48 protein-coding genes are annotated in these 52238 nt (G+C 35.1%); 5 read left to right on the forward strand and 43 right to left on the reverse strand.

Going from position 1 to position 52238, the window contains the following annotated elements:
• The 3 genes from BMX10_RS14770 to BMX10_RS14780 form a co-directional block, all read right to left on the reverse strand.
• A partial coding sequence (locus BMX10_RS14770) for a transposase (protein ID WP_139176468.1) occupies positions 1 to 255 on the reverse strand: 255 nt, incomplete at its 3' end.
• 159 nt (positions 256 to 414) lie between these two features.
• Positions 415 to 609 carry a 4-oxalocrotonate tautomerase DmpI gene (dmpI, locus tag BMX10_RS14775; protein ID WP_090446017.1) on the reverse strand — a complete coding sequence of 65 codons (195 nt, stop codon included), beginning with the start codon at positions 607 to 609 and terminating at the stop codon, positions 415 to 417.
• 257 nt (positions 610 to 866) lie between these two features.
• On the reverse strand, positions 867 to 2366 hold the full coding sequence (locus tag BMX10_RS14780) for a proton-conducting transporter transmembrane domain-containing protein (RefSeq protein ID WP_090446020.1): 1500 nt from the start codon (positions 2364 to 2366) through the stop codon (positions 867 to 869).
• Between the two features lie 493 nt (positions 2367 to 2859).
• Between BMX10_RS14780 and dhaK the strand changes: the two genes are divergently transcribed.
• From dhaK to BMX10_RS14800, 4 genes are all read left to right on the forward strand, one after another.
• Positions 2860 to 3864, forward strand: coding sequence for a dihydroxyacetone kinase subunit DhaK (gene dhaK / locus BMX10_RS14785; protein WP_090446024.1), 1005 nt, complete (start codon positions 2860 to 2862; stop codon positions 3862 to 3864).
• A 122-nt stretch (positions 3865 to 3986) separates the two neighbouring features.
• Positions 3987 to 4622, forward strand: coding sequence for a dihydroxyacetone kinase subunit DhaL (gene dhaL / locus BMX10_RS14790; protein ID WP_090446027.1), 636 nt, complete (start codon positions 3987 to 3989; stop codon positions 4620 to 4622).
• A 43-nt stretch (positions 4623 to 4665) separates the two neighbouring features.
• A complete protein-coding gene (locus BMX10_RS14795; RefSeq protein ID WP_090446030.1) occupies positions 4666 to 4929 on the forward strand; it encodes an HPr family phosphocarrier protein in 264 nt (87 codons plus the stop codon).
• Positions 4930 to 5031: 102 nt separating this feature from the next.
• Entirely contained in the window at positions 5032 to 5631 is a 600-nt protein-coding gene (locus tag BMX10_RS14800) for a type 1 glutamine amidotransferase domain-containing protein (protein ID WP_244272735.1), read from the forward strand.
• Positions 5632 to 5902: 271 nt separating this feature from the next.
• Here the strand turns inward: BMX10_RS14800 and dhaM are convergent, their stop codons facing one another.
• From dhaM to BMX10_RS14845, 9 genes are all read right to left on the reverse strand, one after another.
• The gene (dhaM, locus tag BMX10_RS14805; RefSeq protein ID WP_090446033.1) at positions 5903 to 6295 is read right to left on the reverse strand and encodes a dihydroxyacetone kinase phosphoryl donor subunit DhaM; all 393 of its coding nucleotides are present in this window, start codon (positions 6293 to 6295) and stop codon (positions 5903 to 5905) included.
• Between the two features lie 248 nt (positions 6296 to 6543).
• Positions 6544 to 9738 (reverse strand): carbamoyl-phosphate synthase large subunit, encoded by a 3195-nt coding sequence (gene carB / locus BMX10_RS14810; RefSeq protein WP_090446036.1) that lies wholly within the window; start codon positions 9736 to 9738, stop codon positions 6544 to 6546.
• A gap of 11 nt (positions 9739 to 9749) precedes the next feature.
• Positions 9750 to 10832: a glutamine-hydrolyzing carbamoyl-phosphate synthase small subunit gene (carA, locus tag BMX10_RS14815; protein ID WP_090446039.1), complete on the reverse strand. Its 1083-nt coding sequence runs from the start codon at positions 10830 to 10832 to the stop codon at positions 9750 to 9752.
• 426 nt (positions 10833 to 11258) lie between these two features.
• Entirely contained in the window at positions 11259 to 12458 is a 1200-nt protein-coding gene (locus BMX10_RS14820) for an aspartate aminotransferase family protein (protein WP_090446042.1), read from the reverse strand.
• 12 nt (positions 12459 to 12470) lie between these two features.
• Positions 12471 to 13325 carry an acetylglutamate kinase gene (argB, locus tag BMX10_RS14825; RefSeq protein WP_090446045.1) on the reverse strand — a complete coding sequence of 285 codons (855 nt, stop codon included), beginning with the start codon at positions 13323 to 13325 and terminating at the stop codon, positions 12471 to 12473.
• 12 nt (positions 13326 to 13337) lie between these two features.
• A complete protein-coding gene (gene argJ / locus BMX10_RS14830; RefSeq protein WP_090446048.1) occupies positions 13338 to 14552 on the reverse strand; it encodes a bifunctional glutamate N-acetyltransferase/amino-acid acetyltransferase ArgJ in 1215 nt (404 codons plus the stop codon).
• A 26-nt stretch (positions 14553 to 14578) separates the two neighbouring features.
• Entirely contained in the window at positions 14579 to 15619 is a 1041-nt protein-coding gene (gene argC, locus BMX10_RS14835) for an N-acetyl-gamma-glutamyl-phosphate reductase (protein WP_090446052.1), read from the reverse strand.
• Between the two features lie 206 nt (positions 15620 to 15825).
• On the reverse strand, positions 15826 to 16230 hold the full coding sequence (locus tag BMX10_RS14840; RefSeq protein ID WP_090446055.1) for a DUF948 domain-containing protein: 405 nt from the start codon (positions 16228 to 16230) through the stop codon (positions 15826 to 15828).
• Between the two features lie 39 nt (positions 16231 to 16269).
• Positions 16270 to 16704, reverse strand: a complete 435-nt coding sequence (locus tag BMX10_RS14845) for a YtxH domain-containing protein (RefSeq protein WP_090446058.1) — start codon at positions 16702 to 16704, stop codon at positions 16270 to 16272.
• Positions 16705 to 16939: 235 nt separating this feature from the next.
• Between BMX10_RS14845 and BMX10_RS14850 the strand changes: the two genes are divergently transcribed.
• Positions 16940 to 17548 (forward strand): class I SAM-dependent methyltransferase, encoded by a 609-nt coding sequence (locus BMX10_RS14850; protein ID WP_090446062.1) that lies wholly within the window; start codon positions 16940 to 16942, stop codon positions 17546 to 17548.
• A gap of 86 nt (positions 17549 to 17634) precedes the next feature.
• Here the strand turns inward: BMX10_RS14850 and BMX10_RS14855 are convergent, their stop codons facing one another.
• The 31 genes from BMX10_RS14855 to BMX10_RS15010 all read right to left on the reverse strand — a co-directional run bounded on the left by BMX10_RS14855 (position 17635) and on the right by BMX10_RS15010 (position 51682).
• Entirely contained in the window at positions 17635 to 19596 is a 1962-nt protein-coding gene (locus BMX10_RS14855) for a type I glutamate--ammonia ligase (RefSeq protein ID WP_090446065.1), read from the reverse strand.
• Between the two features lie 564 nt (positions 19597 to 20160).
• A complete protein-coding gene (locus BMX10_RS14860; RefSeq protein ID WP_090446068.1) occupies positions 20161 to 21045 on the reverse strand; it encodes a CPBP family intramembrane glutamic endopeptidase in 885 nt (294 codons plus the stop codon).
• A gap of 30 nt (positions 21046 to 21075) precedes the next feature.
• Entirely contained in the window at positions 21076 to 22185 is a 1110-nt protein-coding gene (locus BMX10_RS14865) for a DUF1648 domain-containing protein (protein WP_090446070.1), read from the reverse strand.
• Between the two features lies 1 nt (position 22186).
• A complete protein-coding gene (locus tag BMX10_RS14870; protein WP_090446072.1) occupies positions 22187 to 22579 on the reverse strand; it encodes a GntR family transcriptional regulator in 393 nt (130 codons plus the stop codon).
• A gap of 368 nt (positions 22580 to 22947) precedes the next feature.
• Positions 22948 to 24282, reverse strand: coding sequence for an SLC13 family permease (locus BMX10_RS14875; RefSeq protein WP_170834845.1), 1335 nt, complete (start codon positions 24280 to 24282; stop codon positions 22948 to 22950).
• A gap of 212 nt (positions 24283 to 24494) precedes the next feature.
• The gene (locus BMX10_RS14880; RefSeq protein WP_170834846.1) at positions 24495 to 26078 is read right to left on the reverse strand and encodes a response regulator transcription factor; all 1584 of its coding nucleotides are present in this window, start codon (positions 26076 to 26078) and stop codon (positions 24495 to 24497) included.
• Entirely contained in the window at positions 26056 to 27555 is a 1500-nt protein-coding gene (locus BMX10_RS14885; protein ID WP_090446079.1) for a sensor histidine kinase, read from the reverse strand. The genes BMX10_RS14880 and BMX10_RS14885 overlap by 23 nt, the downstream gene beginning before the upstream one ends.
• Before the next feature lie 266 nt (positions 27556 to 27821).
• Positions 27822 to 29117, reverse strand: a complete 1296-nt coding sequence (locus BMX10_RS14890) for a TRAP transporter large permease (RefSeq protein WP_090446081.1) — start codon at positions 29115 to 29117, stop codon at positions 27822 to 27824.
• The gene (locus BMX10_RS14895; RefSeq protein WP_090446083.1) at positions 29104 to 29613 is read right to left on the reverse strand and encodes a TRAP transporter small permease; all 510 of its coding nucleotides are present in this window, start codon (positions 29611 to 29613) and stop codon (positions 29104 to 29106) included. The genes BMX10_RS14890 and BMX10_RS14895 overlap by 14 nt, the downstream gene beginning before the upstream one ends.
• A 73-nt stretch (positions 29614 to 29686) precedes the next feature.
• Positions 29687 to 30712 carry a TRAP transporter substrate-binding protein gene (locus BMX10_RS14900; RefSeq protein ID WP_208976157.1) on the reverse strand — a complete coding sequence of 342 codons (1026 nt, stop codon included), beginning with the start codon at positions 30710 to 30712 and terminating at the stop codon, positions 29687 to 29689.
• 284 nt (positions 30713 to 30996) lie between these two features.
• Positions 30997 to 31773: a 2-dehydro-3-deoxy-D-gluconate 5-dehydrogenase KduD gene (gene kduD, locus BMX10_RS14905; protein ID WP_090446087.1), complete on the reverse strand. Its 777-nt coding sequence runs from the start codon at positions 31771 to 31773 to the stop codon at positions 30997 to 30999.
• 41 nt (positions 31774 to 31814) lie between these two features.
• The gene (kduI, locus tag BMX10_RS14910) at positions 31815 to 32648 is read right to left on the reverse strand and encodes a 5-dehydro-4-deoxy-D-glucuronate isomerase (RefSeq protein WP_090446089.1); all 834 of its coding nucleotides are present in this window, start codon (positions 32646 to 32648) and stop codon (positions 31815 to 31817) included.
• A gap of 113 nt (positions 32649 to 32761) precedes the next feature.
• Positions 32762 to 33859: a glycoside hydrolase family 88/105 protein gene (locus BMX10_RS14915; protein WP_170834847.1), complete on the reverse strand. Its 1098-nt coding sequence runs from the start codon at positions 33857 to 33859 to the stop codon at positions 32762 to 32764.
• A gap of 110 nt (positions 33860 to 33969) precedes the next feature.
• Positions 33970 to 34419: a NanQ anomerase/TabA/YiaL family protein gene (locus tag BMX10_RS14920; RefSeq protein ID WP_090446093.1), complete on the reverse strand. Its 450-nt coding sequence runs from the start codon at positions 34417 to 34419 to the stop codon at positions 33970 to 33972.
• 239 nt (positions 34420 to 34658) lie between these two features.
• Positions 34659 to 34982, reverse strand: a complete 324-nt coding sequence (locus tag BMX10_RS14925) for a cupin domain-containing protein (RefSeq protein ID WP_139176470.1) — start codon at positions 34980 to 34982, stop codon at positions 34659 to 34661.
• A 777-nt stretch (positions 34983 to 35759) separates the two neighbouring features.
• Positions 35760 to 37478, reverse strand: a complete 1719-nt coding sequence (gene ilvD / locus BMX10_RS14935) for a dihydroxy-acid dehydratase (protein WP_090446097.1) — start codon at positions 37476 to 37478, stop codon at positions 35760 to 35762.
• Positions 37479 to 37567: 89 nt separating this feature from the next.
• On the reverse strand, positions 37568 to 38527 hold the full coding sequence (locus tag BMX10_RS14940) for a D-2-hydroxyacid dehydrogenase (protein ID WP_090446098.1): 960 nt from the start codon (positions 38525 to 38527) through the stop codon (positions 37568 to 37570).
• Between the two features lie 202 nt (positions 38528 to 38729).
• Positions 38730 to 40019 (reverse strand): TRAP transporter large permease, encoded by a 1290-nt coding sequence (locus BMX10_RS14945; RefSeq protein WP_090446100.1) that lies wholly within the window; start codon positions 40017 to 40019, stop codon positions 38730 to 38732.
• A gap of 4 nt (positions 40020 to 40023) precedes the next feature.
• Positions 40024 to 40554: a TRAP transporter small permease gene (locus BMX10_RS14950; RefSeq protein ID WP_090446102.1), complete on the reverse strand. Its 531-nt coding sequence runs from the start codon at positions 40552 to 40554 to the stop codon at positions 40024 to 40026.
• Between the two features lie 83 nt (positions 40555 to 40637).
• Positions 40638 to 41681: a TRAP transporter substrate-binding protein gene (locus BMX10_RS14955; protein ID WP_090446103.1), complete on the reverse strand. Its 1044-nt coding sequence runs from the start codon at positions 41679 to 41681 to the stop codon at positions 40638 to 40640.
• 105 nt (positions 41682 to 41786) lie between these two features.
• Positions 41787 to 42827 (reverse strand): substrate-binding domain-containing protein, encoded by a 1041-nt coding sequence (locus BMX10_RS14960; protein ID WP_208976158.1) that lies wholly within the window; start codon positions 42825 to 42827, stop codon positions 41787 to 41789.
• Positions 42828 to 43104: 277 nt separating this feature from the next.
• Positions 43105 to 43488, reverse strand: a complete 384-nt coding sequence (locus tag BMX10_RS14965; RefSeq protein WP_090446106.1) for a VOC family protein — start codon at positions 43486 to 43488, stop codon at positions 43105 to 43107.
• 157 nt (positions 43489 to 43645) lie between these two features.
• Positions 43646 to 44593 (reverse strand): sugar kinase, encoded by a 948-nt coding sequence (locus BMX10_RS14970; RefSeq protein ID WP_090446108.1) that lies wholly within the window; start codon positions 44591 to 44593, stop codon positions 43646 to 43648.
• 1 nt (position 44594) lies between these two features.
• On the reverse strand, positions 44595 to 45617 hold the full coding sequence (locus BMX10_RS14975) for a sugar kinase (protein WP_330387942.1): 1023 nt from the start codon (positions 45615 to 45617) through the stop codon (positions 44595 to 44597).
• A gap of 11 nt (positions 45618 to 45628) precedes the next feature.
• The gene (locus tag BMX10_RS14980; RefSeq protein ID WP_090446111.1) at positions 45629 to 46276 is read right to left on the reverse strand and encodes a bifunctional 2-keto-4-hydroxyglutarate aldolase/2-keto-3-deoxy-6-phosphogluconate aldolase; all 648 of its coding nucleotides are present in this window, start codon (positions 46274 to 46276) and stop codon (positions 45629 to 45631) included.
• Between the two features lie 225 nt (positions 46277 to 46501).
• On the reverse strand, positions 46502 to 47263 hold the full coding sequence (locus BMX10_RS14985) for an IclR family transcriptional regulator (protein ID WP_090446113.1): 762 nt from the start codon (positions 47261 to 47263) through the stop codon (positions 46502 to 46504).
• A 263-nt stretch (positions 47264 to 47526) separates the two neighbouring features.
• Positions 47527 to 47790 carry an HPr family phosphocarrier protein gene (locus BMX10_RS14990; protein ID WP_090446115.1) on the reverse strand — a complete coding sequence of 88 codons (264 nt, stop codon included), beginning with the start codon at positions 47788 to 47790 and terminating at the stop codon, positions 47527 to 47529.
• A 24-nt stretch (positions 47791 to 47814) separates the two neighbouring features.
• Positions 47815 to 49035: a SpoIIE family protein phosphatase gene (locus tag BMX10_RS14995; protein ID WP_090446117.1), complete on the reverse strand. Its 1221-nt coding sequence runs from the start codon at positions 49033 to 49035 to the stop codon at positions 47815 to 47817.
• Positions 49036 to 49167: 132 nt separating this feature from the next.
• Positions 49168 to 50235: an HD-GYP domain-containing protein gene (locus tag BMX10_RS15000; protein ID WP_090446119.1), complete on the reverse strand. Its 1068-nt coding sequence runs from the start codon at positions 50233 to 50235 to the stop codon at positions 49168 to 49170.
• Between the two features lie 52 nt (positions 50236 to 50287).
• On the reverse strand, positions 50288 to 51007 hold the full coding sequence (locus BMX10_RS15005) for an MgtC/SapB family protein (RefSeq protein WP_090446121.1): 720 nt from the start codon (positions 51005 to 51007) through the stop codon (positions 50288 to 50290).
• Between the two features lie 138 nt (positions 51008 to 51145).
• Entirely contained in the window at positions 51146 to 51682 is a 537-nt protein-coding gene (locus tag BMX10_RS15010) for a GNAT family N-acetyltransferase (RefSeq protein WP_244272734.1), read from the reverse strand.
• Positions 51683 to 52238: the final 556 nt, after the last annotated feature.

Below are 52238 nucleotides of genomic sequence, written 5' to 3' on the forward strand. Positions count from 1 at the left end.
TTCTTTTAGCTGTAACTCTCCTGATAGGTAATCCCGTATAGCATCTTCCTTTAATTGACGAGAGTAGTTTCTCCAAGTAGAGGACTCAACTAAACCTTCTGTTCCATACCTATCGAACTTATATATCCACTGTGTAATTGTATTTCTATAGATGTTATATCTAGATGCAATATCTTTAAGGGTACCTAATCCCTCCTGATACTCCTGTATTATTTGAAATTTTTCCTCTGCGGTATACTTAACTCTCTTTGACATTAAAAATACTCCCCTTTCAGTAGCAGATTTTTTTATTTAATCTGTCTACCTATAGGGGAGCATATCAATACGTAAAGGTGCTGGGTTTTTGAGGCAACGAAGAAGATGGAGGTTTTTCAACAGTCTAAGCTGGGGATTCCCCCAGCTCTTAGTTATGTATTACTTGTTATTTAGTGTTTTAGATAAAAGCTGCGTTCCTTTTCCAATGTTGTCTAAATCATTTTCTTTAATAAAGGTAATAAATGCATCCTCAGGCAGATTTAGTATCTCACTTGCTTTTGATACTAGTCCTTCAACAAGCTTTTCTTTTTGTTCCTTGGTGATTTTCCCGCATTCAATATTGATTAATGGCATAAGTACATCTCCTCTCATGAAGTTATCTTTATTATAGACTGACAGCCTTATTTTTATCAAGGAATTTACTTAAAAATCTACTATATAATTTGTAGTAAAGATTTTCAATCGTAGGGGTTGGTCTCTGTGCCAACCCAGGCAAGCTTGGAAACCTTGTCCTACAAGACATGTAATTTGTTTAACGCAATATATAGTTTATTTGACAAAAAAATATTAGCTAACCTTTAGGTGGGTAGCTAATATTTTTTGTTTTTTATCTACAGGATAGTAGTTATAATTTGGTTAATTAGGTTTAGTACTACACCGGGAAATAGACCTAATATAAAACTACACACTGTTAAAGTCACGATAGGAACCAGCATTACCTTTGGAGGCTCTAAACTACTGGTATCGTCCCCTGCTTCAGGTATAGATTCTCCATCCACTGCTGATTTTAGTTCCTCTGGTTCTGGTTGTTTTAAAAAGGCTGCTATAACAATCGGTAGTAAATAGGATGCTGTAAGAAAAGCACCTCCTATAAATAAAACAGCATGAAGAATCATATTGGCATCTAGGGCTCCTATTACTAAATGCGATTTGCTAATAAATCCATTTAACGGTGGAATACCCATTAAGCTAAAAGCTGACACTGTAAAGCATCCCATAGTGATAGGCATTCTTTTTCCTATCCCATTGATTTCTTTCAAAGAGGTTTTCCCCGTCATAAAGATGATGGTACCTATGCAAAAGAAGAGAGTAATTTTAATGAATGCATGATTCACTATATGTATTAATCCACCTCTGATGGAGTTCTCTGTCAATAGGATAAGTCCCATCATAATATATCCAAGCTGTGCAATTGTAGAATAGGCTAGTCTTCTTTTTAGATTCTTTTCTCCTACAGCCAGCAGTGATCCCACAATAATCATAACACCAATTAGAATGCTTAGATAGGGTATTATATTTATTTCTTTCACAACATTATATCCAAAAATATAGTACGTCACTCTTGTCAAAGCAAATATCCCTGATTTTACAACTGCAACTGCATGTAGTAAAGCACTTACAGGTGTTGGCGCAATCATGGCGCCTAATAGCCAAGAATGAAGTGGAAAGATTGCCGCCTTAACTCCAAAACCTATAAACATCATTAGGAATACCATTAGTAGATATCCATTACCAACAGCTCCTAGCAGTACCTTGCCTTGGGCTGCAAAAAAATAATTGTCCAATACAGGTGCCAATAGTATCATACCTGTTAAGGCTAGTCCAGCACCAAATAAAGAGAAAATGAGATACTTTTTTCCTGCCGTTAGAGCTTCTTTACTTCCTTTATGTACCACCAATGGATAGGTGACAAAGGTCAAGGCCTCATAAAACATGTATAGGGTAAAGAGGTTTGCAGAAAAACCTATCCCCAAGGTTACCCCTAATGCAATGATAAAAAACCCATAAAATCTTGTATGGTTTTTTTCATGGTCCATATAGCCAAAAGTGTAAAAGGTTGTAAATACCCACAATAATGAAACCAATGAAGTAAAAAGAATTCCCATGTTATCTAGTTGCAGGGCTAGACTAAAGGTAGGGTGAAGATTGGACAAAGTAATAGCAGCAGTTGGATACATAAGCCCTAGGTATAGTACCATCATAAAAGTCAGTATTGTAGCTCCAGCTGTAATAGGCTTAAAATAACTGCTGCCAAAGGGTCTTAGGGTCAAAATACCAACCCCACAAACAATAGGCATAAAAATAATTAGCATTAATAATAGTTGTGGCATTAATGACTTCCCTCCTTGAGTATTTATTAAATGTTTTTAATCTTTATACAACAATTATATATTATCGTTAATTAATAGTCAATTTCATTTCTCCATATATGCTTATAATAATTTCTTTATTATGCAGTTTTATAATTTTTTTGCTTCCAAAATTATCGAATCTTTAAAAGTATTGATACTTAATGACTGGGTAATTCTTTTTATTGGGTAATAATTCCCCACTTCACCTCTGTTCCCATTCCCCTAGAAAGTCCATCCTTTGTTAATTTTTTATAACTTCTAGCTTTTTCAATCTCAACCCATAGGTTTGGCCTAGCTTTTACTTGTATAATATTAATAACCTTTTTTTCGCAAGTATTTTTATTTTTTTTTTATATTTTGTACATACTATCACTCTTTCTTTCATATTTTTTCATTAGATATATTTGTCCAACAACACAAGGCATTAGACCTTATGTAATTATAGAAATGAAAATTTAAAGGAGGTAATTTTATGAAAAAGCTAATTAACAACCCCGAACTTGTCGTAGAAGAAATGCTGGAGGGCATCGTCAAAGCTCATCCTAACTATGTAAAACAATTGGAAGGTTTCAATGTATTAGTTCGTGCAAATGCTCCTGTGAAAGGAAAGGTAGCTCTTATTAGTGGAGGCGGCAGTGGCCACGAACCTAGTCATGGCGGTTTTGTAGGCAAAGGAATGTTAGATGGGGCTGTAGCAGGTGCAGTTTTCACTTCTCCTACACCTGATCAAATCTTTGAAGCAATAAAAGCTGTCAATGGTGGTGCCGGTGTACTTTCTATTATTAAGAACTACACTGGTGATGTAATGAATTTTGAAATGGCAGCTGAAATGGCAGAAATGGAAGGCTTAGAGGATTTAGAAATCGCCAGTGTAGTAGTGGATGATGACGTTGCTGTAGAAAATAGTACTTGGACCACTGGACGTAGAGGTATTGCTGGAACTGTTTTTATCCATAAAATTGCTGGTGCTGCTGCAGAAAAGGGTATGAGTTTAAGAGAGGTAAAAGAGGTTGCAGAAAAAGTCATTGCTAATGTTCGTTCTATGGGTATGTCTTTAACGCCTTGTACTGTACCAGCTGCTGGTAAACCCTCCTTTACTCTAGGTGAAAACGAAATGGAAGTAGGTTTAGGTATTCATGGAGAACCTGGAACCCATAGGGATGAAATAAAGACTGCAGACGAAATTACAACTCATTTAGTAGATAAAATATTAGCTGACATTGATTATAGTAACAGTGAAGTTGCTGTTATGGTAAATGGTCTTGGTGGTACACCTATTATGGAGCTTTATGTCATAAATAAGAAAGTGAACGAAATACTAGCCGAAAAAGGTATCAAGATATATAAAACCTTGGTAGGTAACTATATGACCTCTCTTGAGATGGCTGGTGCCTCCATTACTCTATTAAAACTAGATGAACAATTAAAAGAGTTGTTGGATGCTGCTGCTGACACCCCTGCCTTTACTCAATTTTAAATATCAAGCAGTTCTACTGGATTGGAGTAATGAAACAGGCTTAGGGATAAAAGGAGTTATCTCTAAGCCTGGCTCCTTTCTACTTAAGATAGATAAATAAATCTTTGCAGGAAGGTGAGAATATGATTGATCATATAAGACTAGTATCTATTATACAAGAGATTGCAGTTGTTATTAAAGAAAATAAAGAGCTTTTAACAGAATTAGACCAAGCTATAGGGGATGGTGATCATGGCATCAATTTAGATAGAGGATTCAGTGCTGTGAAGGAAAAGTTAAATGGATTGCAAAATAAGGACTGCGGCACTATCCTAAATACTACTGCTATGACATTAATTTCTAAGGTAGGTGGTGCCTCTGGGCCTTTATATGGAACTGCCTTTATGCGAGCCGGACAGATTGTTGCTGGCAAAACACAAATAACAGAAGAAGATGCAGTGAAAATGTTTGATGCAGCTATCCAAGGAATTGTTTTAAGAGGCAAAGCTAATAAAGGAGATAAAACGATGCTGGATGCATTGATTCCTGCCTTTGAGATTTTTAAAACTACTATTGAGGCAAATGAAGGTTTAAATACAGCCGCCACAAAGGCAGCAGAGGCAGCAAAAGAAGGCGTTGAGTATACCAAAACCATAGCAGCAAAAAAAGGTCGAGCTAGCTACTTAGGTGATAGAAGTATTGGTCATCAGGATCCCGGTGCCACCTCTACTTACCTTATACTAAAGGTAGTTTCTGATTTTTTAGCGAAGGAAAACTGATTTTAAAGATGTAAGTAAAAAATAGAAGGGGCTGAATCTATATATGATGGAAAAAACACTAGAAATAACAACTGAAGTAGGTTTGCATGCAAGACCAGCAGCCGCATTAGTTAAGGAATCCAATAAATATAAAAGCGAAATTATTCTTGTTTACAATGGAAAAACCGCTAATTGTAAAAGTATCATTTCTATTATGTCTCTCCAAGCAAAGCAAGGAGAATCAGTTACCTTCCAAATTACAGGAGAAGATGAGAAGGAAGCTATAGAAGGTATCGTATCTCTGTTTAACAGTAATTTTAATCAATAGATTTCTATCTGCTGCAGATAAAACTCTGATAGATTATAAAAACTTTTTAAACACACCATAAATACTATTGGTGAAAAGGAAGCACAAATATTTGAAGTGCATATGCTAATCTTAAAAAATCCTGAGTTTATTCAACAAGTATTTGATTTAAACAGATATTTTACTGGAGGTGTTGACAATATGAGGTTAAAGGATAAGAAAGTTATAGCTTTAATTGATAATGAGTTTGAAGATTTAGAATTATGGTATCCTATTTTACGTTTGCAAGAGGAAGGTGCTATCGTAAAGCTGGTGGGGCCAAAAGCAGAGGAAAAGTATATCGGTAAATATGGAGTTCCTGCGATTTCTGATTATAGCTTTTCGGATATTAATATCCAAGAATATGATGCTATTCTTGTACCTGGAGGTTGGGCTCCTGATAAGCTCCGTCGTTTTCCAGAGGTTTTGCATTTTGTAAAGGAAATGAATACAGCTAATAAGCCTATTGGTCAGATCTGTCATGCTGGCTGGGTTTTGATTTCCGCTAAAATATTAAAAAACAAAAAGGTCACCAGTACTCCAGGTATAATGGATGACATGGAGAATGCAGGTGCCATATGGTTTGATAAGCCAGTGGTTGTTGATGGTAATCTCGTCTCCAGTCGACGTCCACCAGATTTACCAGATTACATGAGAGCTTTTATTGATTTGTTAGCTAAATAACAATGCTTTAGGAATAGAAATAGGAAAGAGTATGGGCTGACCATACTCTTTTGGTTGTTAGAATAGCCCTACATTCTTGTCATTCTGAATGAAACGAAGTGCAATGAAAAATCTTCAAAGCCTTTCAAATGCTAAGATTCTTCGCTAAAGCTCAGAATGACAATTTAATTTTTTTCTGCATTATTTGGCTTTTTCAACAGTCTCAGGAGTATGGGTGACCATACTCTTTTCAGCTTGTAGGCAACCCCTTGGGTAATAATTATCCAAGCTCCTATACCTTCCTTAAATTTTTACTTTCTTCCGCTGTTTCAATAATACTTCGAATATCTCTTGTAGTTGATGCCTGTACAGTAGCCGCTACTACACCTTCAACAAGAGGAGCATTTACTATATGCACCTTCTTACGGACATCTTCCTCCAGCATTTCTATGGCCATTTCACTACTCATCACAGCACTTCCTAAGTCAACAAATAACAAAATTCCTTCCTTATCCCTTACTGCTTCTATAGCCTCCTGAATCTTTAAAGGGTTTGTTCCAATTCTACCCCCATCTGCCCCTCCCGCTGCTATGACTTTGACACTCTCGTCCTTCATTTCTTCTGCAATATCCCTTACTCCTTCTGCTGCTTTTTCACTATGCGACACAATGATTATTCCTATCATCTATCCAATTACCTCCTTCAGTATTACTTACCTAGCGGATTTCATTAATACTTTATTATGTAAAAGTTATTTCATTTTACAAAAATCAAATTCTATTTATTTACCTACGAGCTTGTCATTAGTAGTTGTGTTCTTATATTTTTATGCTTTTTTTAAAAAAGAAATAACTATTATTGTATCAAAATATCTATTGTACAAAAAAATAATCCAAATACCGAAAAGTGATATCTGGATTATTTTTCAACAGCCTAAGATATTTTTTTTACATGATATTGATAATTTTTATAGTATGCTATGGCTGTAATAAACTGTTGGACTGTATCTAATGAGGTAAAACAAGGGATATTATTCTCTACTGCTTTTCTTCTTAATTGGAACCCATACCCGCCTACATTATTTCCTGAAGTAGGTGTGTTGATAAAGGTTACAATTTCTTTATTTCTAAAGGACTGTATAATTTCCTCATGGGATTTCAATACCTTCTCTACTGCAATATGATGATCCTTATAGTATGCAGCTGTTTTCTCCGTAGCATATACTTTGAAACCCATTTTTATTAACGATTTTACCAAAGGCAAGGAAATTAGCTTATCACGCTCTGCTATAGATAATAGCACACCACCTTCTTCTGGAATCTGCAATCCAGTTGCTTCAAATGCTTTCAATGTGGCTTCTTGATAATCATTGCCTACCCCCATTACTTCTCCGGTAGATTTCATCTCTGGGCCTAGGGAGGTATCAACATCTCCTAGCTTCTCTAGACAAAACACAGGAGCCTTTACCACAATATAAGGTGGGTCTTCTCCTATACCAGTGCTATAACCCAACTGTTTTAATGATTTTCCCATCATGATTTCTGTAGCTAAAGCAATCATTGGGACCTTTGTTACCTTGGATACAATGGGAACTGTTCTAGAAGCTCTAGGATTGGCTTCTAAAACCAGTACTTTTTCATCCTTTACTACATACTGAATATTGATTAATCCCTTAACCTGTAAAGCCTGGGCAATGGCAGTTGTATAATGAAGGATATCCTTCACTACTTTATCACTTAAGCTTTGAGCGGGATATACACTCATACTGTCACCAGAATGAACCCCTGCCTTTTCAATATGTTCCATAATGGCAGGAATAAACACATCCTCCCCGTCACTAATGCCATCAATCTCCACTTCTTTACCTTCAATATATTGATCAATGAAGATGCTATGGCCCTTTAATAATTCCTCCAGCGTTGTTACATACTTAACTAGTTCTTTCTTCTCTCTTATAATTTTCATGGATTGACCTCCTATGACATAGGAAGGTCTCACCATCAAAGGAAAACCAAGCTTTTCACTAATATCAACTGCTTCTTCTACATTCTCAGCTGTGTATCCCTTTGCCTGGGGTATATTTAGCTTTTCTAGCAGCTTAGAAAATTTATCTCGATCCTCTGCTATATCAATAGCTTTTGGACTAGTGCCTAAAATTTTTAACCCTTTTTTGAGTAGAGGCTCTACTAGATTGATGGCTGTTTGTCCTCCAAACTGTACTACTACACCCTCTATGCCTTCCTTTTCTGCGATATGATATACATCCTCTGCAGTTAGAGGCTCAAAATATAATTTATCAGAGGTGTCAAAATCGGTACTAACGGTTTCAGGATTATTGTTAACAATAATGGTTTCCAACCCCATCTTTTTTAATCCCCATGCTCCATGTACGCAACAATAGTCAAATTCAATACCTTGACCTATTCTAATAGGTCCAGACCCTAGAATCATTACCTTAGTTTTATTGCTTACCTCCACCTCGCACTCTTCTTCATAGCTTGAATAATAATAAGGGGTAGAGGATTGGAATTCTCCAGCGCAGGTGTCTACCAGCTTATATACTGGCGTGATTTTTTTATCGTCTCTGTACTGGGTAACTATTTCTTCCTTACAGCCAAGTACCGTTGCAATATGTGAGTCACTCAACCCCATTTTTTTTGCTTTTTCTATCGTTGGTCCATGAAAGCCTCTTTGCTTAATGCTTATTTCCATACTTACTATATTTTTTATTTTTGATAAAAACCAAAAATCTATTTTTGTTAATTCATGTATTTTTTCTACCGTATATCCGTTTCTCAAGGCGTGAAAAATAGTAAATAATCTCTCATCATTAGGGATCTTTAAGCTTTGCGTAAAATCCTTTCTTTTAAAATCAGGACTTAATAGCTCATCAATTCCCCCATAAAAGATTTTTTTATAGCTTCCTTCTAAACTGCGGATAGCTTTTAATAGAGCTGCTTCAAAGGTTCGATCAATTGCCATTACTTCCCCTGTTGCCTTCATCTGGGTACCTAATTGACGATTGGCTGTATGAAACTTGTCAAAGGGCCATTGGGGTATTTTTACCACCACATAATCTAGTGAAGGTTCAAAGCAGGCAGTGGTTTTTCCTGTCACAGGATTTTGAATTTCGTCTAAGGTTAACCCAATAGCGATTTTTGCAGCAATCTTAGCTATAGCATAGCCTGTAGCTTTAGAGGCTAAGGCACTAGAACGGCTTACTCTTGGATTTACTTCAATAACTATATATTCTGTACTATCTGGGTTTAAAGCAAATTGTATATTGCATCCCCCTTCAATTTTTAATTCTCTAATAATATCAATAGATGCACTTCTCAGTAGCTGATACTCTTCATTCCTTAAGGTTTGAGAAGGAGCTACCACAATACTATCTCCTGTATGAACCCCTACAGGATCGAAGTTTTCCATATTGCATATGGTAATACAGTTATCGTTTTTATCTCGCATTACTTCATATTCGATTTCCTTCCAATTAGCAACACTTCTTTCAATGAGAACCTGACCTACCATACTCAGGCGTAATCCTTTATCTACAATTTCTATAAAGGCTTCTTTATCGCTTGCAATGCCTCCTCCTGTTCCACCTAGGGTGTAGGCTGGGCGGATAATCAGAGGATAGCCCACTTCCTCAGCAAAATCTAAAGCCTCCTGCAATGTTTTCGCAATGATGCTAGAAGGAATTGGCTGGTTTAATTTTTCCATCGTTTCTTTAAATAACTTTCTATCCTCTGCTCTTTTTATTGTCTCTATTGAGGTACCTAAAAGCTGTACACCATACTTCTGTAATATACCGGCCTCATAAAGCTCCACAGCTAGATTTAAGCCAGTTTGCCCGCCAAGGGTTGGTAGTACGCCATCAGGTCTCTCTTTCTCAATAATCTTTTCTAGTGCCTTTATATTTAAAGGCTCTATATATACAGCATCAGCGATCTGCTGATCTGTCATGATAGTGGCTGGATTGCTGTTCACCAATACCACCTTTACGCCTTCTTCTCTTAGAGATTTACAGGCTTGAGTACCGGCATAGTCAAATTCTGCTGCTTGCCCAATGATAATCGGTCCTGAGCCAATTACCAAAACTTTTTCGATTGTGCTGCATTTTGCCATTGTTCTCCCCCCTATACTGCTTGCTTCTGTTTTCTCATACTGTATACAAATTGTTGGAATAAATACTTTGACTCCATTGGCCCTGGTGAAGCTTCTGGGTGATATTGAACGCTGAATACAGGTAGATACTTATGCTTAATTCCTTCTATTGTTCCATCGTTCAAATTTTTATGAGTAATCATAATTTCTTTTTCATTGATGGTTTTTTCATCAACTACATAGCCATGATTTTGAGAGGTAATATATACTCTGTTTGTTAATAAATCCTTTACAGGATGATTTCCACCTCTATGCCCATACTTCAACTTATAAGTATCTGCTCCAAAGGCTAGGGACAGCAATTGATGCCCCATGCATATCCCAAATATAGGCTTATGCTGAGTCAATTTTTTTATATTTTCCACTGCTGGCATTAATGTCTGAGGATTTCCTGGTCCATTGGATAAAAATACTCCATCCACACCCAGCTTCAAAATTTCTTCTGCCTTTGTTGTGTAGGGTACTACTGTAATGTCACAGTCATAAGATTTCAGGCTTTTAATAATATTTAGTTTTACCCCAAAATCCATCAGAGCTATCTTAGGACCATTCCCTGGTAAAACATAAGGCTTCGTAGTAGATACTGCTTCTGTAAAGTTTTTTGTTTGTATGTCCTCTTCCTTCATTTTCTCTATGATTTGCTTCTTATTATTTATAGAAGTAGTAATAACCCCCTTCATCGTTCCTTCTTCTCGCAGATGCTTAACCAGCTTTCGTGTATCGATTCCTTCTAGACCCATAATATGATGCATTTTTAAATACGCATCTAGATTCATCTCACTTTTCCAATTGCTTGGTGTTTTACAAAGTTCTCTAATGATTAATCCGTTTATGCTTGGTTTCAAAGATTCTATGTCCCGACTATTGATGCCGTAATTGCCAATCATAGGATAAGTCATTACAAGAATCTGTCCATTATAGGAATTGTCAGTGAAAATCTCTTGATAACCCGCCATAGAAGTATTAAATACCACTTCTCCTGATTGCTGTTGAGTTTCACCAAAGGTTTCACCCTCCAATACCATACCATCCTCTAAAACTAAATAACCCTTCATGTCATCGCCTCCACCTTCAAAATTACTTTTCAAGTATTTATATTTATGCAATTAAATATGCATTAAATTCTTTTATTTATAATGCTTTGTAGATAAAAATACATCCCTATATTATCTCTATAAAGGATATGCTTTTTAAATTATAACTTCCTTTTTTCTTAGGTTGTTTTTAAGAACTCTTAATTACTTCAGCATATTAGTTTTCTCCTTCAATGCTATCTAGCTTCATCCTCTTGTCATCCCTTCTTCATTCAGATATTCATGCACTTATATTTATTTATATTTAAGTATAATTATTCAATATTTATACTAATTATACATTTTTATTTATTAAAATTCAAGGTTTTTTTCATTTTTTCTACAACAAAAAAACATGGACCCTTTAGATCCATGTTTTCACTTACTTTTTTGTTATATAACCTTTTTTTAGTCCACCTTTATTTCTTTAAATATTTTATCTAATATTTCGACTGACTTATCTATTTCTTCTTTTTCTATAATAAGAGGTGGCAAAAATCTTAGTACATTGCCAGCGGTACAATTCATTAGCAATCTTTCTTCAAAGGCTTTTTCAACAATAAAGCCTCCTTCAATCTCTAATTCCAGTCCCACCATCAGACCTTTACCTTTCACTTGCTTCACCCATGGGTATTTATCTATTAGTTCTGTCAGCTTCTCAGCAAAGTATGCACCGGATTCCTCTGCTTTTTTCCAAAGCTTTTCTTTCAAAATAAAGTTCATAGTCCCTAAAGCTGTAGCACATGCCAGTGGATTTCCCCCAAAGGTGGTACCATGATCTCCTGGATTAAACACTTCTGCTACTTTATCTTTGGCTATCATGGCTCCTATTGGAAAACCACTTCCTAAGGCTTTTGCTAGGGTCATAATATCAGGTTCAATGCCATAGTTTTCATATGCAAACAGCTTACCCGTTCTAGCAACACCACATTGTATCTCATCAAAGATCAATAGGATATCTTTTTCTTCACAAATTGCTTTTACTTCCTTTAGGAAGTCTTTATCAACAGGTGTAACGCCTCCTTCACCCTGGATGGTTTCCATCATTATTGCGCAGGTATTTTCAGTAATAGCCTCATTTAAGGCATCTATATTATTGAATTCTGCGAATTTAAAGCCCGTCGGAATAGGACCATATCCTTCTTGATACTTTTTATTGTAGGTAACTCCTAATGTAGCAATGGTTCTTCCATGAAAAGCAGAGGTCATTGCTATAACCTCGTTTTTCTGATCTCCATATTTTTTATAAGCATACTTTCTTGCTAACTTTATAGCAGCTTCGTTAGCTTCTGCACCACTATTACAAAAGAAGGCTTTATCTCCAAAGGAATGTTGTACCAACAGTTTTCCTAGCTCTACCTGTTCTTGAATCCAATAGATATTGGCCACATGAATAAGCTTTTCTGCTTGGTCTTGTATAGCTTTGGTAACTGCAGGGTGGTTGTGGCCTAAACCACAAGCCCCCAAGCCTCCTATCATGTCTAAATATTGTTTTCCTTCTGTATCCTTTAAATAGCTCCCTTCTCCTGATTGAAAAGCCACTGGAAGTCGTTTATAGGTATTCATGGTATATTGATTTCCTTCTTGCATAATAGCATCTATTTTCATTCTTATTTCCTCCTAGTCTGTAATCATGGTTCCTACACTCTCATTTGTAAAGATTTTTAAAAGCATAGATTTGGGTTTTCTTCCATCAATAATGTGAGCTTTTTCTACCCCGCAGGTTACTGCATCAAAGCAACATTGTATTTTGGGGATCATTCCTCCACCTATGATTTGATCTTCAATATATTTTCTAATTTCCTTTGTTTTAATGTGTGAGATGATAGAAGAAGTATCATGCTGATCCATCATGACGCCATCTACATCCGTAATTAAGATTAGTTTTTTCGCTCCTATGGCTGCAGCGACTCTTCCAGCTACCTCATCTGCATTAATGTTATAGGTTTCTCCATCCTTACCACAGGCAGTTGGCGAAATAACGGGTATTTTCCCTTCAGCAATAATCTTTTCTAGAATATCAGTATTCACCTGGTCAACCTCACCCACGAAGCCTAGTTTAGGATCTTTTTGCTTCGCTTGAATCATACTGTCCTTCTTTCCATTAATGCTAATTGCTTCCGTACCATAATCCTTCATGAAGGAAACTATTTCTTTATTAATTTTCCCAAAAAGAACTTTCTCTGTTATTTCCATAGTTTCTCTATCTGTTACTCTTAGTCCATTAACAAATTCTGCTTCTTTTCCAACCTTTTTCATCATATTGGTGATTTCTGGTCCTCCACCATGAACAACTACAGGATTCATTCCAATAAACTTCATTAATACAATATCCTTGATAACTACTTCTTTTAAAGCTTCATTTGTCATGGCGTTTCCACCGTATTTAATAACCACTGTTTGGTTTAAAAAGTCCTTAATCTGTGGTAACTTTTTAATCATTAAACTTGCTTTTTCATATGGTGATAACTTCATTATTTTTTCCCCCTAAGTACTATAAGCTCCATTAATTTTTACATAATCGTAGGATAGGTCACAACCCCAGCCTTTAGCTCCTTCTACTCCTACATGAAGGTCAACAACAATTCTCAGCTCTTTTGATTTAAGCATGTTTTCCATATCCTCCATGTCAAAGTCTGTTCCTTGACCATTCTCTACAATTTTTAATAATTTGTCATTATTTCCCAAAAATACTTCAACCTGCTCTATATCTAAATCAGCTTCTGAGTAACCAATGCTGCAGATAATCCTGCCCCAGTTTGGGTCTTCTCCAAACAAAGCAGTTTTTACTAAGTTAGAGTTTAGGATACTCATTGCCACTGTTTTTCCTTCTTCAAAGGTCCTGCTATTGATCACTTCTACCTCTAAAAACTTCGTAGCCCCTTCGCCATCCTTTACAATGGTTTTTGCCAAATACTCATTTACATAATAGAAGGCTTCTATAAATTTACCTATTTCCGGATGGTTTTCATCAAGAGTTTTATTCTCTGCCATACCATTGGCCATGACAGAAACAGTATCGTTGGTGCTGGTATCACCGTCTACACTAATCATGTTATAAGTGCGATCTGATGTATCCTTTAAAAGCCTTTGCAGGAATCCACCTTCTATCTTGGCATCGGTGGTGATAAAGGATAGCATAGTTGCCATATTGGGTAGAATCATACCAGAGCCTTTGGCAATGCCGGCTATGGTAATCTTTTTACCATCAATTTCTACCACTGTGGCTACCTTTTTCACATCTGTATCAGTGGTAAGAATTCCCTCTGCTGCTGCATAGCCTCCATCATAGCTCAACGCCGCTGTTGCTGTTTTTATTCCTGGCAGTACTGTCTCCATTGGTAATGGGACTCCAATAATTCCAGTAGAAGCCACTAATACATCCTCTGGAGATAGATTTAGTTCTTCCGCAACTGCTTTTACCATTTTGCAAGCATCTTCATAGCCTTGCTTTCCTGTGCAAGCATTTGCATTGCCGCTATTTACTACTATCGCTTGGGCTTTGCCAGAGGCAATATTTTCTCTAGATACTATTACTGGAGCAGCGCAGGCTTTATTGGTGGTAAAGACTCCTGCTGCTTCTGCTGGTACATCACTTACAATAAGACTCATATCTTTTTTTCTTTTTTTAATACCTATGTGAACACCACTGGCTTTAAATCCCTTTGGCGAGGTAATATCTCCATCTATAACTTGAAACATCTATACTTCATCCCCTTTTTGTTTTTTTAAGGCCATATAGGTGCATGCTGTAATCCTTCATCTGTGTTGAACCCAAACATTAAATTCATATTTTGCACCGCCTGCCCTGCTGCACCTTTTACTAAGTTATCTATAGCACTGACGATGATGATGTTTTGTGTTCTATCATCTATCTTAAAGGAAATATCGCAGTAGTTAGAGGCATAAACTGCTTTTGTTTGTGGATATTCATTTTCCTCTAGTAATCTTATAAACTTTTGATCTCCATAATACTTTTCATATACATCTTTCATTTGCTGATAGGTTGTTCCTTTTTTGTTACTAATATATATTACACTTAAAATCCCTCTCGTCATCGGCGTTAAATGCGGTGTGAACTGTATTTTTAATTCTTTACCAGCCGCTATAGTAAGCTCTTGCTCAATCTCTGGTGTATGACGGTGGGAACCTATGCTGTAGGCTTTTATGTTTTCATTGCACTGTGGATAGAGATTCGTATCCGACGGCGCCCTTCCTGCACCAGAAACCCCTGATTTTGCATCAATGATGATGGAGTCAGTATCGATAACATCTTCCTTCAATAGTGGATATAGAGGAAGTAAAATGCTGGTTGGATAACAACCTGGATTTGCTATCAGCTGTGCTTTTGCTATTTCTTCAGGATATATTTCACTTAGTCCATATACCGCACCGCTTAGTTGATCCCTAGCCTCATGCTTCACTCCATACCAGGATTCATAAACATCTACATCCTTCAAACGAAAATCTGCTGATAAATCAATCACCTTTTTTCCCTTTTCAACAATCTTTTTGACTGCTGCTTGACTCAATCCATGGGGTAGTGCACAAAATAAAACATCGATGTTCTCCAAATCTTCATCTAGATTTATGGAAGTACATTCTTTTTCTACGCTGCCCCTTAGACTGGGGTACACCCTGCTATACTCCATAGAAGCATAGCTTCTTGAATCTAAAAACATTATCTCAACCTCAGAATGATGGGAAAGTAATCTGGTAAGCTCTGCACCTACATAACCTGTCGATCCTATAATGCCAACCTTAATCATATTTTCACCTCTTAATTTTATTGTCTTAACAAGACTTCATAATTATGAAGAACTAATGTATATTTATTCATAATCCTAATTATACATTTATTTTTATAAATATTCAAGTATTTTTTGCAAATTTCCATAAAAAAACGTGATGTTTTGCAGACTCACGTTTTTCTACTATATTCAGTTTATCTCAATAGTTTATTTATGCACTGCACTTATTTTTTAAACCAATTTTTCTTTTTACTAGGAAACATTTCTCTTACTAGAGACACTACCTGGAACAGTTCTCGTATAGGCTCCAATATGTCTTCATTGATCCCCTGTGCAGCAGAGGCAGTATAACCTACTGTATCCTCTATGTTCTTTACAACTCCTTGTACATGTTTGATTTCTTCATTTACTATGCCGCTGATTTCTTCCACATTATGCAGCACTTTTGGTATTCTTTCCATTGTTTCATCAATGTTCTTCTCATTCTTTGTAATAATTTGCTTTATTTGTTTTATACTCTCATTTAATTTATGTAACAAGACAAATATCACTACAAACAATGCAATACCTAGAAGTGCAAACAAGATGGTAAATAACTGCCCTAAAGTAATCGTTATGGTTGAATCCATCCTACACCCACCTTATCCTATGTATTTTCTTATGAAATACTATACCTCTTCCTCAACTAAGGCTTTCTTTTCTTCTAATTCCTCTTCTTCCACAACATTTGGTTCGCAGGAGGATTTTACCTTTTCCTTAATTGCAGAAACTTTTTCAGAAAATACTACCTTTTTATCTTCATATACCTCTGCTAGCTTTTCTTTCCCCTCAGCTAGATTAATATCTAGTTTTTCTTTTCCTTCTACAATATTGGTCTGTAGATTGTCCTTTATTTTTTCTAATTCTTCCTTTGTTTTCTTTCTGGTGTTTTCTCCCTTATCTGGAGCAAAAAATATTCCTGCTACGCTTCCCAAAAGTGCTCCTAAGGCCAATCCTTTTGTCATAGCCTTTTTCTTTTCCTCTTGTTTTTGTTTTTCAGCTCTTTTGGGGTCTAGCAGCTGTTTTAGTTCTTGGGTTTTTTTCTGCAGCTTATTTAGATCCACACATCTCACTCCCCTTTTTTTATATTTTTTTCTTGGACTTGTTTTTTGGATATCAGTTACCTTATACCCGATAGATTAAGTGTTAAACATTTTTTTATTATTTTTATGAAAACTCTAAGAAGATTATCCATATAAATTTCTGCATAAAGATTTGATATGCTTGATATGGTTTGCTATAATGTAATTTAATTATAATTGGCTATACTAAAAATATATATAAAAGGAGTATTTGCCCATGGAATATACTGGTGAAAGAATTATACCTAAAATAATGAACCCTAAAAATGGTATGTTGATTGAACATATTGCTAGATACGAGTTTGCAAGACAATTTTGTCAAGGTAGAGTCCTAGATATTGCCTGCGGCTCTGGTTATGGAACAGAAATTCTTTTAAGACAAAACCCTAGAATCCATGAATTAGTAGGGATTGACATTTCCTCTGAAGCTATTGATTATGCACAGAAGCATTATAGTTTTATTGAAACCACCTACTGTGTTGATGATGCTTTAAATCCAAACCTTTATAAAAAATATGGTACCTTCGATACAATCGTTAGCTTTGAGACCATCGAGCATTTTGAAGGTGATGAGCTTTTTATCAGAAATTTATACAATCTATTAAAGCCTAATGGCACCTTGATTATATCTACCCCCTTCGGTAGAGGAAAAGATCAGTCCTGTGCATCACCTTTTCATGTTTATCAATATAAGGAAGAAGAATTTATGGACATTCTTAAACCGTTTAATGATTTAGTGATGTATCATCAGATTGATACTAGAATTGAAATTCCTAAACCAGATCAAAAATATTATTTAATGGTGGCAGTATGTAAAAAGCCGTAATTCTACATAAACATAGAAAAAGTAAAAATCTTGTCTTTGTCAGACAAGATTTTTTTAATAATAGCAATAGTCTATAGTTTCTTTCCTTATAGTTTATAGTTATCGTGATGTCCATTTTCTTCTATTAATAGGTTTCTTCTATAGATAGTATACAGCTGCTTTAGGAGGGTTATTTTTTCAGACATTTCCAGTTGTAGTTTTGACACCAAATCATAGTTTTCTGTTTCCACAGCTTCTCTTATTTGAGTGAAGAGTGATTTAGTTTCTAAGCTATCTTTCATCAAGTAGTTTCTCATAGCATTAATTTTTTCCCAATTGACTACATCTAAATCAGTCACATTATCGACGCCATGAAGCTTTTTACAATTTCTTACTAGCTCCATATTGTCAACGATAATTCTGCCTATTAATTCCATTACCCATTTATCTAGTATAGATATTGTATAGGAATTTACGATGGTATCACTAAACACTTCTCCTTCAAATAATCTTTTAATCTTATCAGGATAATTCATAAAGCCTTTTAAATTTTCCCATACAGTAGCTGGAGGTCTTCCAAACATTTTATTTCTTTTTTCCTCTGAATAATCTTCAAATACATCCTCTTCACTTCGATAAGCTCTATCTTTTTCAAGGTAAAATTTATCTTCTCCCGCCTTTTTAGAAAACTCTATTTCTAAGCTTTTACTATCCATCTTATTTTCTACTGCTGCTTTCATCCCATCCAGCATTGTTTGATAGGAAGCAGCAATAGTTAAGTAAGTATTCGAGGTTGGATTTGGCGATCTAAGCTCTAGTCTAGTGGCTAATGGCTTATGAACATCTCTAACTAGACCCACTAATACAGTACGATTTCTTGAAGGTGTTTCTGTTGTATGTCCCACGGATGCCACAATACATACTGGTGCTTCAAACCCAGGCTTTAGGCGATTGAATGCGTCATTGGTAGAAGTCAGAAATGGATTAACGACTTCATAATTTTTTAATAGTCCCATCAATGCTCCCCATCCGATGGAGTTCATATAATCCTTCTTCATATCTTTAGGCGCAAATAGATTTACATATTTGCCACTTTTCAACTTTATACTAGCACCTAAATGAGCATGCTTTCCACTTCCTGCAACCCCTTCAATAGGTTTTGCTAAAAAGGTTACTTCTAGACCATGTCTTTCAAAAATTTCTTCTATTAGTTCTCTGACAAATAGTTCATTGTCCGCACATTGTAAAGCAGTACTGTATTTCCAATCTATTTCCAGCTGTTCCATGACATGATTCAACTTGCCAGTTACTCCTATCCTTGCAGTAACTCCCCCCACTTCTTTATGGCCCATTTCTGGAACAAATCCGTATTTTTCCATGAGTATAATGGTTTCTTCAAGGGCTGTTCTTACATTACCCTTTGTTCTTTTCCAGTATTGTTCCTTCAGCATTTGTGAGGTTGAAAGCTTTTCTTCATCAGCGTAATCTTCAGGTGTTTTTACCCAAAATTCAAGTTCTGTTGCCGTTGTTAGCGTCACTTCCTCGATATCCTCGTATGAAGGAATATTTAATTCTTCTAAGATATGAGGATACTCTACTAATAATCTTTTTGTTTCCTTCGTAAAGTATTCTACAGTTCTTTTTAAAACAGATCTAGAATCAACTCTCTTGCCATCATGCTCTATGAAGGCTGGCATTCTTAGGGTTCCTATAGGTAATCCGCTTTCATCGTGAAAATGATCGTAGTTATAATCAACAATCCAATTTACGTTTTCATCTGGTATTAAATCTACCTTAGCGTTATTTAGGGTTGCGATTCCTTGCAGCATAACGCTAGATCCGTCCGTTTGTACTCCTACAGTGAGAAACTCCTCCATATCTTCTAAAAACAGAGAAACCGGGATTTTTTCATCTGTATCATTTCCTCCTAAATCAATGGCTACCACAGATACAAATTGAATATTGGGATGCGCCTTCAAGATGGCTGTTAAAGCTTCTCTATTGTGGGTCCAATTAGGTAAAGAATAAATCATCGGCTGTGCTATCAATCCTTCTAACTTTTCATGCATAAATTTTCCTCCTCATGCTCTTTATTCGAATATTTTTGCGCATCTTTATAATTATGTTCGTTATGTGCCGAAATCTACGTGCCGCAATCGAATTTTAGTATACATTATACACCAACGATATTTATTTGTAAATAGAAAAGAACTTAATAAAATGTATTAATATCTTTAGAGGTTTATTGCAGTTTTATTCAATGGAATAATTTAACCAGCAATCAGGCCCCAACCTTTTCTTAAAAGAAAAAAGACTTCTCTTTCAGGAGACCGCCTATTATGATAATGAGCATAATCAAGCTGATTTATGAAGCAGCGTTTCATTTTAAATAGTTTTTCTTCTCGATATACACTGGGGCCAACCTTTATTTATAGATTATTCTATTGATCATCTTTCTAATAGGCTCTGTTAAAGATAGATTTTGATATCGTATAAATAAAATCATGACAAGCTACTGAGTGATTGTCACTCTGAGTATAGCGAAGAGTCTTAGATCCTTCGGTACCCTCAGGATGACAAATCCCAAGAATTTATAGAGTGCTAAAATCAACAATAAACTTTAACAAAGCCTTCTAATAAGTCATTGTTAAGCTTATATGCTGATGGGTTCTTTTTAGATAGATGTATAAGATTAGGTTCACTATTGCCAGCACAATAAAACCACTTACCCCCATAATACCATTGATGATTTCATTCCCTCCTAGGATATACATAATGCTTACAGCAGCAATTGCATTGATAACCCCGTGGCTAAAGGAGGCAGCAATCACGCTGCCGGTCTTAAATCGAATAAAGGTAAATAACGGTGAAATTAAAATACAGAATGCTGTCATCATGAAAACCCCAGCAATGGGATGACTAGGATAATTATGACCTTGCATGATAACAGGTCCATGCCATATTCCCCAAATAAAGCCGATAAATAAAGACATTCTCCAAAATCCCCATGATTCTAAAGCTTTGTATAGATAACCTCTCCATCCTAGCTCTTCGCCAAAGGCCGCTACAGCATTTATGGTTAATCCTGCTGCTAAAGATTGAATTATCATCATTAGAATAAAGAATGTAGGATTACCGGTGACTCTGTCTTGTATAACCTGCAGTTCTTCTGGTGATAATATGGCCTCATACTGCTGCATAAATCCTGACATCTCTATAGAGAAACTAGTACTGGGAAAAAGAAGGTTCACTGGAATAACTAAGAAGGTTAAGGGAATAAAAATAATCACCGCAAAGATAAACCATTTATTAGGCTTAAATTTAATCCCTAAATCCTTTACCCTATTTCCTTCTTTCTTTGTCATGACAATGGCTACTATGGCTGGTATCCACATATACACTATTCTCATAAGCATTAGAAGATTTCCAGATTGAATTTTTAATATATTGTAATGTACTACCGCAAAAATGGTGCTTATCGCTATAGTAACAACAGAAAATATGATTGCTTTTTTCATCTTTGTTCCACTCCAATCTCTTTTCTTTTATTATATCCAAGGTGCTATTAAGGCCGCTAATATCGCCAGTATAGCAAAAATTAATATCGCCATCCCAATGGGTCTTCCGCAATTGATCGTCCATCCAATCCCAAATCTTTTTTCTATAAATAAGCTGGGATCATCAGGATTATAATAGTACAATCCCCACTTCCAGAATCCATCATCATCTCTATCGATTACATTTGGATACTCCTCGTCAACATCCTCCACCTTTATTCTACTGCCGCTTTGACCAGTTTTCATTGCAACAATGATTACACCTATAATTGGAATTGCAGTAGCTAAGCCATATACTAAAAGATTTACTGCAGCTGTTGGATTTATCATCTGTAGGACATTTAACTGTATATAGCCAAAATTTAGATTGAGAACCACCAAAGTACCTAGTAAATACATGACCCAATAACCCTTGGCTATTTGATTTTGTTTTGATGATGCTTTCGGTCTTGAAGCTTGAATATTTGGCTTTACTCTTTTGATCAATCTATAGATAAAGTAAAACATGGCCGTCATCCCTATCTGTTGCAATGGCAATCCAAAAACACTGAAAAAACCCTTATCACTATAGTTTACAGCCTCACCAGCAAAATCAAAGTTAGTTGGTATTTTCTCAGGTAAATAAGGATATCGAATCATAGTAAAAAACAAAGTCAAGGCAACAATTCCAATCGGCAGCCAAAACCAATGGACTGACGGATAGCTTTTATTGTAGCTATGGGATGTATCTACCACTACCACCTGTCTTTTATTGACGGTCCAGTCCTTTTCCTGCTTTAAGGCTTTTGCCTTATTGTGCATATACACATAGTTTGCACTCATAATGATGAGCATAATCAGGATTCCAATGGATAATAAATCTACACTTTGCATCTTAATGGATATGATATTAATTAGAATACTGGTAATTACTACAGATATTCCATAATTTCTCTTATAGTCTTTCTCAATCTTTTTTACTTCCTCATTGCTTATAGCATCCGCTGGAATCACCACTCCAAAAAGCAAGGTCTTCTTAGTAAAATTTGGCATAAAATATCCGATTAGCACTAAAGGTATATATGCTATGAATAACATGATTAAAAAATGAAATAAAAACATTTTATTCTCCCTCCCTTAGTGGATAACCAGCATAATTATTTTCTATCCATTGTATAAATTCCTCTTTCGTAACACCTCTTAAATAGGCTTCTGCAGTTACTGTTTTTAATAGCTCCTCCAGCCCCTCTATATACTCCGGTGTTTTTTCCACCTTTAGCTCTGGATTGATCATAACGCCGCTTTTTCTATGAATGACAACCCAACCCTCCTGCTTCAATTGATTGTAAACCTTATTGACAGTATGAAAATTGATGCCAATATCTGATGCCAGCTGCCTCACTGAGGGCAAATCCTCTCCTAGCTTTAATTCTCCTAAGGCAATTCCTCTAATAATCTGATTCTTAATTTGTTGATAGATAGGGACTTCAGATTCAAATTGTATGTGTAAAAACATTTCACCCCTCCTTCGTTTTTTATATCTGTTATATATAATGTATAACAGATATAAAAATATTGCAATATTTTTATCATAATAAATTCTTCTAAAAGAAGAATTGAGGTTGTTGAAAAAGTCAATAACCTCCAGACTGTTCAAAAATCTTCAGATTCAAGGCCCAAGAAAACCCAGCGACTGCAGCGTATACGTAATACGTAAAGGTGCTGGGTTTTTGAAGCAACGAAGAAGGTGGAGGTTTTTAAACAGTCTAAATTCTTCTTTTAGAAGAATTCTAAAGTAACTTTACTGAAAAAAAGCAAGGGTCAAAACCTTCACACCTTAACGGGTATAAAGATTTTGATCCTTGCCTTAATATTATATGCTTATTATATCAATCCAACAAATTTCCACCAAGGTACAAAAAATAGAAAAATCGATACAAGTGTAAGTATAGTGCTCAATACGCCAAATTTGAAAACAATCTTATTGGTAAAGTAATTATTACCTTCTCCTACTACTAATAGAGAATTGTGAAAGGGTAAAAGATAATGGCTTACTGTGCTTAAAAATACTAAAAACATTATTACCACAGCACTCACTCCGTTACCTAAAATGGAGATAAAACTTGGTATTGCTACGGACACAGTAGTGACATTGCTTCCTAACATCATATGCATAACCATAGTTGACAGTACAATAATAAAGATGAGTTTTAAGGAAAGTTCATTAGGTACTAAGGCTGTAAAACCATTAAATACCTGATCAGCTATTCCGCTTCCTACCATAACAGTCCCAATAGAAAATGCTGCCGTCAAAAATACCAGTATTTCAATATTTATTGACTTAAAGTCCTTTAAGCCAACGATTTTTCTAAAATACATGATGCCAGTTCCAATTAAAACTACAATAGCTCCGCTGATACCATGGATGCTTTCTGTCGCCCAAAGAATCATTGTTATGGATATTATTGCTAAATTAATCTTATCATCCTTAGTTAAACTTATTTTTTCAGCTTGAAGCCTTCCTGGTTTAAAAAGCTTAAGTTCCTTATTAAAGGCAATTATAAAAATTGTCAAAGCCAGTAGCAGCATAGCCATACCTGGTACCATTAAATATTTCATCCACTGAATTTCACTCATTTGAACATTGGCTATAGCAAGTATAACATTATTTAAAATTATGTCACCTCTTTTATAAAAGGTATGCACTATTATATTCATTGAAAATAAGGCAAACATAAGTACCTGCCTTGTTTTAATATGTAATTTGATGCTTTCAAAATACTGTTGATAAATAACAGACATTAGTATTACTCTAGAAAATGGCTGTGGTATTATAAAGACTAAAATCATGATCAGAGCAGCCATTGTGAAAATTAGTTGATAAACATTTCTAGCGTATTTTGTTATAAATGGTTGAAACAGCTTTTCCGCTAAATTGCTATTGATTACACCTTGGGAAAATACAAAGGAAAATACAATCAATAGAAAATTTGCTGATAATGGAAATGAAATGATTTTTTCAACTGGTGTATTGCCAAATAGTATAAATATTAGAAGTAAGAATGAGGACGATATTATCTTATTTGGCATGCCTATAATCCACGCAAAAATTGTCAATATAAAAGATGCCATAATTAATGACTGATTAAAATCCAAATTAAAGGGCTTGTAAATCAATATAAATAATACTGCTACTAACGGAATTAATGTCTTTTTCAATATAACAGCCTCCAATTTTTTCTATAATCAAACTTGAAAGAACTAGGGTGACCTAGTTCTCTTAAATTAAAACCCAGATACAAGATTGTCTTGCCATATCATAGCAGTGCTAAATTTATGTTGTAATTTAACACCTGAATAAGCTGCGAAACCTCCATCCACATGGATTACAGTGCCATACACCAGCTACATACACGTCACCCAATGCTCTATCATATAATCCCCTTCAATTTACTTTTTTTGTATTTGTTAGCAAATTCCTTAGGAGATTGTTTCGTGTATTTTTTGAAAGCCCTGCTAAAATAGTTTTGATCAAAAAATCCAACTTTAATTGAAATTTCTTTTATTGATATCCTCCCCTCGATAATTAACGACTTCGCCTTTTCCATTCTAACCTTAGTTAAGTACTGAATATAGTTAATACCCTCATATTTTTTAAATGTCCTGCTAAAATAGTAGCTGCTGATACATACTTCCTTTGCCACATCCTCTAGCCTTATATCCTTCATATAATTTTTATCAATATATCTTTTGGCATTTGCAACAATATTGATATTATTTGTATTCTTGTAGTCATCTACTGTTTGAATTAATCGTTTTATATATAATTTAAAATAATTTTCTATATCATTAACATTCAACAAGCTCTCTATTTCAGTTTCAAGATGATCATCCATACTTTCATTTTCATCATACTCAGTAAAGTTCAGTATATTGGTTCTAATCTCTGTAATACTTTTAGTAACAGCTGACTTTATACAGTCAAAACTAGCATCCTTAGAAGAATCTATTATTTGATTTAATAGCTCTTCTCCTGTCTTTAGTGCACCACCTAAATCCTCATTGATTATTTTTTCTGATATAATATGCTGCTGATCACACAATTCAATTTCTTCTAAGTTATCTATATTGCCTAATCTATTAGCTTTTTTATAATTATCTCTGAGGGTTAATCTTGCCTTACTATAGGAATTACTATAATCCTTTGCCTGATCTGCAATGTAACCAACAGTTATATCTATATCTATTTTATTAGCTTCATTAAAACTAGCTTTAACTACGTTTAGTACTTCTGCCATTTTTCTACTTAATATTGTGTTTTCTATATCATCATCAAATACAAACAATACTATATCCCCTAAAAGCATAGCACCAATAACATTTGAGAATAAATTTTTAAAGATTTTTTTTGCAATATTAAGAGAATCCTTGCAAAATACCCCTGTCCCCCTATTGCCGATAATTATACAACTTCCTTTAGTAGAATTTATATCTAGTAATTTAATACTTTCTTCTATTTCATCATAGTCTGAAAATTTTGAGTACAAAATTTTTATTAAGATATCCTTTTCAATAAAAGGTCGGGCTTTGTTAAAGCTCTCATTAATATTCTTATGTTTGATATGTAGATTTTTCTTAGCATGCAGCTTGTCAATAACCTTATTTAAGGCTAATATAAAATCTTGATTTGTAAAGGGCTTAACCAAGTAGTCAGATACTCCGCATTTTATGGCTTTTTTTGCATAATCAAATTCACCATATGCAGAGAGAATTATTATCTCTATATCCTTATTGATCTCCTTGATCCTCTCACTGGCCTGGAGTCCATCCATTAATGGCATGTTGATATCCATAAAAACTATATCAGGACTCAGTATTAAAGCTTGATTAATGGCTTCCTTACCGTTAGAAGCCTCACCAACAATGAAAGCTTTTCTTAAAAAATGTTTATTAATTAAGTACTTTAAAGCTTTTCTTTCAAAGTTTTCATCCTCAACTATTAATACTTTTAGCAATCCTTTCACTCTCCTCTATCGGTATAAGAATTTCTACCTTAGTTCCAACATTTTTCTCACTTTCAATAGTTAATAAGTCCTCTCTATTAAAGTAAATTTGTAATCTTAAGATGATATTATATATACCTAAACCAGTAGAGTAATTGCTCTTATCCATTTCTTTTCTATTTATTATTCTATCTATTTCATCCTTGCTGATCCCAAACCCATTGTCTTCTACTGAAATCACACAATAAGCATTCTTTCTCGATACATTTATTTTGATCCAACCTTGTTTCTTGATACCGCTTACCCCATGCTTTATTGCATTTTCAACTAACAACTGAATAATCATAGGCGGGATATATAAGTCATACAATTCTTCATCTATAGTGTAGTTAAATTGTATTGTATCTTCAAATTTAATCCTTTGAATTAGAATGAAAGCCTTTACTATTTCTAATTCATCCTTAAGTAGTATAAAATCATTTTTTTGAGATAAATTAAATCTTAATATCTTAGCAACCGCATCAATTAACTCCACTGTTTTGTCAGCATTTTCGAACATAGCCATCCTGCTGACAGTATTCAAATTATTAAATAAGAAATGAGGATTAATCTGCATTTTTAGTGCTTTTAATTGAGTTTCCCTTATAATTTTATCCTTCTCAATATTCTTTATCTTTTCTTTTTGATAATTCATCTCCATCTCAGATGCTTTGTTTAATTCTTCAATATATGTCTTTATACTGTTTTTCATATGATTAAATGTTTCAGCAAAATAATCTAATTCGTTATAGCTTTCAACTTCTAAATCAGGGATGTCCCAATTTGCATCAGACAATTGTCTAACAGATACAGAAAGTCTCTTCACAGTTCTCAAAATATTATCAGTTGATATAATTATTATAAAAATACTGACCAAGATAGTTATAGCTAAAAGTAAATAAAGATTTGACTCTAATATTTTGTAGCTATCCAAAACCTTTAAGTAGTTTGAGTTTGTATGCTGTAAGTAAGAAGACATTAAATTGCTAGAGTGTTGAGAGATGTAATAGTTCATCGTTCTTATATTCATAATTTGCTCATAGGTTTCCAAATTTAGTTCTTCCCTCGTAATCACTAAATCCATTTCTTCCTTGAACCAAGCATACATACTATTTAGGTTTCTTAAATATATGCTGCTATCCTTATCCTCTTTTATATGAGGTGTCACAATATTTATTATATTGTTTATTTTCATATTGGTTTCTATATATCGATGATAAGTTTCTTCACTATTATTTTTTATATAGGTGTTAAAAAGCTCCCACATGTTGTTATATTCTATAGATAAGTCACTTAGCAGGATATTGATTTTCATAGAGGCGTCATATTCTTGTACCACTCGACTTTTTACAATATTGGAATATAAAAATATAATACTCATGATAATTATTATTATGGCAAAAGTAAGTTTGATTGTAGTACCCATTGACCTTTTTGCTTTTCTTTTCATTTATATATCCCCTTGTTTTTATATGTGCTTATATACATATTATAACATCCTATAAGCTCGATGTCTCAGGGTAATTGTCATATTTTGTTGTATAAAGGAATATTCAATCATTTAACTGTATAGATGACTTAGGAATAATCATTATATCTAAGGATATTAGAAATGAAGAAGCTATACTAAAGCATTTAAAGAATTCCAGAAACTAACTTTACTTAATTTTAAAAATAAGGTTGTTAATATATATTAACAACCCACACCTTATTTTCTTAAACTCCAAATAATCTTGGGATAAGTAAAGTCAAACTTGGTATAAAAGTTAAGGCCAATAAGGTTATAATCATTGTTATATAGAAAGGCATTAAGCTTCTCATTGTTCTTTCCATTGATATACCGCCTATAGAACATCCAACAAACAGCACGGATCCTACTGGAGGTGTTATTAGACCAATCCCTAGGTTCAACATCAATACAATACCAAATTGTACTGGATCCATTCCCGCCATAGTTACAACAGGCAATAATATAGGGGTAGCGATTAAGATCAACGGTGCCATATCCATAATCATTCCCAGCAATAACAATATTAAATTAATAATTAGTAATATAAATATCTTACTCTCAGATATAGACAATAAAGTTTCAGTGATAATCGTCGGTATTCTTAAATAAGCCATCATCCATGCAAAAGCAGAGGATGTTGCTATTAGAGCCATTACCATAGCTAATGTTCTCAATGATTTTGCCAAGATATTCTTCATGCGGCTAATCTTTATCTCTTTATAGATAAAAAAGGTTACAAAAAAAGCCCATATAGCAGCAATAGCTGCAGATTCTGTAGCAGTAAACCATCCTGTTGTAACACCTACTATGATAATTACAGCAGTCATTAATCCAAGTATACTTTCCCTTGTTATGGTTAATGCTTCTTTGATGCTATATCCCTCACCCTTAGGATAATTTCTTTTAACAGCAATTGCGTAGGAGATTACCATAAGCATGATTCCCAAGAAAACACCTGGCAATATTCCTGCTAGAAACAGGTTTCCAATTGAAACTCCACCTGCTACAACGGAATAAATAATCATATTATGACTAGGGGGGATAATAATTCCTTGAACAGAGCTGGCAATAGTGACATTTACTGCATAATCTGTATCATAGCCTTTTTCCTTCATCATTGGAATAAGCACAGGACCTATTGAAGAAGTATCAGCAACAGCTGAGCCAGAGATGCCTCCAAAAAACATACTTGCTACAACATTAACCATGGCAAGTCCGCCTCTCATTCTGCCTACAATTACATCTGCAAATTTGATTAATCTGCTGGAAATCCCACCCTGACCCATGATTTCGCCACTAACAATAAAAAAAGGAATCGCCAGTAAAGAGAAGGAGCTTATGCCTCTCACCATCTGCTGCGTTATGACCATTGCTGGAATATCAAGGTACATTGCAGTAATAAAAGTCGGTATAGCCAAGGCAAATGCGACAGGCACTCTTATAAGTAATAATCCAAAGAACAATCCTAATAGTAAAAGCATTGCTATACTAGTGCTTGTCATCATTAAACCCCCATTTCTGTAATCGATCTTTAGAGTCAAACTTAATAAGATCTGCTATATTTATTAGAGTACATAAAACAATCATCGCCCCTGCTATGGGAACCATTAAATAAGGCATATACGCTGGCCATTGAGTTGCAGGCAGGGTAGATGTTCTAGTAGCATATACCAGTCTGCTCCCATACCACACTATTGCTATACCAAAGAATAATATCAAGAATTCGTCAATTGTAAATATCATTCTTTTCCAAATAACCGGCAGCCTATCTGTGAAAAATGTAATCGCTATATGGATTTTTTCATTTACTCCAATTGCCATCCCCAAGAATCCAAACCATACCATTAACATTGTTGCAACTTCTTGAGACCAAATAGGAGTAGTTTTTATAGTAAGTCTAGCAAACACTTGGGTGCTTACAATCAGTAACATTAGAAGAAGAAATAACATTCCGATTTTTTCCAAAAAGCTGTTGAAGAGGTCCAAAAATCTTTTCATAATAGAATCCCACTCCTTTATGATGGTACTAAATAAGGGTTAAGTTAAACTTAACCCTTATTTAATTGATTAATTAATTTGTGTTGATAATAGCCTCAATTATATCGCCATATCCTGCTCCATGTGTTTCATAAAGTGGCATAACCGCCTCTTGGAATTCTTCATTTGATTCTAAATAAGTTATGACAGAACCAGCATCAATAACTTTCTGCTTGCTTTCTTCCTCAGATTGCAGCCAAAGTGTTCTCTGATATTCTCCTGCTTCTCTAGCGGCTTGTCTTATGATTTCTTGATCCTCTGCTGATAAGCTTTCCATAACTTTGGTATTTGTCATTAAAATTTCTGGTATTCTTATATGCTCATCTACTGTAAAATACTTGGCAACTTCATAATGACCGGTAGAATCATAGGACGGCCAATTATTTTCTGCCCCATCAATCACTCCTGTTTGAAGGGCTGAATATACATCACCAAATGGCAATGGAACTGGTGAAGCTCCAAGTGCTGTTATTAAATCCATCATAAGTCTGGTTTCTTGAACCCTAATCTGTAAGCCTCTCATGTCTTCTGGAGATTTGATTTCTCTCTGTGTATTATAGAAGTTTCTTGCTCCACCATCATACCATGCTAAACCTACTATTCCATTTTCTTCAAGGTTAGCAAGTAATTGATTTCCTATATCTCCGTTCAAAATTCTGAACATATGGTCTCCATCCTTGTAGAGATATGGAAGCATAAGTACATTTAATGATGGTTCAAATTCTGTTACGGGAGCTAGACTAACTCTTGCAAAATCTAAAGCACCAAATTGAACCTGCTCTGTTACAGACTTTTCATCTCCAAGCACACCACCAGGATAAACCTCGATCTTAATTCTTCCATCAGTTCTTTCTTCAACTAGTCTTGCGAATTCTCTATTTCCCATTGTGGTAGAATAACCTTCAGCATGAACTTCTGCCAGTCTCATCGTGATTGTTTCTGTAGCTGCAGGAGTTTCATCTGGTGTGTCAACTGCTGCTTCTTCACTCTGTGAAGCACAACCTGTTAATAAGCTTAACATTAATACTAATACTAAAAATATACATGCAAACCTTTTCATCATAATACCTCCTTTAATATTTGGTTAACCTTATCATATTAAATTATGGCGATGTAGTATATGGACATATTTGTGTTGTTTATGCATTTATTTGCTAAAAGACTTTATCACGTTACTCCAGCTTTAAATACTAGGCATTCTAAGTTATAGATAAGCAACCCCATGATTAAATAAATAATGCTAAGGGGTACATTTGCAGGTGCCTGTAAAGCAAAAAAATGATTAAAGGGGGGAGAAACAGCTATATAACTGCTCCTCAGCTTTAATCATCAACCATTACTTCATTATCTTACCAACCATCCACCGTCTACTGCAATGATATGTCCATTCATATAGTCAGATGCCTTTGAACTCAAAAATACCGCTGTTGCTGCTAGGTCATTAGGTTTACCCCATCTATTAGCTGGTATTCTTCCTAAAATCTCTGCATTTCTCCCTTTGTCTGCTCTAATAGGTGCAGTGTTGGCAGTTTCAATATATCCAGGGGCAATTGCATTGATTTGGATATTTCTATCTGCTAATTCATTAGCAAATGATTTTGTTAGTCCTGCTACCCCGTGCTTTGAAGCTGTATAGGAAGGAACAAATTTGCCACCTTGAAAGGATAACATAGAGGCTATGTTTATGATTTTCCCAGCTCCCTGCTTCACCATATACTTGGAAGCTTCCTTTGATAGATAATACACAGTCGAAAGATTTATATCAATTACTTTCTTCCAACCTTCATTTTCACCTTCTAGTATAGGTGCTCTGTATATTGTCCCAGCATTGTTCACTAAGATATCTATCTTGCCATATGCCTGGATACATTCTTCTACTGATTTTTGAGCATTTTCTTCAATAGATAAGTCTGTTAGATAAAACTCAATCTTTCTTCCATAGGACTCTATCTCAGCTCTTACTTCCTCCGTATCGTTCCCTGCTAATGTTACAATAAACAGATCAGCACCTGCCTTGGCTAAATCATTTGCTATCGCCCTGCCTATGCCTGTATCACCACCAGTAACCATAGCTACTTTTCCTTCAAGCCCAAACATATCATTAATGTAATTATTCTTCATAATAACCTCCTTTTACCTGCATTAGAAAACTGTAATGCAAATTATAAAAGATCCTTTTTATCGATATGATCCATATCTGTGAATGTCTGATTCTCTCCTACCATTCCCCAGATAAAGGTATACTTGCTGGTACCTACTCCTGAATGGATAGACCATGATGGAGATATAACTGCTTCTTCATTCCTCATGATAATATGACGTGTTTCTTTTGGTTCCCCCATCATATGGAATACTATGTCATCGTCCTTCATATCAAAGTAGAAGTATACTTCCATCCTTCTGTCATGAGTATGGGCTGGCATTGTATTCCATACTGAACCTTCTTCTAATAGGGTCATTCCCATTAACAATTGGCAAGATTGACATACATTTGGATGAACAAATTGATAAATTGTTCTCTTGTTCACCTCTTCAGCAGTACCTAATTTAACTGGGTTAGCATCCTTGATATTAATTTTAACAGTAGGGTATGCTTTATGTGCTGGTGCTGAGTTCAAATAGAATTTAGCTGGCTTTTCAGGATTCTCTGATTTGAATACAACATCTTTTATTCCCATACCAACATATAGTCCATCTCTGCTGTCTAATTGATATTCTTCACCATCTAGGACAACTACTCCTGGAGCCCCAACATTGATAATCCCAAGCTCTCTTCTTTCTAAAAAGAATTCTGCTCCAATCTCTTTTCCAGCCTCAAGCTTTAACTCCTTATCAGCTGGACAAGCAGAACCAGCAATAATTCTGTCGTAATGTGAGTATACTAGCTTTATTTCGTCCTTTTGGAACAATCCATTAATATGAAATTCCTCTCTTAGCCTTTCTGTATCAAAATGCTTGGCATCCTTATTACTTGATGCATATCTTATATCTAACACTTAGACCCCTCCTTATATTTTTAGTGATGATTATTTCTTAATGCAAGAAATAATTCATCAGTATCTTCAATAGTATATTTGATAAAAAACTTTTCATATTAGCTTGTTTGCACTTATTTATTCAACAATTCTATCTGTACACCAGCCATTAAAAAGGTGCCTACTCCCTTATGATCATCTATGCCGGTTGCTTCACAAGCATATGACTCAAAGGATCCATTTCGATAGTCCTTAACTCCTAAGCCTCCTGACTTACATGTGTGGTTTAAGTGAGCTTCTCCACTAGCATCAACTTCTATAAACTCCTTCACCAAACCATTATAAGCTTTTAGCGCAGCAGCCTTATAGTTATCATCTAAATAACCTAATCTTACTCCTTTGGCTAGTGCATAAGTAAACATTGAAGAAGCAGATGCTTCAAGATAGTTGCCAGCTTTATCTCCCTGATCAACTACCTGCCACCATACGCCAGATTCATCTTGTACCTTCACAACGCCTTCCATCAGTTTTTGGAAGATCTCCAGTAGTTCACCTCTTTTGGGATGATTCACTGGTAAATATTCTAGTATTTCTACAAGCCCAACTGAGTACCAGCCTAATCCTCTTCCCCAATAGCTTTGTGATAACCCAGTTTCAGAATTTGCCCACATCTCTGTTTTGGTTTCATTATAGCCTTGGACCAATAGACCGTTCTCTTTATTCTGATTGAACTTAGCTGCATTAATAATTTGGTTTACTGCGTCATTTAAGGCATCTAAGTCATTAAAAACTTTGCCAAACTGCCCACAAAAGACTAGTCCCATATAAACGCTATCTATAAATATAATGTCTTTAAACTGTTTTTTGTGCAAAAAGTTTCCAAAGGAAGTTCTAGGGTGATTTTCTAGTTGACTTTTCAATACATAAGCAGCTTTCTTATACTTTTCTTTCTTTGTTTCATCATATAAACTGAAAAGTAATCTTCCTGTATTGATATTGTCTAACTCATAGGCTTCCATATCATAACCATTAATGTTACCTTCTTCAGATATATTTGGCTCTATACTTTTAAGAATAAACTCATAGTATTTTGTATCTCCTGTCAGTCTCCAGACATCTTCCATGCCTTTTAAAACCACACCATACTCATGATCCCATTTATCTGACAGATCTGAGTATCGCTTAATTGTACTATCTGCTAATTGGATATACATTGGTAATTCTCTATCCATATTCATCCCTCCAATTTCGTAGTTGTAATAAAGGCTCTAAAATATATGAAATAATTTTAGAGCCTTTATTATAGCAGATTTATTGCAAATAATTTTGCATGGTAACTTTATTAAATCAAGACTTTTATGACTATTTTTTTAACAGGCATTGGCTCATTCAATGCTTTACGTGGCAAATGTCCATCTTGCGGGAAAAGAATCATAATTACATCATCTTTAATAGTCACAAAATCTCCTTCAATGTCTTCGTATAAGTCGCAATCAGTTTTAGTGTTATATGGCCCTGATTTAACCATATCTTCAACATGTGGATAATACCCGATTTTTTCCTCACCTTTAACTAAGTACTGAATATCTAAATGATAATTGTGAGTCTCCCAAGGAGGATTATCCATAGTAGTATATTCTTGTACTAAAGCAACAACTCTTTTGCCATCTAACTCATACTCGCCTGGCTCTATATTCTCCAAATCAGCAGTCTTTAAGAATTCAAATCCTTTCTCAAGGCCTGGAGCTAAATCATAGTACAAGTGCGCATTTTTTAAAGTATCAATAATCATTTTGTTACCTCCTGTATATTATATTTAATAGTAGCTTGTTGAATAATTTTACCTTAGCATTTTTTAAAAACAACCATTCTGATTAATAATTTTTCTATTCAACAGCCTGTTAAATAAAATTATAGCTTATCTTTGTATGTTTTTATATGTAATTTGTTGTCCTTATTATGTACTAACTTGCTAATTTCCTAGATAATAGAATTAAAGTAAACATATCTACTCTTTTCATTGGATTTGTCTTATACAAAATCCTCTCTTTGAGGTGTAAAAACATCTAAAAGTACAGAGTTACTTTCCAACGCTACACACCCATGCTCTATATTAGATGGGACATACACACTATCTCCCTTTCTAAGGATACATTTTTCTTTACCTATATGATAGTCAAAGCTCCCTTTAACAACATAAGAAACTTGTTCATGGGGATGTACATGATTAGCACCAATTGCACCTTTTTGGAACTCAACCTCTACTGTCATCATTTTTCCACCACTTGCTAAGATTTTTCTTTTGATCCCTTCGCCACAAGTAGTGGACTGAATATACTTATTTTCTATAAACATGATTTTTCCTCCTTATTAATTACTGGCAACCATAATCATTTTTTTGAATTTTTTCTACTAATACTATTTTGTTGTTTAAAAGAGAATAGCTATCTCTAAAAAGCATTTTGAGATAGCCTCCTACTATATTATATAAAAAAAGGGGGGGGGAGTTAGAATCTTCGGAGATAAAAACCAACCTAGCAATAAATATTTGTACTATAGTAGTTTTTCATTTTTCAAGGCTCCACAGGATTGTCGGGCAATGAATTTGCAAAACAAAATGTTTTTGCCATATTCTGTATTTCCTAAACCCTCAATAGGTTTGATCTGTATATTAGCTGTGGTTCTTCCTATATCATAGGCCGGTTGTCTTTCAATTGTTAAAGATAACTCTAACAATGTAATTAATAAAATTATAGCTTACCTCTACATATTTTTATATGCAATTTGTTGTCATTGTTATGTAGAAACTTGCTAATTCTCTAGAAAGAATCAAGCGGCTATATAAACTAGGATATATCATTTTGGTAGTTAGTTTCTTTAGCACAAAATTCAATGCCCAAGGTAATTGATTTTCTAGCATTCTAAATACTGTTATCATAGTATGATCTTTTTCACAGTTTTTCATATTTAATCATTAAAAATTATATTTTCAAATAAAAACACCTGATACTATTTCACTATGAACCGACCCCCAAAAGTTAGACCTAAAAATCTAACAATTGGAGGTTGGTGTTTTTTGGCTCCTCTGCCATTGGAACAACTCCATTGTAAATCTAAGTCCCACTTAGTTGACTATTCCATATAACCGCCCTTCATTGGTGATACAGCAAGCTTTGTATATACGCCTAAGGCTCCTTTTGTATATTTAGCGGCTGGCTTTACCCACCTGCTCTTTCTTTCAGCCAGAGCTTTCTCTATTTCTTTTTTAGACTTTTCTTCCTCTTTAATTCCCACGATATCAATTCTTCTGTTTGGTATATCTAATCTGATTAAATCCCCTTCTTCAACTAAGGCTATAGGGCCTCCTTCGCTGGCCTCTGGAGAAACATGACCTATGGCGGGACCTCTTGTAGCTCCAGAAAATCTGCCATCTGTAATCAGTGCTGTAGTTGCTATCAGACGAGGATCTGATGCTATGGCCTCTGTGGTGTAAAACATTTCCGGCATACCACTGCCTTTAGGGCCTTCATATCGAATAAACACTGCATCTCCTGGCTTTATCTTTTGGGTTAATACTGCCTCCATAGCTTCCTCTTCGCTATCAAAGGGACGGGCCTTTAGTGTCACCTGCAGCATTTCCCTGGAAATAGCTGCATGCTTTACAACGGCACCCTCTGGCGCTAGATTCCCCTTTAAGATAGCCACTGCCCCCTGGTTTTGAATAGGATTCTTTGTGGTTTTTAATATATCTTCCTTTTTTACGTTTTTTTCTTTAAGATATTGATAACAAGTATCATAATATCCATTACTTTTAAGTGCTTCTAAGTTTTCACCTAAGGTTTTTCCTGTTACTGTTAAAGCATCTAAATGTAAGAATTCTTTTATTTCCTCCATAACGCCTGGAACCCCTCCAGCATACCAGAAATATTCACCTGGATAAAATCCACTAGGACGAATGTTTAGGATGAAAGGAATCTTTCTATGAATTTCATCAAACATTTCTGGAGGAATCTCTATCCCCAGCTCATGAGCGATGGTTGGGATATGCAATAGAGAGTTAGTAGAGCCTGCAATAGCAGCATGCACCATAATAGCATTTTCAAAGGCCTTTAAGGTTAAGATTTGCGATGGCTTCAAATTCATCTCTACAAGTTTTAAAGCATGTTCCCCTGCCTCTTCTGCTAATTCCTTTAGCTCCTTTGCTGTTGCAGGCATTAATGCAGTTCCTGGTAAGGCTAACCCTAAAGCTTCTGCCATTACCTGCATGGTTGCAGCTGTACCCATGAAGGAACAAGCGCCACAGGAGGGGCAAGCATTGTGTTTGAAGTGAGTAAATTCCTCCTCTGTTATTTCCTTCCGTTGAAATTTAGCACTGTATGTCCCTATTTGCTCCAATGTCAGCATATTAGGTCCTGCCTGCATCGTCCCACCAGTTACAACTACTGCTGGCATATCCATCCTAGCAATAGCCTGCAGATGAGCTGGCATACCTTTGTCACAGCTGGCAATGAATACACCAGCATCATATGGCGTGGCTCCAATATGAATCTCAATCATATTAGCAATATATTCTCTAGATGCAAGGGAATAGTTCATACCATCATGTCCTTGAGCTTGACCATCGCAGATATCTGTAGCAAAAAATTTTGCTGGCTTCCCACCCTTTTTTTGTACTCCTTGGTAGGCAGCTTCCACTAGAACATCTAAGTGAGCACTCCCTGGATGGCTATGTCCAAAGGTGCTTTCTATAATGATTTGCGGCTTTGAAAGTTCTTCTTTCTTCCACCCCATACCCAATCGTAAGGAGTCCATTTCTGGAGCTTTTTTTCTGATTTCTTGACTTATTAACATATCATTACCCTCCTCCAAGGAAATTTTGCTATTAGTAAAAGGCTGCGCTATAATTACTCAGCATCAGCCCTTTATCTAGTTAGACAAAACTAGTATCCTCTGTCCAAATCAACTAGATTGATCATTTCTCCAGTATTTGTCATATAAACTTTTAAATTATGCTTAATAATTTCTACAGCTTTCTCAGCATATTTCGTAGAGTCTCCACAAATGTGCGGGGACATCATGACATTATCAAGCCGCCACAGTGGGCTATCCTGTGGTAGCGGTTCCATCAAGTATACATCACTTACCATCCCGCGAATTCTTCTATTTTGTAAAGCTTCAACTAAATCTTCTTCCTTAACTGTTATCCCTCTGCCAATATGAATGAAACACGCTGTTTCCTTCATTAGATTAAAATAATCCTTATTGATCATCTGTTTTGTTTCCGGGGTAGAAGGCAATAAATTGATAACATAATCACTTTCCTTAAATACTTTTGCTATCTCATTGGCTCCATATACCTTTTCTACAAAATCCTTTGGTGAGGCAGAAGAGTCTGCACCTATAACTCGCATTCCCAATAGAGAAGCTTTTCTAGCGATTTCACAACCAATTTGCCCTAATCCTAAAATCCCAACAGTGGCACCATAAATTTCACCTTGGGGAATAGTACGATCCCACACACCCTTTATTTGATTTCTGAACATAAGATGCCAATTACGGGCAAGATTAATCATAGCAGCTATAGCATACTCAGACATATGTCCCTTATGCATACCCTTTACATTGTTTAGAATAATACCTCTTGCTTTCATTTTCTGCAATGGCATGGTATCTACACCTGCGCTAAAGCTATGAACCCACTTTAGATTGGGTGCCAATTCCAGCATTTCATCATCTAGCTTAAAAGTAAATAATATTTCAGTATCCTTTAATTGAGGTAACACTTCATCTCTATCGTTGGAAATAAAAACATCATAATCCCCATAGTTTTCTTCTAAGTGTTTTTTAAAGGCTTCTGGCACATCATACAGAGGTACCATAAATATCGTAATTTTTTTCACTAATAATCCTCCTCTGTTTCAAACATTCAGGATTTTCACTAAATCGTTTTAGTGCGTTGATAAAAAAATATAACTTTAATTCTAAGGATTTTTCTTTGTAGTGATTCTGCTAATTACCAAAAATCAATCATCCCATAAAACCAAGTTATATTTTATTATCTTTCATCCAAATTCCTTCAGCTTTGATCCTGACTGAACTCATCTAAAATATTTGTGGATTAATTAATCTCGGTACAAAAAAAGCTACTTCTGGGAAAAATGCAATTAAAAACAGTACTGCTAATACAACCAGTATATATGGTAAAACAGCACCAAAGGATTTTTCAAGAGATAAATCTCCAATGGTAGAAGCGATTAATAAGCATAGTCCATAGGGAGGTGTAACAAGTCCTACCGCTAGAGTGATAACCACTACCATTCCTAATACAACAGAGCTAATACCAAAATTCAACGCTACTGGAAGTACAACCGGTACAAATAGAATCATAGCTGGTATAGCATCCATAAAGGTTCCTACAAATAAGAAGAAGGCAATAATGATCGACATAAATAGCCATCTAGAGCTGATATAGGTTGTAAAGAAAGCCTCTGCATGCATTGATACTCTATAATAGCCTAGTAATTCTCCTAAGGCACTGGCTGCTGCTAAAGCAAAAAGAGATAACGAGCTTAGCTTTAAGGTTTCCACCAATATTTCAGGGATATCCTTTAGCTTAAGGGTCTTATATACAAACATACTGATGACAAATGCATATAATGAAGCAAAGGCTGCAGCCTCTGTAGGTGTGTACCACCCTGTAATAATTCCTCCAATAATAATAACTGGCGTTAATAAAGCGGGTACTGTTTCAATGAATAGCTTCCCAAACTTTTTTAAGTCAGCTTTTTGGTACTGAGGATAGTCGTGTTTCACTGCTCGGATATAAATCACCGTCATCATGCCTAATCCAATCAATACCCCCGGAACGATTCCTGCTAGAAACAAAGAAGCAACCGGGGCATTCGTTAGTCCTGCGTACACGATCATAGGAATACTTGGAGGAATGATAACGCCTATGGTTGAAGAAGCTGCCGTTACACCTACAGCTGTTTCTTTATCATAGCCTGTATCAATCATATTAGGGATCAGAACCTTTCCTACCCCTGCTGTATCCGCTTGAGCAGATCCAGATACGCCAGCAAAAATCATAGATACTAGTATATTAGAATGAGCTAATCCACCTCTGATATGTCCTACCATAGAAATACAAAAATTAATAAGCTTCTGGGATATTTGTCCCCTGTTCATTAGATTTGCCGCTAAAATAAATAGAGGTACTGCTAATAGTACAAAAGAGTTAAGACCATTAAACATCTTCATCGGAACTGTGATCTCCGGTATATATGGTATCGATGCGATACCTAGTAAGGCCACTATTGATATCGTAAAGGCTATAGGTACTCCGATAAATATTAATAAAATAAATAAACCAACTAGAATTCCTGCACTCATCGTCCTACACTCCCTCCTCCTCTATTATTTCTTCTATTAAATCCTCTACTGTAGTTTCCTCAGTAATCGGTTTTATTCCTCTCAATTGTTGAATGTTTTCGATAATATGCTCTATGATATAAATAGACATAGTGATCCCCATAATAGGCAAAATCATCCAAGTATATCCCATCTTTATATTGGGAAATGTTACCCATCTATAGTTCCAAAAAGTCCTTACTACTAAAATTCCATAATAAGAAATAAATAAATTAAAAGCTAATAAAAGTCCATTTATAAACATCTCTAAAATAACCTTCGGCTTCCCTTTTAGTTTCTGAGACATCAGATTAAATCTAAAGTGACTTTTACTTCGAACCATAATAGATGCCCCCATGAATACTGCCCATATAAAGGAGAAGTTCGCTACTTCCTCCGTCCAAATCACTGGTATTCCTAAATACCTTGAAAAAACTTGAATTAGTATTGCAATAAAAAATACTGATAAGCACAATACTCCTAGCACCAATTGTACTTTTTCAATATATTTTCCCATTTATATCACCATCCTCCTATCAAAAGATAGATAATATAAGGACACACAAGGTGTCCTTATATTAATAACCTATAATCTTATCCTTACATTAATGCTCTAATTTTTTCTAATAGCTCTACTACACCCATCTCTACTGCTGCTTGGTCTTGTAATGGGACAGCTAACTCAATAAATGGTGTTCTGTCAATTTCATTTACTTCTCCACCATCATCGATTAGTATTTGTTTATGCTCATCTTCTTGTGCATATAACGCTGCTCTTTCAGCCTCAACAGATGCTCTTGCTGCTTGTAGAATAATATCTTGTTGCTCAGCTGTTAAAGAATCGAACTTATTACCATTCACTAGCATAAATCTAGTTGTGTAGTCATGTCCTGTTTCTGTTGTATATTTACCATTTACTGTTTTATGATGATTTTGTTGTACATAGAATGGATAAGCATTTTCAGCAGAATCTACTGTTCTTTGTTGTAATGCTTGGTATAATTCACCCCAAGCTACTGAAGTAGGAATTGCACCTGCTCTTGTCCAGTAATCAGCAACAACACCAGATGTTTGTGTTCTGATTGTCATGCCTCTTAAGTCATCCATTGAATGGATTGGTTCTTTTCCATAGTAATGTCTAACGCCTGCAGTCCAGTAACCAACAATTTTAAATTGGTTGTTAGATTGTTCATTTATAAGCTGAGCAATCTCTTCACCGATTTCTCCATCCACTACTGCTTCCCAATGGTCATAGCTGTCAAATAGGAATGGTAGAGCAAATATATCTACCTCTTTAATACCAGTTTGTGTCATAAAGCCTGGTGATACGATTACTACATCAGCAGCTCCTAATTGAAGCTTCTCAACTAATTCGTTTTCATTTGTTCCAAGCGTACCTGCATGAACCTCAACTTCTATAGCTCCATCTGATAAGCTTTCAGCTACTTCTTTAAACTCTAATAAACCAATTTGGTATGGGTTATCAGGTGATGTTTGGTTGTGGGCTGCGATAATCTTTAATGATTCAGCAGCTGGTGCTTCATCTCCTCCATTACTTGGTGCAGGCTCATTAGAACTGCATCCTGTAAGTGCAACAGATAGTACTAATACTAGTACCAATGCCAAAGTAATAAACTTCTTCATGTCTTTTCCCCCTTGTTTTGAATGTTTTTTTAGGTTATTTATATCATTTTTGATTGTCCATTTGGATAACCAAAGATTGATATCCTTACTCAAGCTTTTAATGCACTAAGCATTTGAAGCTGTTTCCTGCTCTTTACTATGATCTAATCCACAGGATTCACGAATAATCAGTTTGCATGGGATTACTTTTTTTACATAATTCCCTATATTTTTACTTTCAATTCGATTTACCAGCAATGTGGCTGCTGCAGTCCCCATTTCATAGTTTGGCTGTGCAACTACTGTTAATGGAGGTTCTAACAAAGATGCCATGGGCAGATCATCAAAAGCCACCATAGCTAGGTCCTCTGGAATTTTTATCTTGTTTTGTTTAAGATAATTTAATACTTCTATTGTCACCAAATCATTAATGGTAAAAATCGCTGTAGGTTTGTTTTTACCATTACATAAACTGTCTAATTGTAATAGTGCTGTATGCTTGGAGACAAACTTGATAAAAGCATCTTCCACAGGAATATCATGTTTTTTTAGGGCATCATAATACCCTTGGATCCTCAGTTTCCTCATGCTTAACAACTGACCTTCTGGAATAACCAAACCAATTTTTCTATGTCCTTGATGTATCAAATGCTCAACTACCTCAAAGGCTCCTTGATAGTTATCAGAAAGCACTGTGTCCGCCTCAAAATCCTTAAAATGACGGTCAAATAATACAATTGGAAAGCCTCGTTCTATCTCTTTCATGATTAGATCATTGTTTTTGCCTGTAGAGGCTATAATTATTCCATCAGCCTGTTTCATCTGCAGCATTTTTATATAGCTTTGTTCCTTAAATGGATCATTATCAGCATTGCATAGGATTACATTGTAACCATGCTGTTGACAATAGTCCTCCACTCCTCTGCTAAAATATGTAGAAAAGGGATGAAGAATATTGGCTACAATGACACCAATTGTATGGGTTTTTTTGATTTTCAAGCTTCTAGCCACTTCATTGGGCTGATATCCTAATTCCTCAATAATTTTTTCTATTTTCTCCCTTGTGTCTTTCCCCATAAACTCATATCGTTTGTTTATAAATTGAGAAACAGTGCTTTTGGATACTCCAGCCTTTTCAGCAACATCCTTAAGCTTTATTTTTGACATACCTTCACCTGCTTTCATGGAATAAAACCTTCCATTCAGCTAACATAAAAAGCCCACTAAATCGATTTAGCTTTTGAAAAAAAATAATAAAACTGGTTTCAAAACTTTTAGTAAACCGTTTTAGTAGTGATTTCCTAATACATATGTTATAGGAAAACCTTTTCTAAGTCAATACTTTTCATAAAGAAAATTTACTTAGACTGATAACTAATTTTATCAGTTTTTACATTGATTACATTCAAAGAGTCTATTCCCTTAGGAGTAGACTCTAAAATATCTAATATAAACTCTCTGGCCTTTGAATAAAATGTATAATATTCCCCTCAATATCTTTGAAAAATACAGTTTTTATTCCTTTTGCATTTTCTTTTATAGCTTCTATGATTTCTACATTATGCTCCAATAGATTTTCATACTCTTTTTCTATATCATCTGTTCCAAAGGATAGATGTCTGATTCCTTGATATTTATTGCTTAATGCTTCAGTTTCATTGTCTGCCGCATAAATCTCCAACATACTGTTGTCTTCCATCAATAGAAAATATGTAGGTTTTTCCTTTTTATTATCATAAACAATCTTAAAGTTAAATAGCTTTATATACCAATCCTTTAAGGCTATGGTGTCTTTGGCGCAAATTCCTATATGCTCTAGGGTTAACATGAAAAATACTTCCCTTCTATCCTCAATTTTTTCACATCTCCCCCTATACTACAACAGCTTATTTGACATAGTCTAAATAAGCTGTTGTGGTCTTTTATATAAAAAAGGGGAGAGTGGTACACGTATGTTAGGGTTATTTGTTATAAACATATTAATTTTATCTATCTATATATATTTCAATGCCCATAAATTTTTTTACCTGATCAAAGGTTGGAAATCCTTCCATATCTCCTTTTACCAGGGTGGCCATTGCTCCCACAGCATTGGCCAGCTGAGCAGATTGTCTTAAATTGAAATTTCTAAGGATTCCTGATAAGAAGCCAGCAGCAAAACCATCTCCTGCTCCTACTGTATCTTCAGGCTTCTCTACAATATATCCAGCTACTAAATCTTCTCGTTCTCTGCTGGCTATATAACATCCTTCTTTTCCTAGCTTTACGGCTACTATTTTACAGCCCATATCCAAGAAACCTCTGCCTATTTCTCTATGATCATCAGTTCCTAGCAGCAGCTTTCCTTCATCTTTTCCAGGAAAAAGGATATCTGCCATCTTAATGACTTCCATAATAACTGGGCGGGCTTCTTCGATACCCCAGAGCTTGAGCCGTATATTGGGGTCAAAGGAAATTAATACATCATTGGACTTAGCTGTTTCTATAGCTTTAAATACAGCATTTCTTGCGGTATCAGACAATGCCAACGTAATACCTGTTATGTGCAAAATTTTGGCAGATTTGATGTACTCTAAATCTAAATCCTCAACACTTATTGAACTTGCAGCTGAATGTTTTCTATAATAATATACGTTGGGGTTGACATGTACAAACCTTTCCTTAAAAAGAAGTCCTGTATTTTTCTCTGGATCAGTAATGATCTTAGAAACATCTACTCCTTCTCCTCGAATAACAGCCTGAATATATCGTCCAAATTCATCCTCACCTAGCTTAGAAAACCATCCTACCTCATGTCCCAGCCTTGCTAAAGCAATGGCTACATTAGATTCAGCACCTGCGATAGATTTGCTAAAATGGTGGACATATCTTAATGGTCCGTTGGCATCCGGATTAAATAATACCATGGATTCTCCAAAGGTTACTACTTCCATTTTATCTTTGAACTCTTCCTGAACCGTCGCCCTTCATCAATGTTTCTACTTCTTCCTTTGAAACAAGGTTGGCGTCTCCTGGAATGGTATGCTTTAATGCTGATGCAGCAACAGCAAATTCTAATGCATCCTGTAATGGCATCTCTGTAATTAATCCATAGATTAATCCACTGGCAAAGGAGTCTCCTCCTCCAACTCTATCTACGATTCTTACATCATATTTTTTTGATAGGTAGGATTTTTTACCATCATATAGTAAAGCTGACCATCCATTATCAGATGCTGAGTAACTTTCTCTTAAGGTAGATGCTACATATTTAAAACCAAATCTATCAATTAATTGTTTCGCTACTTCTTCATAGGAAGCATGATCAATTTCACCCTTTGTTATGTCTGTATGGGCTGCTTTGATACCAAATACTGTTTCAGCATCCTCTTCATTGCCAATACACACATCTACGTATGGCATTAGTTTTGACATCACTTCATTGGCTTTTTCTGATGTCCATAGTTTTTTTCTAAAGTTTAGGTCAACGGAAACAGTTACACCCATATCCTTTGCTGCCTTGCAGGCTTCCAAGGTAATGGCGGCTGCCTTATCTCCTAATGCTGGAGTAATCCCTGTAAAGTGGAACCAATCTACATCATCAAAAATTTCCTTCCAGTTAAAATCTGATAGCTCTGCTTCCGCAATGGCAGCATTGGCTCTATCATAGATTACCTTTGAAGCTCTTTGAGAGGCACCACTTTCTAAGAAATATATCCCTAATCTGTCTCCACCTCTAGCAATATAGCTGGTATCTACCCCATATTTTCTCAATGCATTCACAGCACATTGTCCTATCTCATGCTTAGGTACCTTTGTTACAAATCTAGCATCCAATCCAAAGTTTGATAAGGATACACATACATTGGCTTCTCCACCACCATAGCATACATCAAAACTATCGGCTTGAACAAACCTTTGATGTCCTGGAGTAGATAATCTCAGCATAATTTCTCCTAATGTTACTACTTTCTTCATCACAATCCCTCCTATTTTCCTCTAGCTATTTTAATCTTTTCTACGAATTGCTTAGCAGTTTCTGTAATTAGTTGAAAATCTCCAGTTTTTGCTCCACCAGTTAACTCTCCACCAACTCCTACTGCTACACATCCATTTTTAATCCATTCTGCTACATTGTCTAAACTTACTCCACCAGTAGGCATTAACACAGCTTGAGGCAGCGGTCCTTTGATGGCTTTGATAATACTTGGTCCGTATACACTACCAGGGAAAACTTTGATAATATCTGCCCCTGCTTCCATTGCTTTTACCATCTCTGTTATAGTCATGCATCCAGGCATATAGGGTATCTGGTATCGATTGCATAGCTTCGCTGTTTCTAAATCGAAGGATGGACTAACAACGTATTCTGCTCCAGCTAGGATAGCAATTCTAGCTGTTTCACTGTCTAGTACTGTTCCTGCGCCTACAATCAGTTCCTCCTTAGTGAACTTTTCCTTTAAAGCAGTTATCACCTTGTCTGCTCCAGGTACAGTGAAAGTAACCTCAATAGCTGGAACGCCTCCTTCAATACAGGCTTTCGCAATATTTGTTGCTATTTCTGCATTTTCCGCTCTTACTACGGCAACTATTCCTACCTCTGCAATCTTCTTTAAGGTTTCTATTTTGGGAATCACTTTTTTGCCTCCTAATCCTATAAATTTGTTTCACATCGTAAACTTTGGTTTCATTATACGAAATTTCTTTTTTTCTTTCAAAGCATAAAATACATTGTTATGCTTGATTACCACCTATTTACTATATATACTTAGCTATTACTTTGTTTTTCATACAAATTTGTAATAAATGAAAATAATTCCTTTTTTCTATTTGTCTTTAATATATAAAAAGACTTGGTTACATTATTCTCTGTAACCAAGTCCATTAGAAATTTTCTTGCTATAATCTACAATATATTCTTTGAAGGTCAATATGCTTTCTTTGGTTACTCTAATAGTAGGTCCTGATATGCTTATTGCTCCACATACTTCTCCTTTATGATCAAAAATCGGTGCTCCAATACATCGTATTCCCAGTTCATTTTCTTCTTCATCTAAGGCATAGCCTTGTTGTCTGATTTCTTCTAGTGTATTTTTCATAGTATCTAAATCAGTAATAGTGTATTCTGTCAGTCTTTTTATATCACTAGCTTCCCATATCTTTTCTACTTCTTTTTCTGATAAATGCGCCATAATTGCTTTTCCTACAGAAGTACAATACATAGGACTTCTGGTACCGATTCGGGAATGCATGCGAATTTTGTTTTCTGATTCTACCTTGTCAATGTATATTATTTCTGAGCCTTCTCTTACAACTAGATGTACTACTTCATTTGCCGCCTCCATCAATTGCTTCAGATATGGTTTTGCTATAGAAAGTATATCCATTTTCTCTATTTGTTTGTTCCCAAGCTCAAATAACTTTAATGTTAGTCTATACTTATTGGTATCTGCATTTTGTTCTACGTATCCTTTTTTAATTAGTGTAAGTAGTAGTCTATGAACAGTACTTTTGTGTAAATCAATTTTATCGCTGATTTCTTTTATACCTGTTCCTTCTTCATAATCTGACAATGTCTCTAAAATTGATAGCGCTCTATCTACTGACTGCACTACATCTTTCATTATCTACACTTCCTTTTCCTTTAAACAATTAAGTCTACGATAAAAATAATATTAACACATTATTGTGTTTTATGGAAGACAAAAAAAGCATCTTCGATGCTTTCGCTAGGAAACCCTAGGTTTCCTTCGACGGCTGCTCTGCAGCCTGAGCACCTTCCTGAATGCGGGCAGGGGATTTCATCCCCTACAACCCCTCTTTTTATCTAATAGGAAAGAAGAACTTTCCTATTAGACAAAAAGAGAAAGCCCTTTAAAATGCTTTCTCATTCTTCACTTAGATTTTCTATTAAATCCGTCAAACCTTTAAAGGCTTTTTCTTCATCGGAGCCTTCCACCTTTAAAAGAATTTCTTCTCCTTGTCTTGCTAGCATACTCATTATATTCATAATGCTTTTACAGTTATATTCATTTCCATCCTTTATAATAAAGCTTTCTGCTTTATATTTTGTTGCTTCTTTTACTAATAGACTAGCAGGTCTTGCGTTTAGTCCTGTTTCATTTTTAATTTTAATTCTTTTTTCCAGCATATTTACCCCTTCCCTTTCAGTTTATTAAATAAATTTAACCCATTTCATTTCTAGGACAGATAAATCGTCTTTTAATGCTTCTTGTTTTTTTGCCATTTGGCTTATTTTGTAGGTTAAATAATGATTGTGATGGTTGCCCTTTATTTCTTTCTGTAGGTATTCTATGAATCCTTCATACTCAATAGCACTATTTTTCTCATCTTTTAGCTCAAACACTCCATCAGTATAGATAATCAAATGATCTCCTGTCTCTAAATATACAGTTTTTTCCTCATATCCTTCCGTAAATTCAAAGCCTACTGGTGTACCATATCCATCTAATTCAGTGATACTTCCATTATTTCTAACTAAGATTGGACTTGGATGTGCTCCCCTAACATATCTAAACACGCCAGTTTTAAGGTTTAGTACCATGTAAAATATGGTGAAATAATGTTGATATTTTGTAAAAGGAAATCTTTTGTTTAAATAATCAATCACTTCAACTGGTGGGATTATTTCATAATAAGGTGGTTTATCGATTTTTCTCTTTAATGGGGACCCTCTATCAACATCAAGGATTAAAAACTCTGACAAAGCCACCGCCAGCATAGAGGATGCAACCCCATGACCCATAACATCTATTACATATAGTCCCATATGATCTTCATCCAGTAAAAATACGTCAAAGATATCTCCGCCCACTTTTCCTGATGGCTGAAAATGCCAAAAAAAAGAACAATTAGGTATATTCCCTAAGGTTTTAGGGATAAGTGCTTCTTGTATTTTTGAAGCCATTGTTAGATTGTGTTCCAACTCATTCTTCTGTTTCCTGATAGTATGAATACTTTCCTCTAATGCCTTGGTTTTCTGATATAGTTTTTCCTGAAGCTTTACAATCCTCATCTGGGTTTCTATCTTCATGATTAACTCCTGCTGCTGAATAGGAGCATCTAGATAATCATTCATTCCTATCTGAATATACTTATCCTTTTGATTTTCTTGATTGTCTATAAATAGCCCAAGAATTGGGATATTATGTGTTCTTTTATCCTTCTTCAAAATACTGCATATTTCCAAACATTCATCCTGTCTACTTGTTATATGTACTAGTATAACATGTGGTGCTGCATTTAATACTTCTGTTATCGTTTCATTCCCTATTATTATCTCAATTACTTGATGTCCATATTTTCTTAAGGATTTCTTTATATCACAGCCTGTATCATTATTTTCATATAAGATTACTATTTTACCATCGGTCATTTCATCCCAACCTCTACTAGGTTTTGTATACAATATAATTATAGTTTAACTTGTATTTTAGAAGTTAGCAATATTATTTTATAGAATATAGGTGAAAATTATCATGTTGGGTCTTAAGAAGGATTAATACTTTTACAATACTTCTGTAATAAATACTGTTAATTCCACCAGCAAATCTCTTCTTTTTTTGCTGTCTATAATCTTGACCACTGGACGAAGGGGAAATCCTCGATTGTTTCTTATAACGATTCCCTCCTCTTCTGTATTTAAAATTACCTTTGTTCCTAGAGGATATACTGCAATATTATGAATAAACTTTCTCACCAAATCATGCTCCACATGGCTGCCTATAATAGACATAAGATATTCGATAGCTTTATGGGGCAGCATGGCCTTTTTATATACTCTTTCCGCTGTAATTGCATCGTATATATCACAAATCATCACCATTTTAGAAAATACATGCAGATCTTTCCATTTCCTTCTTTCTGGATAACCAGTGCCATCAAATTTTTCATGATGCTCCCTTGCTACTCTAGCTATATCCTCCTTATATCCCAGTTGGTTTTTTAGAATATCATATCCATAAAGAGTATGTCTCTTCATGATTTCCATCTCTTCATCTGATAATTTATCAGGTTTCAGAAGTATACTATTTCTTATTTTAGTTTTTCCTATGTCATGTAGCATTCCTGCTATAGCTGCTGCTTCTATGTCTTTTTTATCGAAATTCATACTATTGGCAAACAGGATCATAAATATTGATACATCAACAGAGTGTAGATAAGTATATGCATCCTTTCTTCGAATCCCTTGGATATTCATATATACCTGCTGGTTTTTGTAAATGCTACCCATCAAATCTTGAACAATATCCTCTATCAATAATGCATCTATGGTACCTCTGCTTTTATACCGCTCAAATTCTTCACTTATACTTTGAAATGTCTTCTTATAAACCTTCTTTATTTCTTGTATCTTTTTAATCACCGGTTCATCTAAATGCTCTATTCTATCATCTATCGCTTCAAAAGGGGAAACATTTGTGGTTAAATGTATGATGTTGTTTTTTTGTAGCTTTTCCTTTAATGTCGTAGTTATTTTAGTTCCTTTCGATACTAGTATGGCTCCCTGAGCATTATACAAGTCATAGGCTATTGGCGTTCCATCTTCGATTTCTGATAAGTATACTTTTTGCATTGTATTGTTATCCCCCCTTTGTTTAAATTATTCTTCTTGTGATTCTACATTTTTAAAGTATTGTGTTATTGTGAATCACATGAACATCATCCCAAATAACACTTTCTATTCCTTCAACTCTTTTTAACTCGTTGTATAATGCCAATCGATTGAGTTTTGGCGGTGTTCTAATAAAAAAAGTGATCTGAATATTGTACTCATATTCATCCTCTTCTTGAGAGGGATCGTTTTCCAGAACTATATTTTTAATGTTGATGTGGAATTTTCCATATACTGTCCCAATGTCTCCGATAAATCCTGGTCTTCCTATTCCTTTTATCTTTACTTCTGAGTACCTTCTCAGCTTTACAATACGCTTTTCTAAAATTCTTAAGCTGGCTAAAGAAAATAGCGCTATCATTGTGGTCATCAAGGCACCTAGATAAAAGCCCGCTCCTACTGCTAAACCAATTCCTCCACTGATCCAAAGGCTGGCAGCTGTAGTCAAGCCTTTAATATTGGTTCCTTCCCTCAAAATGGTTCCTGCACCTAGGAAACCTATGCCGCTAACCACTTGGGCCGCTAGTCTAGCTGGTTCTCCTCCTTGACCGTCAGGCCCATAACCTATAAACCCATAAATAGATAAAATCATAATTAAGCAAGACCCTACTGTAACTAATATATGGGTTCTAAAGCCCGCAGGTCTATTGTTTACTTCTCTCTCAAAGCCTATTATTCCTCCTAACGCTGTAGCTATTATTAATCTTAAGAATAAATCCATATTGGATATCATTATAACACCACCTTTATTCTAGTATATGTTTATCTTTTAAACTATTTTACCTGCTATGTATAGAAACTTTTCTATGTAAAAAATGAATACCCTATGGTATTCATTTTAAACCCGTGGTATTCACTTTAAAGTCAATACTTATTTTATTATGTTTAAATCTAAGTTCATTATGTATCGGTGTTCTCCCTCTCCATACTCATGCTTTTTCTGTTCTTCTATCACAAAACCCATTTTGTCTTTATACAGCCTTATAGCTGGTGTATTTTTAATATCTACTGTTAATCCCATTTTATCGAAGCCCTGCTCCTTCAGGTTTAGGCAAATGGCTCTAAGGAAATAATAGCCTAATCCTTTCCCCTGCAATTCTTCTCGAATAGCATAATCAAATAAGTAGCATTTTTTATCATCTTCCCAGTCCCTCATTAAAATAGCCATCCCTACAATCTTGCTGTTTACATCCTCTTTTAGTAAAAAAACATTACCATGTCTGATTTGAGGTACCAAGCCCCATTCGTCCATTCCTGCTTCACCAAAAATTCTTTGGCCAAAATCCACCATTTTTCTTAGGATTTCTAAATTAAAATCTTGAACAACAAATACTTTTAAACCCTTAATATCTAAATCCTTATCTTCTAATGCTTTTTTGGGTAGAGTTTTTACCATATCAAAGTACACTATAAAACACTCCTTTGTTAAATTTTTGTTTACCTATTTTTAGTCCTAATAATATTTACCCAAATTTTAAAAAAATACTCATTTTTACTAAATTTTTTTCGGGATTTTTTTTGAGCTCCTTCTGTCTATAAAAATAATGTTAGATATTCTTTCTAAAAATATGCTGAATGATATAATAATATTGGGTATACATAATGTATACTCATCCTTGCGATAGTGTAAAGTAGGTTATGAAAACTAAGAAACAAAATTTTACAACATGATTTGTGGGGGGAGTACCTTCTTAAAAGAAGAAAACATCAAAAAAATAGATTGATGATACCACAAATAATGCTCTGGAACCCACAGCATTGATGGTGAAACGATGAAGTTTAGCAAAAGTGCAAAGGCACATTTAAGGGGAAGGTTGGTTTTGTTGTGAGAGGATGGTTTGTTGCCCTAAGTAGATCAGTAGCTGCCATTTGCCCGGCATATTATCGGCATTTGTCAGCATATCGACTTCGTTTAAAGGACGCTTCCACTCATGAAGCTTGTGAGGACGAAGAAAGTTATAGTA

The sequence above is a fragment of the Natronincola peptidivorans genome (assembly GCF_900111615.1).
Taxonomy (GTDB): domain Bacteria; phylum Bacillota; class Clostridia; order Peptostreptococcales; family Natronincolaceae; genus Natronincola_A; species Natronincola_A peptidivorans.

What these genes read in the sequence shown, in the direction of transcription:
- BMX10_RS15005 (WP_090446121.1), bottom strand. Translation starts at nt 51,007, where the DNA reads ATGATATCCAATATGGATTTATTCTTAAGATTAATAATAGCTACAGCG.
- argC (WP_090446052.1), bottom strand. Translation starts at nt 15,619, where the DNA reads ATGATTAAGGTTGGCATTATAGGATCGACAGGTTATGTAGGTGCAGAG.
- BMX10_RS14795 (WP_090446030.1), top strand. Translation starts at nt 4,666, where the DNA reads ATGATGGAAAAAACACTAGAAATAACAACTGAAGTAGGTTTGCATGCA.
- BMX10_RS14800 (WP_244272735.1), top strand. Translation starts at nt 5,032, where the DNA reads ATGCTAATCTTAAAAAATCCTGAGTTTATTCAACAAGTATTTGATTTA.
- BMX10_RS14860 (WP_090446068.1), bottom strand. Translation starts at nt 21,045, where the DNA reads ATGAAAAAAGCAATCATATTTTCTGTTGTTACTATAGCGATAAGCACC.
- dhaM (WP_090446033.1), bottom strand. Translation starts at nt 6,295, where the DNA reads ATGATAGGAATAATCATTGTGTCGCATAGTGAAAAAGCAGCAGAAGGA.
- BMX10_RS14985 (WP_090446113.1), bottom strand. Translation starts at nt 47,263, where the DNA reads ATGAAAGATGTAGTGCAGTCAGTAGATAGAGCGCTATCAATTTTAGAG.
- BMX10_RS14885 (WP_090446079.1), bottom strand. Translation starts at nt 27,555, where the DNA reads ATGAAAAGAAAAGCAAAAAGGTCAATGGGTACTACAATCAAACTTACT.
- BMX10_RS14990 (WP_090446115.1), bottom strand. Translation starts at nt 47,790, where the DNA reads ATGCTGGAAAAAAGAATTAAAATTAAAAATGAAACAGGACTAAACGCA.
- BMX10_RS14870 (WP_090446072.1), bottom strand. Translation starts at nt 22,579, where the DNA reads ATGTTTTTACACATACAATTTGAATCTGAAGTCCCTATCTATCAACAA.
- argJ (WP_090446048.1), bottom strand. Translation starts at nt 14,552, where the DNA reads ATGTTTCAAGTTATAGATGGAGATATTACCTCGCCAAAGGGATTTAAA.
- BMX10_RS14925 (WP_139176470.1), bottom strand. Translation starts at nt 34,982, where the DNA reads ATGTTTATAGAAAATAAGTATATTCAGTCCACTACTTGTGGCGAAGGG.
- BMX10_RS14850 (WP_090446062.1), top strand. Translation starts at nt 16,940, where the DNA reads ATGGAATATACTGGTGAAAGAATTATACCTAAAATAATGAACCCTAAA.
- BMX10_RS14840 (WP_090446055.1), bottom strand. Translation starts at nt 16,230, where the DNA reads ATGGATTCAACCATAACGATTACTTTAGGGCAGTTATTTACCATCTTG.
- BMX10_RS15000 (WP_090446119.1), bottom strand. Translation starts at nt 50,235, where the DNA reads ATGCAAAAAGTATACTTATCAGAAATCGAAGATGGAACGCCAATAGCC.
- BMX10_RS14960 (WP_208976158.1), bottom strand. Translation starts at nt 42,827, where the DNA reads ATGTCAAAAATAAAGCTTAAGGATGTTGCTGAAAAGGCTGGAGTATCC.
- BMX10_RS14855 (WP_090446065.1), bottom strand. Translation starts at nt 19,596, where the DNA reads ATGCATGAAAAGTTAGAAGGATTGATAGCACAGCCGATGATTTATTCT.
- BMX10_RS14900 (WP_208976157.1), bottom strand. Translation starts at nt 30,712, where the DNA reads ATGAAAAGGTTTGCATGTATATTTTTAGTATTAGTATTAATGTTAAGC.
- BMX10_RS14915 (WP_170834847.1), bottom strand. Translation starts at nt 33,859, where the DNA reads ATGGATAGAGAATTACCAATGTATATCCAATTAGCAGATAGTACAATT.
- BMX10_RS14895 (WP_090446083.1), bottom strand. Translation starts at nt 29,613, where the DNA reads ATGAAAAGATTTTTGGACCTCTTCAACAGCTTTTTGGAAAAAATCGGA.
- BMX10_RS14975 (WP_330387942.1), bottom strand. Translation starts at nt 45,617, where the DNA reads ATGAAGAAAGTAGTAACATTAGGAGAAATTATGCTGAGATTATCTACT.
- argB (WP_090446045.1), bottom strand. Translation starts at nt 13,325, where the DNA reads ATGAAGTTATCACCATATGAAAAAGCAAGTTTAATGATTAAAAAGTTA.
- BMX10_RS14865 (WP_090446070.1), bottom strand. Translation starts at nt 22,185, where the DNA reads ATGTTTTTATTTCATTTTTTAATCATGTTATTCATAGCATATATACCT.
- BMX10_RS14970 (WP_090446108.1), bottom strand. Translation starts at nt 44,593, where the DNA reads ATGGAAGTAGTAACCTTTGGAGAATCCATGGTATTATTTAATCCGGAT.
- carB (WP_090446036.1), bottom strand. Translation starts at nt 9,738, where the DNA reads ATGGCAAAATGCAGCACAATCGAAAAAGTTTTGGTAATTGGCTCAGGA.
- BMX10_RS14890 (WP_090446081.1), bottom strand. Translation starts at nt 29,117, where the DNA reads ATGACAAGCACTAGTATAGCAATGCTTTTACTATTAGGATTGTTCTTT.
- BMX10_RS14945 (WP_090446100.1), bottom strand. Translation starts at nt 40,019, where the DNA reads ATGAGTGCAGGAATTCTAGTTGGTTTATTTATTTTATTAATATTTATC.
- BMX10_RS14955 (WP_090446103.1), bottom strand. Translation starts at nt 41,681, where the DNA reads ATGAAGAAGTTTATTACTTTGGCATTGGTACTAGTATTAGTACTATCT.
- BMX10_RS14950 (WP_090446102.1), bottom strand. Translation starts at nt 40,554, where the DNA reads ATGGGAAAATATATTGAAAAAGTACAATTGGTGCTAGGAGTATTGTGC.
- dhaK (WP_090446024.1), top strand. Translation starts at nt 2,860, where the DNA reads ATGAAAAAGCTAATTAACAACCCCGAACTTGTCGTAGAAGAAATGCTG.
- BMX10_RS14820 (WP_090446042.1), bottom strand. Translation starts at nt 12,458, where the DNA reads ATGAAAATAGATGCTATTATGCAAGAAGGAAATCAATATACCATGAAT.
- dhaL (WP_090446027.1), top strand. Translation starts at nt 3,987, where the DNA reads ATGATTGATCATATAAGACTAGTATCTATTATACAAGAGATTGCAGTT.
- BMX10_RS14780 (WP_090446020.1), bottom strand. Translation starts at nt 2,366, where the DNA reads ATGCCACAACTATTATTAATGCTAATTATTTTTATGCCTATTGTTTGT.
- dmpI (WP_090446017.1), bottom strand. Translation starts at nt 609, where the DNA reads ATGCCATTAATCAATATTGAATGCGGGAAAATCACCAAGGAACAAAAA.
- BMX10_RS14965 (WP_090446106.1), bottom strand. Translation starts at nt 43,488, where the DNA reads ATGTTAACCCTAGAGCATATAGGAATTTGCGCCAAAGACACCATAGCC.
- BMX10_RS14995 (WP_090446117.1), bottom strand. Translation starts at nt 49,035, where the DNA reads ATGACCGATGGTAAAATAGTAATCTTATATGAAAATAATGATACAGGC.
- kduD (WP_090446087.1), bottom strand. Translation starts at nt 31,773, where the DNA reads ATGAAGAATAATTACATTAATGATATGTTTGGGCTTGAAGGAAAAGTA.
- carA (WP_090446039.1), bottom strand. Translation starts at nt 10,832, where the DNA reads ATGAAGGGTTATTTAGTTTTAGAGGATGGTATGGTATTGGAGGGTGAA.
- ilvD (WP_090446097.1), bottom strand. Translation starts at nt 37,478, where the DNA reads ATGTTAATAAGTCAAGAAATCAGAAAAAAAGCTCCAGAAATGGACTCC.
- BMX10_RS14920 (WP_090446093.1), bottom strand. Translation starts at nt 34,419, where the DNA reads ATGATTATTGATACTTTAAAAAATGCGCACTTGTACTATGATTTAGCT.